The sequence below is a fragment of the Vibrio sp. YYF0003 genome (assembly GCF_036350715.1).
Taxonomy (GTDB): Bacteria; Pseudomonadota; Gammaproteobacteria; order Enterobacterales; family Vibrionaceae; genus Vibrio; species Vibrio natriegens.
On record NZ_JAZDWA010000015.1, the window covers coordinates 1 to 45,417 of the forward strand.

The 45,417-nt window shown below is 46.5% G+C and carries 45 protein-coding genes and 1 tRNA gene; 35 read left to right on the forward strand and 11 right to left on the reverse strand.

Annotated elements, in window-relative coordinates:
• Positions 1–114: 114 nt before the first annotated feature.
• Positions 115–191 (forward strand) — tRNA-Met (locus V1U08_RS22265).
• Between the two features lie 613 nt (positions 192–804).
• On the opposite strand, the gene queG is transcribed toward V1U08_RS22265, so the two are convergent.
• A complete protein-coding gene (gene queG, locus V1U08_RS22270) occupies positions 805–1,932 on the reverse strand; it encodes a tRNA epoxyqueuosine(34) reductase QueG (RefSeq protein WP_330471432.1) in 1,128 nt (375 codons plus the stop codon).
• A gap of 313 nt (positions 1,933–2,245) precedes the next feature.
• Between queG and tsaE the strand changes: the two genes are divergently transcribed.
• The 8 genes from tsaE to hflC all read left to right on the forward strand — a co-directional run bounded on the left by tsaE (position 2,246) and on the right by hflC (position 11,412).
• Positions 2,246–2,710 carry a tRNA (adenosine(37)-N6)-threonylcarbamoyltransferase complex ATPase subunit type 1 TsaE gene (gene tsaE / locus V1U08_RS22275; protein WP_014233210.1) on the forward strand — a complete coding sequence of 155 codons (465 nt, stop codon included), beginning with the start codon at positions 2,246–2,248 and terminating at the stop codon, positions 2,708–2,710.
• Positions 2,704–4,419 carry an N-acetylmuramoyl-L-alanine amidase gene (locus V1U08_RS22280; protein WP_330471433.1) on the forward strand — a complete coding sequence of 572 codons (1,716 nt, stop codon included), beginning with the start codon at positions 2,704–2,706 and terminating at the stop codon, positions 4,417–4,419. Before tsaE ends, V1U08_RS22280 begins: the two co-directional genes overlap by 7 nt.
• A gap of 17 nt (positions 4,420–4,436) precedes the next feature.
• Complete coding sequence (gene mutL, locus V1U08_RS22285) at positions 4,437–6,467, forward strand: DNA mismatch repair endonuclease MutL (RefSeq protein ID WP_330471434.1); 2,031 nt, start codon at positions 4,437–4,439, stop codon at positions 6,465–6,467.
• Positions 6,464–7,396, forward strand: a complete 933-nt coding sequence (miaA, locus tag V1U08_RS22290; protein WP_014233207.1) for a tRNA (adenosine(37)-N6)-dimethylallyltransferase MiaA — start codon at positions 6,464–6,466, stop codon at positions 7,394–7,396. The genes mutL and miaA overlap by 4 nt, the downstream gene beginning before the upstream one ends.
• A gap of 193 nt (positions 7,397–7,589) precedes the next feature.
• The gene (gene hfq / locus V1U08_RS22295) at positions 7,590–7,853 is read left to right on the forward strand and encodes an RNA chaperone Hfq (RefSeq protein ID WP_014233206.1); all 264 of its coding nucleotides are present in this window, start codon (positions 7,590–7,592) and stop codon (positions 7,851–7,853) included.
• 38 nt (positions 7,854–7,891) lie between these two features.
• Positions 7,892–9,181: a ribosome rescue GTPase HflX gene (hflX, locus tag V1U08_RS22300; RefSeq protein ID WP_243975223.1), complete on the forward strand. Its 1,290-nt coding sequence runs from the start codon at positions 7,892–7,894 to the stop codon at positions 9,179–9,181.
• Between the two features lie 45 nt (positions 9,182–9,226).
• Positions 9,227–10,429, forward strand: coding sequence for an FtsH protease activity modulator HflK (gene hflK / locus V1U08_RS22305; protein WP_014233204.1), 1,203 nt, complete (start codon positions 9,227–9,229; stop codon positions 10,427–10,429).
• Positions 10,430–10,431: 2 nt separating this feature from the next.
• A complete protein-coding gene (gene hflC / locus V1U08_RS22310) occupies positions 10,432–11,412 on the forward strand; it encodes a protease modulator HflC (RefSeq protein ID WP_014233203.1) in 981 nt (326 codons plus the stop codon).
• A 74-nt stretch (positions 11,413–11,486) separates the two neighbouring features.
• Here hflC and V1U08_RS22315 read toward each other — a convergent pair whose 3' ends face one another.
• Positions 11,487–11,672, reverse strand: coding sequence for a DUF2065 domain-containing protein (locus V1U08_RS22315; protein WP_330471435.1), 186 nt, complete (start codon positions 11,670–11,672; stop codon positions 11,487–11,489).
• A 162-nt stretch (positions 11,673–11,834) separates the two neighbouring features.
• On the opposite strand from V1U08_RS22315, the gene V1U08_RS22320 reads away from it, so the two are divergent.
• Positions 11,835–13,151, forward strand: a complete 1,317-nt coding sequence (locus tag V1U08_RS22320; protein WP_014233201.1) for an adenylosuccinate synthase — start codon at positions 11,835–11,837, stop codon at positions 13,149–13,151.
• Positions 13,152–13,393: 242 nt separating this feature from the next.
• Entirely contained in the window at positions 13,394–14,029 is a 636-nt protein-coding gene (gene motX / locus V1U08_RS22325) for a flagellar protein MotX (RefSeq protein WP_020336182.1), read from the forward strand.
• 70 nt (positions 14,030–14,099) lie between these two features.
• Here motX and hmpA read toward each other — a convergent pair whose 3' ends face one another.
• Positions 14,100–15,284, reverse strand: a complete 1,185-nt coding sequence (hmpA, locus tag V1U08_RS22330; RefSeq protein ID WP_330471436.1) for an NO-inducible flavohemoprotein — start codon at positions 15,282–15,284, stop codon at positions 14,100–14,102.
• A 110-nt stretch (positions 15,285–15,394) separates the two neighbouring features.
• Between hmpA and nsrR the strand changes: the two genes are divergently transcribed.
• From nsrR to V1U08_RS22380, 10 genes are all read left to right on the forward strand, one after another.
• Positions 15,395–15,820 carry a nitric oxide-sensing transcriptional repressor NsrR gene (gene nsrR / locus V1U08_RS22335; protein ID WP_014233198.1) on the forward strand — a complete coding sequence of 142 codons (426 nt, stop codon included), beginning with the start codon at positions 15,395–15,397 and terminating at the stop codon, positions 15,818–15,820.
• Between the two features lie 116 nt (positions 15,821–15,936).
• Entirely contained in the window at positions 15,937–18,456 is a 2,520-nt protein-coding gene (gene rnr, locus V1U08_RS22340; protein WP_330471437.1) for a ribonuclease R, read from the forward strand.
• Between the two features lie 99 nt (positions 18,457–18,555).
• A complete protein-coding gene (gene rlmB, locus V1U08_RS22345; protein WP_014233196.1) occupies positions 18,556–19,299 on the forward strand; it encodes a 23S rRNA (guanosine(2251)-2'-O)-methyltransferase RlmB in 744 nt (247 codons plus the stop codon).
• Between the two features lie 92 nt (positions 19,300–19,391).
• A complete protein-coding gene (locus V1U08_RS22350; RefSeq protein ID WP_330471438.1) occupies positions 19,392–20,078 on the forward strand; it encodes a phosphoglycolate phosphatase in 687 nt (228 codons plus the stop codon).
• Between the two features lie 114 nt (positions 20,079–20,192).
• Positions 20,193–21,209: a tryptophan--tRNA ligase gene (gene trpS, locus V1U08_RS22355; protein WP_014233194.1), complete on the forward strand. Its 1,017-nt coding sequence runs from the start codon at positions 20,193–20,195 to the stop codon at positions 21,207–21,209.
• 218 nt (positions 21,210–21,427) lie between these two features.
• Positions 21,428–22,015, forward strand: coding sequence for an aminodeoxychorismate/anthranilate synthase component II (locus tag V1U08_RS22360; protein WP_014233193.1), 588 nt, complete (start codon positions 21,428–21,430; stop codon positions 22,013–22,015).
• A gap of 361 nt (positions 22,016–22,376) precedes the next feature.
• The gene (locus tag V1U08_RS22365; RefSeq protein ID WP_014233192.1) at positions 22,377–23,588 is read left to right on the forward strand and encodes an aspartate aminotransferase family protein; all 1,212 of its coding nucleotides are present in this window, start codon (positions 22,377–22,379) and stop codon (positions 23,586–23,588) included.
• A gap of 216 nt (positions 23,589–23,804) precedes the next feature.
• The gene (gene astA / locus V1U08_RS22370) at positions 23,805–24,824 is read left to right on the forward strand and encodes an arginine N-succinyltransferase (RefSeq protein WP_014233191.1); all 1,020 of its coding nucleotides are present in this window, start codon (positions 23,805–23,807) and stop codon (positions 24,822–24,824) included.
• Between the two features lie 28 nt (positions 24,825–24,852).
• A complete protein-coding gene (gene astD / locus V1U08_RS22375; protein WP_330471439.1) occupies positions 24,853–26,310 on the forward strand; it encodes a succinylglutamate-semialdehyde dehydrogenase in 1,458 nt (485 codons plus the stop codon).
• A 223-nt stretch (positions 26,311–26,533) separates the two neighbouring features.
• Positions 26,534–27,325 (forward strand): DUF1338 domain-containing protein, encoded by a 792-nt coding sequence (locus V1U08_RS22380; protein WP_330471440.1) that lies wholly within the window; start codon positions 26,534–26,536, stop codon positions 27,323–27,325.
• Positions 27,326–27,425: 100 nt separating this feature from the next.
• Here the strand turns inward: V1U08_RS22380 and crp are convergent, their stop codons facing one another.
• The 6 genes from crp to V1U08_RS22410 form a co-directional block, all read right to left on the reverse strand.
• Positions 27,426–28,058: a cAMP-activated global transcriptional regulator CRP gene (gene crp, locus V1U08_RS22385; protein ID WP_005381432.1), complete on the reverse strand. Its 633-nt coding sequence runs from the start codon at positions 28,056–28,058 to the stop codon at positions 27,426–27,428.
• A 240-nt stretch (positions 28,059–28,298) separates the two neighbouring features.
• A complete protein-coding gene (locus V1U08_RS22390) occupies positions 28,299–29,168 on the reverse strand; it encodes a phosphoribulokinase (protein WP_014233188.1) in 870 nt (289 codons plus the stop codon).
• A 136-nt stretch (positions 29,169–29,304) separates the two neighbouring features.
• The gene (locus V1U08_RS22395) at positions 29,305–29,517 is read right to left on the reverse strand and encodes a YheU family protein (RefSeq protein WP_014233187.1); all 213 of its coding nucleotides are present in this window, start codon (positions 29,515–29,517) and stop codon (positions 29,305–29,307) included.
• Positions 29,518–29,604: 87 nt separating this feature from the next.
• Positions 29,605–30,612: a hydrolase gene (locus V1U08_RS22400; RefSeq protein WP_065297459.1), complete on the reverse strand. Its 1,008-nt coding sequence runs from the start codon at positions 30,610–30,612 to the stop codon at positions 29,605–29,607.
• A 168-nt stretch (positions 30,613–30,780) separates the two neighbouring features.
• Entirely contained in the window at positions 30,781–31,269 is a 489-nt protein-coding gene (locus V1U08_RS22405; RefSeq protein ID WP_014233185.1) for a TIGR02444 family protein, read from the reverse strand.
• Positions 31,266–33,185, reverse strand: coding sequence for an ABC transporter ATP-binding protein (locus V1U08_RS22410; protein ID WP_014233184.1), 1,920 nt, complete (start codon positions 33,183–33,185; stop codon positions 31,266–31,268). The genes V1U08_RS22405 and V1U08_RS22410 overlap by 4 nt, the downstream gene beginning before the upstream one ends.
• Before the next feature lie 175 nt (positions 33,186–33,360).
• Between V1U08_RS22410 and kefG the strand changes: the two genes are divergently transcribed.
• The 5 genes from kefG (at position 33,361) to V1U08_RS22435 (ending at position 37,679) form a co-directional block, all read left to right on the forward strand.
• A complete protein-coding gene (gene kefG / locus V1U08_RS22415; RefSeq protein ID WP_330471441.1) occupies positions 33,361–33,957 on the forward strand; it encodes a glutathione-regulated potassium-efflux system ancillary protein KefG in 597 nt (198 codons plus the stop codon).
• On the forward strand, positions 33,941–35,737 hold the full coding sequence (gene kefB / locus V1U08_RS22420) for a glutathione-regulated potassium-efflux system protein KefB (RefSeq protein ID WP_330471442.1): 1,797 nt from the start codon (positions 33,941–33,943) through the stop codon (positions 35,735–35,737). Before kefG ends, kefB begins: the two co-directional genes overlap by 17 nt.
• Positions 35,738–35,770: 33 nt before the next feature.
• Entirely contained in the window at positions 35,771–35,971 is a 201-nt protein-coding gene (locus V1U08_RS22425) for a YheV family putative zinc ribbon protein (RefSeq protein WP_014233181.1), read from the forward strand.
• 92 nt (positions 35,972–36,063) lie between these two features.
• Entirely contained in the window at positions 36,064–36,621 is a 558-nt protein-coding gene (gene slyD, locus V1U08_RS22430) for a peptidylprolyl isomerase (protein WP_014233180.1), read from the forward strand.
• 116 nt (positions 36,622–36,737) lie between these two features.
• On the forward strand, positions 36,738–37,679 hold the full coding sequence (locus V1U08_RS22435) for an isoaspartyl peptidase/L-asparaginase family protein (RefSeq protein ID WP_330471443.1): 942 nt from the start codon (positions 36,738–36,740) through the stop codon (positions 37,677–37,679).
• A gap of 71 nt (positions 37,680–37,750) precedes the next feature.
• Here the strand turns inward: V1U08_RS22435 and V1U08_RS22440 are convergent, their stop codons facing one another.
• Positions 37,751–37,978 (reverse strand): SlyX family protein, encoded by a 228-nt coding sequence (locus V1U08_RS22440; protein WP_014233178.1) that lies wholly within the window; start codon positions 37,976–37,978, stop codon positions 37,751–37,753.
• The gene (locus V1U08_RS22445; RefSeq protein ID WP_330471447.1) at positions 37,975–38,961 is read right to left on the reverse strand and encodes a WD40 repeat domain-containing protein; all 987 of its coding nucleotides are present in this window, start codon (positions 38,959–38,961) and stop codon (positions 37,975–37,977) included. The genes V1U08_RS22440 and V1U08_RS22445 overlap by 4 nt, the downstream gene beginning before the upstream one ends.
• 128 nt (positions 38,962–39,089) lie before the next feature.
• Here V1U08_RS22445 and fkpA point away from each other — a divergent pair, with 128 nt between their 5' ends.
• From fkpA to V1U08_RS22490, 9 genes are all read left to right on the forward strand, one after another.
• Complete coding sequence (gene fkpA / locus V1U08_RS22450) at positions 39,090–39,872, forward strand: FKBP-type peptidyl-prolyl cis-trans isomerase (protein WP_014233176.1); 783 nt, start codon at positions 39,090–39,092, stop codon at positions 39,870–39,872.
• A gap of 146 nt (positions 39,873–40,018) precedes the next feature.
• Positions 40,019–40,741: a helix-turn-helix transcriptional regulator gene (locus tag V1U08_RS22455; RefSeq protein ID WP_014233175.1), complete on the forward strand. Its 723-nt coding sequence runs from the start codon at positions 40,019–40,021 to the stop codon at positions 40,739–40,741.
• Positions 40,738–41,133, forward strand: coding sequence for a sulfurtransferase complex subunit TusD (tusD, locus tag V1U08_RS22460; protein WP_330471444.1), 396 nt, complete (start codon positions 40,738–40,740; stop codon positions 41,131–41,133). Before V1U08_RS22455 ends, tusD begins: the two co-directional genes overlap by 4 nt.
• A complete protein-coding gene (gene tusC, locus V1U08_RS22465; RefSeq protein WP_014233173.1) occupies positions 41,130–41,486 on the forward strand; it encodes a sulfurtransferase complex subunit TusC in 357 nt (118 codons plus the stop codon). The genes tusD and tusC overlap by 4 nt, the downstream gene beginning before the upstream one ends.
• Positions 41,487–41,493: 7 nt before the next feature.
• Entirely contained in the window at positions 41,494–41,769 is a 276-nt protein-coding gene (gene tusB, locus V1U08_RS22470; protein ID WP_330471445.1) for a sulfurtransferase complex subunit TusB, read from the forward strand.
• Positions 41,770–41,948: 179 nt separating this feature from the next.
• Entirely contained in the window at positions 41,949–42,323 is a 375-nt protein-coding gene (gene rpsL / locus V1U08_RS22475) for a 30S ribosomal protein S12 (RefSeq protein WP_004399892.1), read from the forward strand.
• Positions 42,324–42,424: 101 nt separating this feature from the next.
• On the forward strand, positions 42,425–42,895 hold the full coding sequence (gene rpsG / locus V1U08_RS22480; protein ID WP_005382796.1) for a 30S ribosomal protein S7: 471 nt from the start codon (positions 42,425–42,427) through the stop codon (positions 42,893–42,895).
• Positions 42,896–42,970: 75 nt separating this feature from the next.
• Complete coding sequence (gene fusA, locus V1U08_RS22485) at positions 42,971–45,070, forward strand: elongation factor G (protein ID WP_014233171.1); 2,100 nt, start codon at positions 42,971–42,973, stop codon at positions 45,068–45,070.
• A gap of 153 nt (positions 45,071–45,223) precedes the next feature.
• Positions 45,224–45,417, forward strand: a 194-nt coding sequence (locus V1U08_RS22490; RefSeq protein WP_330471446.1) for a GTP-binding protein, incomplete at its 3' end; no start/stop codon positions are given.

Below are 45,417 nucleotides of genomic sequence, written 5' to 3' on the forward strand. Positions count from 1 at the left end.
CGACACTAGCTCAGTTGGTAGAGCGCAACCTTGCCAAGGTTGAGGTCACGAGTTCGAACCTCGTGTGTCGCTCCAAACATATAGCTCTCATTGTGCTTAACAGTGAAATACGGACGCGGGGTGGAGCAGCTTGGTAGCTCGTCGGGCTCATAACCCGAAGGTCGTCGGTTCAAATCCGGCCCCCGCAACCAAATTCAAGACAGTTTGATTGTTATTTATCATAACCCTCAGGTCGTCGACGGATGCGCCGCTCGGATCAAATCCAGCCCCCGCAACCAATCCACATCGCTCTTTTCATCATGCTGTGAAGCATAACTCCCCTAAAATAAATTTTAATCCGCATTGTATGATGTCGGGTGTTTTCGTTTGTGTTGAAAACATTATATGAATCGGCAGACACAATAGTGCTCTGGTATGCGAGTGTTTTTGCTATCTTTCATTAACAGACTTATCCACATACAGCGTTCTGTGGATAACTTGGTTGATAAAGTGTTTTTAGCTTGACATTATTTGTTAGTAAACGAAGATCTTTTATTTTTTAAGTGTTTGAATTGTGATTGGATTTTGTTTTAACTAGCTGTTAAATAAAGAAAAAAAGCACAACTACATAGATCTTGGTTGTTAAAATACGATCATTACATTGTATTTTTTTGATCCTAGTCATTTACTGGGATTGTGTTTAACTTTTTTTTCCTACCTCTTTTTTATCTAATCTCAAATTTTTTTCCACATTACAAAATTGAGAACGAGGTCATGAATTGCGCATGAAAAAAGCATTTCAATCTTTTGCATATAGACTACGCCTTATGCATCTCTCGGTAAGCCTTTCTCTACAATCCTGATTAAACGGTTTTTCTTCGTTTCAATTGACTCAGTCTCATTGACCGGAGTTTGGTTCAGCTGCTGATCCAATGCCCAGATAATATGTTCATCGAGTAAGTCACTTTCTCCCTGACGAGAGGCAAGCGCATCAATGACACGTTGACTGTATTCTGCGTTGCCAAGTGCGACAGCAATATTACGCAGCCATTGTAAGTGACCAATTCGGCGAATCGCGGAGCCTTCCATGTTCTTTAAGAAAGCGGCTTCATCCCAACCAAACATATCGACTAAGTCTGGGTGTTGAAAACTATCACGGCGGTGAAAGTCTTCTTGTTCGGTGATATCGGCATATCGGTTCCATGGGCACACCAGTTGGCAATCATCACAGCCGTAAATTCGGTTCCCCATTGGTTTTCGAAATTCTTCTGGAATGATGCCATCGAACTCGATGGTCAGGTAGGAGATACAACGTCGTGCATCCACCACTTTGTCGTCTACAATCGCTTGCGTCGGACATGAAGTGATACACGCTTTGCATTTTCCACACTGATCGACACTTGGTTGATCAACCGGCAATGGCAAATCAACCAGTAACTCGCCCAGAAAGAACCAAGAACCACAGTCTTTATCCAAGACCAGAGAATGTTTCCCGGTCCAACCTAGCCCGGCTTTTTGAGCCAGTGGTCGCTCTAATATCGGGGCGGAATCAACAAAAGGGCGGTAGCCAAACTTACCGACTTCTTCTTCAATTAATTTACCGAGCTTATTGAGCTGCTTTCTTACGAGTTTGTGATAGTCACGTCCTAGGGCATAACGACTGATGTAGGCGTGGTTTTTATTGGCAAGGTTTGAAGCGAATTGCGCTTCTGGCGGTAGGTAATCCATACGCGCACTGATAACACGTATGGTTCCCGGCAGTAATTCATGTGGTCTCGCGCGCATCATGCCGTGTCGAGCCATCCAGTCCATAGAACCGTGATACCCGGCATCCAGCCACTGTTGCAGTGCGGCCTCATGCTCACTTAGGTCAACATCGCAGATCCCCACTTTTTGAAAGCCGAGTTCTTTTCCCCAAATTTTGATTTGCTGTGCGAGTTGTTCGTAGTTCATGGTTACCACCGAGATAAATGGGGGGCGGATCTTAACGGATCTCTTGTATTGGTTCTAGCGTAAAGTCGCACTTATAAAAGTATGCTATTTAATGATATTTATAATGGAACCTTTTTCGATCTGCTGCTTTCTTATATTGGAGAGCTAAACTCATATGGCTTGAAGTAGAGAGCTGACAAATAAGATACCGTTTTGTGGCTACTTTTTTCGCATATATGACATTTGAAAGCTTGTCTCTCAAAACCAACACGGTTTACTATTCCTGTTCTTTTGATTTTTATATAGTCAACGATCATTAGTTAGAGAAGCATCAATGAGCACGAAACAATTTAATTTAAAAGATGAGCATGAAACGGTAGCACTGGGCACCGCTCTGGCTCAGCTTTGTTCTCAACAAACGACAATTTATCTGCATGGTGATTTGGGCGCAGGTAAAACAACCTTCAGTCGTGGGTTTGTCCGTGCTCTTGGGCATCAAGGAAATGTAAAAAGTCCAACTTATACCTTGGTTGAACCATACCAATTGGATAAGTGGCAAGTTTACCATTTTGACCTATATCGTCTTGCGGATCCTGAAGAGTTAGAATTCATGGGAATTCGAGATTATTTCACTGATGATGCGATTTGTTTGGTTGAGTGGCCTGAAAAGGGGCAAGGCTTACTGCCTGAGCCAGATCTTGATGTGAACATCCGTTATCAAGGTGAAGGCCGTATCGCCGAACTCATCGCGAATAATGATTATGGTGTGCAGTTACTCAGTCGATTGGAGCTATGTTGAGTTTTTCAAATTTTAGAGTAGTGGCGACGTTTGTCGCCACTTTTCTCCTTATCATCCCCAGTTTAGCATTTGCTAACGTCGTTAAAAGCTTTCGAGTTTGGCCTTCTCCAGATGAGACTCGCGTTGTCATCGATTTAGGCTCGGAAGCGGACTACTCCTATTTCTCATTATCCGAACCGGATAGGCTGGTTGTGGATTTGAAAGACGCCACCATGCAAGCCAAATTGCCGGTGACGGTCTCTGATAGCCCTGTTTTGACGCGAGTGCGAAAAAGCTCACCTCCGGAAACGGGCACTTATCGTCTCGTTTTTGAACTGAAAAAAAGCGTTCAAGCTGAGCTATTCAAACTGAGCCCGACACCAGGTGGGCAATATGGTCACCGTTTGGTCATTGATCTTCCGCATGGTACAAAAACAGCGACAACCGCAACGAAGTCAGAAGAAAAAACCACAACCAGTAAAGACATGAGCTCAGTTCAGCGTGCTCAAGAGGTGTTGATTGTTATCGACCCTGGTCATGGTGGTGAAGATCCGGGATCAATTGGACCTTCTCGTCGTAAGTATGAAAAAGACGCGGTATTGAGTATTTCTCGTAAGATTGCTGCTCAGTTGAATGCGACACCGGGCATCAAAACTCGACTGACCCGCAGTGGGGACTATTTTGTTAACCTGAATCGACGTGTCGCGATTGCTCGCGAGAATGATGCTCATCTGCTGATATCAATTCACGCGGATGCGTTTACCTCTCCACGACCTCGTGGTGGTTCGGTGTTCGTACTGAACACGCGTCGAGCGAATACGGAAATTTCCCGTTGGGTAGAAAATCATGAGAGGCAGTCTGAGCTTTTAGGTGGATCGGGTAACGCATTTGTCAGCAATACCAAAGATCGTAACGTCAACCAAACGTTGCTGGATCTGCAGTTTAGTCATTCGCAGAAGGAAGGCTATAAGCTAGCGACCGAAATCCTTGGTGAAATGGGACGTGTTGCTCACTTGCACAACACGAAACCTATCAACACTAGCTTGGCGGTATTACGCTCTCCGCAGATTCCATCGGTATTGGTCGAAACGGGCTTTATCTCAAACCCGACCGAAGAGAAATTATTGTTCCAGCGTGCACACCAAGACAAACTGGCACAGTCGATATCGAAGGCGGTCGTCAAGTATCTGAAGGATAACCCGCCAGAAGGTACGGTATTCTCACCTTCATCGAAACCGATGGTGCACATTGTGAAGCGCGGCGAATCTTTATCGGTGATTGCGAATAAATACGGGACAAGCTCGAAAGCGATAATGGCTGAAAACAACTTGAAATCTAGTGAGTTAGGAATTGGTCAGAAACTGAGAATTCCGTCGGCTGGTAATATCAAAGTGCCAAGCAAACCGATCACGGTGGAGACAGAAACCATCACTCACACCGTTAAGTCTGGTGAGTTTTTAGGTAAGATTGCCAGCCATTACAAAGTGAAGGTTTCTGATATTCGCCGTGAAAACAATCTCAAATCAGATACGCTGTGGGTAGGTCAGAAACTGAAGGTGACGGTTGCGGTGAAGGACAAGCCGATCCGTAAACATAAAGTCTCACGAGGTGAGTACCTTGGTAAGATCGCATCGAAGTACGACGTGAGCGTGCAAAGTATTCGTGAAGCGAATAACTTACGTTCAGATGAACTTGCGGTAGGACAAGTGCTGATCATCCCAAATAAATAAGTGAGCTTTAACGCGTTATGACGATTAAAATACTGCCAGCCAGGCTCGCCAACCAGATAGCCGCAGGGGAGGTGGTCGAAAGACCTGCCTCTGTCATCAAAGAGTTGGTAGAGAACAGCCTCGACTCCGGCGCTACCCGCATCGATATCGATATTGAGAAAGGGGGAGCTAAGCTCATCCGTGTTCGTGATAACGGTAAAGGGATCGCGAAAGATGAGTTAGGTTTGGCATTAAGTCGTCATGCCACATCCAAAATTCATAGCTTGGATGACTTAGAAGCGATCATGAGTTTGGGCTTTCGTGGTGAGGCACTCGCGAGTATTAGTTCAGTCTCACGCTTGACCTTAACCTCGCGTCCCGCAGCGCAAGAAGAGGCATGGAGTGCGTATTCCGAAGGGCGCGAAATGCAGGTCAAACTTCAACCTGCCGCACACCCTATTGGTACCACGGTAGAAGTGTTGGACCTTTTCTTCAATACCCCTGCACGTCGTAAATTTCTTCGTACCGAGAAAACGGAATTTTCCCATATTGATGAGCTGCTAAAGCGTATCGCACTGAGCCGGTTTGACGTGTCGATTACTGTGCGGCATAACGGAAAAATCATCCGCCAATATCGCGCAGCAAAAAATCAACTACAAACGGAAAAGCGCATTGCAGCCGTATGCGGTAATGCTTTTGTCCGTAACATGCTCCGTATTGAATTAGAACATCAGGGTCTAAAGCTGCATGGTTGGATCACAACGCCAGATGGTGCTCGGCAGCAAAGTGATTTGCAGTATTGCTATGTGAATGGCCGCATGATGCGTGACAAGCTGATTAATCATGCTATCCGCCAGAGCTACGAAATGAGCTTAAAGCCGGATCAGTTTGCGGCATACGTGCTGTTCATTGAACTCGATCCGCATCAGGTGGATGTGAATGTCCACCCTGCAAAACATGAAGTGCGTTTCCATCAGGCTCGACTGGTTCATGACTTTATCTATCAGGCATTAACCGATGCACTGGTACAAAGTGCGGTCATTGAACAGCCACATGTCAATGAATCTGCCTTTCATCACGCTGAGCCGTCTTCCCCGATTCAGGAAAGCGATGTTGACTCAGCCCCCTCGATTTCAGAAGCCTCGATTAAAGAAGACAAGGTCTCTTCTCCCGTTCCTGAACGAGTTTATCAGGCGATAGACAAAACACCGGCTTATCCGGGACGAAGTGACTATGAGGCAAAACCACGCGAGCGTTCTTCTTCAGAGTCGTCTGTGCGAGAGGCTCGTCAGTCAGATTCTTATCATCGTTCGGACTGGATTGAATCTAAGCCCGCTCCAAAGCCGATTCAGAGCAAAGAGCGTCATGCGGAACCCGCTCCGAGTAAACAAGAAGTTCGTGCTTATCATGAGCTTTTGAAAACGCCAGACTTCGAACCTAAGCCGATCGAAAATGCGGTTGTCGCTACATCGAGAGAGCAAGCACCTTTGCCTCAAGTGACGGCATTAGGTAAAGCACTAGCTGTGGTGGATGAGCAGTTTGTCCTGATGAGCAGTGACAGTGGCGTGGCATTGGTTTCATTACCACGCGCGGAATTTTATCGAGTCAAAGGGCAGCTAACGCCAAGTGAAGGCGCACTAAAAGCACAACCTTTACTCGTACCTTTGTCGCTAAAGTTGGACGCAGAGTTAGTCAAGTTAGCAGAGGATTACCAACAAGATTTCTCCCAGCTCGGTATACAGCTTAAAGCCAGAAATGACAAAGCATTGATGGTCATGGGCGTACCAGCACCATTGCGTCAACAAAACTTACAAAATTTGGTACCAGATCTGTTATCTTACGCGCAAACGTGGGTGAAGGGTGAGAAGACTACCACTCAAATGCTTTCTGCACTGATCGATTGGCTTGCTTTGCGGGTAACGACAGTAAAAAGCAATTATACTCTCTCCGAAGCCATTCAAATTATTGCGGAACTTGAACAGCTAAGGCATGGCCAATTGCCATTAGAAGATACTCAGTTTGTATCTGCTGTTGATTTCTCTGCCACGATAGCCAAATTAACACCATGACAGAAAAACTACCGTTGGCTCTATTTTTAATGGGACCAACTGCATCAGGTAAAACAGAACTCGCGATTAGACTTCGTCAGAAGTTTCCGGTTGAGATCATCAGCGTCGATTCGGCTTTGATCTATAAAGGAATGGATGTCGGGACTGCCAAGCCTGATGAACGTGAGCTTAGCTTAGCGCCTCACCGCCTGATTGATATTTTGGATCCTAGCGAGTCATACTCCGCAGCGGATTTCCGTCGCGATGCGTTACAGGCTATGGATGATATTGTTGCAGAAGGAAAAATTCCGTTACTTGTTGGCGGTACAATGCTCTATTACAAAGCATTACTTGAAGGCTTATCACCTCTTCCTGCTGCAAATCCTGAAATTCGTCAGCAAATTGAACAAGAAGCATTGACTAAAGGTTGGTCGGTGTTGCACGATGAACTGAAAGAGATTGATCCTGTCTCTGCGGAGCGAATTCATCCTAATGATCCCCAGCGTTTATCTAGGGCATTGGAAGTTTTTCGAATTTCAGGTAAAACTCTAACTGAGTTGACTCAAACGAAAGGTGAACGCCTTCCGTACCGGGTCAAGCAGTTTGCAATAGCTCCCAAGGATAGGGCAGAACTTCACCGTCGCATTGAACTGCGCTTCGAAAAAATGATGGAAGCGGGCTTCGAAGATGAAATGAAAGCATTATATGCTCGCAAAGATCTTCACCCGGATCTTCCGTCTATACGTTGCGTCGGTTATAGACAGATGTGGGAGTATTTAGATGGGGAGTGCACTCGCGAAGAAGCCATTTTTCGCGGAGTATGCGCGACTCGTCAATTGGCCAAGCGTCAAATCACCTGGTTACGCAGCTGGGATGACTTAACTTGGTTGGATAGTGATAACATTGAACAGTCTCTCGAAACCATTTCGGAAGCAATAGCATCTGATTGAGATAGCTGTGTATAATGTGATCGTTTTTGCGTGAACGCGCTCTGAAAGGAACAGTGGTTGGCGGTTTTTAGACTATGCTGCTAATTACTTAGAGTGCATTTTGATTCGTTTAGCTCAGATGCAAAAGCAGTACTTTTTGCATTGCACCACTAGCTAAATAATTACAACTACAAATTAAATAAGGAAAATAAAAATGGCTAAGGGGCAATCTCTACAAGACCCATTCTTAAACGCGCTACGTCGTGAGCGTATCCCAGTGTCTATCTACCTTGTGAATGGTATTAAACTACAAGGTCAGATCGAATCATTCGATCAATTCGTGATTCTTTTGAAAAACACTGTTAACCAAATGGTGTACAAGCACGCGATCTCAACAGTTGTGCCGGCTCGTCCTGTGAGCCACCACAGCGGTGAACGTACCCAAGGTGATCGTCCACAAGAGAAATCTGAAGATTAATTCTTCATCGAATATTTTTAAAGTAAGGAGTTGATTGCTTGTTTGACCGTTATGAATCCGGTGAGCGAGCCGTACTTGTTCATATCAACTTCACGCAAGAAGGTGAATGGGAAGATCTGGCTGAGTTCGAAATGCTGGTTTCTTCTGCTGGGGTAGAGACGCTACAAGTGGTAACTGGTAGTCGTCAATCCCCACACCCGAAATACTATGTCGGAGAGGGTAAGGCTCAGGAAATTGCTACAGCAGTACAATTAACTGGCGCTGAAATTGTGATTTTTAATCACTCCCTCTCTCCTGCCCAAGAACGTAACCTCGAAACACTGTGCAAATGTCGAGTTCTCGATCGCACTGGTCTCATCCTCGATATCTTTGCTCAACGAGCGCGAACACATGAAGGTAAGCTACAGGTAGAGCTGGCTCAACTTCGTCATATCTCTACTCGTTTGATTCGTGGTTGGACGCACCTAGAAAGGCAGAAAGGTGGTATTGGTCTACGTGGTCCTGGTGAAACCCAGTTGGAAACCGACCGTCGTTTATTGCGTGACAGAATCAAAGCCATCCTGCGCCGCTTAGATAAAGTGGCCAAGCAGCGTGAACAAGGGCGTCGCGCCCGAAATCGAGCTGAAATCCCAACGATTTCTCTCGTGGGTTACACCAACGCGGGTAAGTCGACACTGTTTAACCGTATTACCGAAGCGGGTGTGTATGCCGCAGACCAGCTGTTTGCTACTTTGGACCCTACATTACGTAAGATCGAGTTAGCGGACGTGGGACCTGCCATACTTGCAGATACCGTTGGTTTTATTCGACATTTGCCTCACGATTTAGTTGCAGCCTTCAAAGCAACCTTGCAAGAAACGCAAGAAGCTGACATTTTGTTACATGTTGTTGATGCCAGTGATGAGCGTTTTCGTGAGAATATTCAAGCTGTTCATGAAGTACTAGAAGAGATCGACGCACACGAAGTGCCGAGTCTGGTTGTCATGAACAAAATTGACAATCTAGAATCGCAGAATCCGCGTATAGAGCGTGATGAGGAAGGCGTACCTCGTTCGGTCTGGGTATCTGCAATGGAAGGAATGGGCATCGAGCTCCTGTTTGAAGCGCTGACAGAACGTCTGGCGTCGCAAATGGTTGAGCATCAGTTGTGTATTCCTCCACAGTATCAAGGACGGTTCCGTAGTACATTCTTCCAAATGAATTGTATTCAGCGTGAAGAATACGACCAGGAAGGTAACTTGTTGATCGATATTCGAATGCAGCAAGTAGATTGGTCTAGACTTGAAAAAAGAGAAGGGGCAGTTTTGACTGGCTTTATAGTCACTTAAAGGACTGCTACAGTATAACGTCATATCAAATGATGGAGCTTTCTAATGGCGTGGAATGAGCCTGGAAATAACAACGGCAATGATGGCCGCGATAACGACCCTTGGGGTAATAATAATCGTGGTGGCCAGCGTCCTGGTGGCCGAGATCAAGGTCCGCCAGATTTAGATGAAGTGTTCAATAAACTGAGTCAGAAGCTGGGCGGCAAATTTGGTAAAAAAGGCGGCGGTGGTTCTCCACTCGGCGGTGGTGGCAGCGCAATTGGCTTTGGTGTGATTGCACTGATTGCTGTTGCTGTTTGGTTCTTCGCTGGTTTTTACACCATCGGTGAAGCAGAGCGTGGTGTAGTACTGCGTTTAGGTAAATACGATCGTATCGTAGAGCCAGGTCTGAACTGGCGTCCTCGCTTTATTGATGAGTATGAAGCGGTTAACGTACAGGCGATTCGTTCACTTCGTGCATCTGGTCTAATGCTGACTAAAGATGAAAACGTTGTGACGGTAGGCATGGACGTTCAGTATCGCGTTACTGACCCATACAAATACCTATACCGAGTAACCAATGCTGACGACAGTTTACGTCAGGCAACGGACTCTGCTCTACGTGCGGTAATTGGTGACTCGCTGATGGATAGCATTCTAACCAGTGGTCGTCAGCAAATTCGTCAAACAACTCAAGAGACACTGAACCAAATCATGGATAGCTATGATATGGGTCTTGTGCTTGTTGATGTGAACTTCCAGTCTGCACGTCCGCCAGAGCAGGTTAAAGATGCGTTTGATGACGCGATTGCAGCGCGAGAAGATGAAGAGCGTTTCATCCGTGAAGCAGAAGCTTACAAAAACGAGATTCTGCCAAAAGCAACGGGTCGTGCTGAGCGTTTGAAGAAAGAAGCGCAAGGTTACAGCGAACGTGTTACCAATGAAGCTCTTGGTCAGGTTGCACAGTTTGAACAGCTACTTCCAGAATACCAAGCAGCTCCAGGTGTAACTCGTGACCGTCTGTACATCGACGCGATGGAAGAAGTTTACACAAGTACTTCTAAAGTGCTGATTGACTCTGAATCAAGCGGTAATCTGCTTTACCTACCGATTGATAAATTGTCGGGTCAAGAAGGTCAAACTGACACCAAACGTAAGTCGAAGTCTTCTTCAACCTACGATCAAATTCAACTAGAGTCTGAGCGTACACAAGAAGACACCTCGAACACGCAGTCTCGTTCAACTGGTTCACGTCAAGGGAGATACTAAGAATGCGTAAGTTAATGATCCCTGTATTGGTAATCGCACTGGCATTGATGCTGATGTCTCTGTTTGTGATTCCTGAAGGTGAGCGCGGTATCGTAGTTCGATTTGGTCGTGTTCTGAAAGACAACAACGACATCACTCGAATTTACGAGCCGGGTCTGCATTTCAAAATGCCATTGTTTGACCGTGTGAAGACTCTGGATGCACGTATCCAAACAATGGACGGCCGTGCTGACCGTTTTGTAACGTCTGAGAAAAAAGACGTTATCATTGATACCTACGTAAAGTGGCGTATTGAAGATTTTGGACGTTACTACCTGGCAACAGGTGGCGGTAACTCGCTAACGGCAGAAGCACTTCTTGAACGTAAAGTTACTGACGTGCTTCGTTCTGAAATCGGTGCACGTGAAATCAAGCAAATCGTTTCTGGCCCACGTAACAATGACGTACTACCAGAAGATGCAAGCAGTGATGAAGTTACGACGGAAGCTGCTCGTGAAGCACTAGAAATCGATGGTGAGCGTGACTTAATCATGTCTAACGTGTTGAAAGACACACGTGAAAGCGCGATGAAAGACTTAGGTGTGCGCGTAGTTGATTTCCGAATGAAGAAAATCAACCTGCCAGATGAGATCAGTGAATCTATCTACCGTCGTATGCGCGCAGAGCGTGAGTCGGTAGCTCGTAAACACCGTTCTCAAGGCCGTGAGAAAGCGGAAGTTATCCGTGCTCAAGCTGAGCTTGAAGTTGCGACAATTCTTGCTGAAGCCGACAAAACAGCTCGTGTTACACGAGGTGGAGCGGATGCAGAAGCAGCGAAGATTTACTCTAATGCTTACAACAAGGATCCTGAGTTCTTCAGCTTCCTACGTTCACTAAGAGCCTACGAGAAGTCGTTCAGCTCTAAGAACGATATCCTTGTTCTGGATCCGAAGAGTGACTTCTTCCAGTACATGAATAATTCTAAAGGTGTAAAAGCTGAATAAAGCTTCCCTCTAGTATGTAAAAGGCTCCATCAGGAGCCTTTTTTGTATCTAGTAGTTATGTAAGGTGAGAGTCGTTAACTCATCATGATAGCAATGACAGCACCAGCAACGACCAGACAGCCGCCAATACGACGCAGTTGATGGTTGGGTTGCTCACTGAGTTGGGCGACCATATTTCGCCAGCCATTCGGCGCTACCAGCGGACCAATCCCTTCAACAATTAATACTAGCCCTACAGCCAGCCATATCGACTCAGACATAAAGCTTCCTAAACCAATTTATAAAGCTAAATATTATCAGTGATATGTTGCTTCTGAAATGCTCGATTACGTTGCAGCTCTAAGTCTGTGAACAAAAAATGACTGCAAGAAGTCCGATTCGGTGCTAGAATCCATTTTTAACTAGCAATCAGACTTGGAAAGATGGGAAATAACGTAGTCGTTCTAGGCACCCAATGGGGTGACGAAGGTAAAGGTAAAATCGTAGACCTTTTAACTGAAGATGCAAAGTACGTGGTACGCTACCAAGGCGGTCACAATGCAGGCCACACTCTCGTAATTGACGGTGAAAAAACCGTTCTTCACTTAATTCCATCAGGTATCCTTCGCGATAACGTAAAATGTGTTATCGGTAACGGTGTAGTACTATCACCTGAAGCTCTACTTAAAGAAATGAAACCTCTTGAAGAGCGTGGTATTCCAGTACGCGAACGTCTTTTCATTTCTGAAGCATGTCCTCTAATTCTTCCATACCATATTGCAATGGACCAAGCTCGCGAAATCGCTCGCGGTAAAAAAGCTATCGGTACAACAGGTCGTGGTATCGGTCCAGCATACGAAGATAAAGTTGCTCGTCGCGGTCTACGCGTTGGCGACCTATTCGATATGGAAGCATTTGCTGAGAAGCTAAAAGAAGTTATGGAATACCACAACTTCCAGCTAGTAAACTTCTACAAAGCGGAACCAGTAAGCTACGAAGCGGTACTGGAAGAAGCGAAAGGCTACGCTGAGCTACTAACTTCAATGGTTATCGACGTAACTGACGAGCTAGACTCTGCTCGTAAACGCGGCGACAAGATCATGTTTGAAGGTGCTCAAGGTACGCTACTAGATATCGACCATGGCACATACCCATACGTAACTTCTTCTAACACGACTGCTGGTGGTGTTGCTGCAGGTTCTGGTTTTGGTCCTCGTCACATTGGTTACATCCTTGGTATCGCGAAAGCTTACTGTACGCGTGTAGGTTCTGGTCCATTCCCGACTGAGCTATACGACGGTCTAGACAAGCAAGACCCAATCGGTAAGCACCTAGGTACTGTAGGTCATGAGTTTGGTGCAACAACTGGTCGTCTACGTCGTACTGGTTGGTTTGATGCTGTTGCAATGCGTCGTGCTATCCAAATCAACTCTATCTCTGGTTTCTGTCTAACCAAACTAGACGTACTAGATGGCCTAGAAGAGCTAAAAATCTGTACTGGTTACAAGATGGAAGATGGCTCTGTACTAGAAGTTTCGCCAATGGCTGCTGAAGCATTTGAAAAAGCAACGCCAATCTACGAAACAATGCCAGGTTGGTCTGAAAATACATTTGGTGCTAAAGCGCTAGAAGACCTGCCAAAAGCGGCTCTAGACTACATCAAGCGTATCGAAGAGCTAACCGGCGTGCCAGTAGACATCGTCTCAACTGGTCCTGACCGTAACGAAACTATCATCAAGGTTCACCCATTCGAATCTTAATGACGACTCGTTAGAGATTTTGAAAGCCGACCTTAAGGTCGGCTTTTTTGTGTCTGATACTTTTGTGCAATGGAATGCTGCGGTTGTGGAACACGCGTCTCAATGTGGCAACTTGTTGCCGTCTCTCGGTGGTGAGGGGCAAAAATTGTCTAAAGCTCAGGACAGGTTTGCCGATAATCTTATCAAGCAGAGCAGATCCTTTGGCGATTTTTTGTTTCTCAGACACCTTGAAGAGTACGTTTATGAAGTTACGAACAGTGGCTGCTTCACTGTTACTGATGCTGGCGACGGTTGCATCACGGGCGAGTGCCTCTGATGTCGGAGCGCCTGTTCCCATTTACACCGAAGCAGAACTGATAACGCTTATTGAGCAGAATAAGCACTTACAGCGTGTGCGCGCTGACAACTGCCAGTTGGTGGAAGACATTGTTGCTCGCGCGACTCGAATTAGCCTACCTGCGTATGAGTTTTTGTATGGAGATATGCTGGCTTGGGGTGTCTGTGTTGAGCAAGATGTGGAACTTGGGCTCTACTATATGGAGAATGCTGCCCAGCAAGGATTACCAGCCGCGCTAGAACAAATAGGGCGCTATTACTCTCTTGGTACCTTGGTTCAGCAGGACAAAGAACGTGCGATCCCTTATCTTCGCGAAGCGGCATCCATGGGGAATCTCAATGCACGCATTCAACTTGCGGAGTTGCTCCTGCGTGATTACGGCAGCCCTCTGGACTATGAAGATGCTTACCGCTGGTTGTATAACTCGGTAACGGCCGATAAACGCCAGCACAAACGAATTACTCTTTTACGAAATGGCCTTGAGCAGCGTATGCCTGAAAATATTATCGCCCGAGCTAAGCGGCGAGATACCTTCTGGTAAAATTGCTCACGATTGAATACATACAACAAAGCCCACATATGTGGGCTTTGTTGTTTTTAACGATATGACTTTAAATGACTTTATGTGGGCCAAAGCACTCGTAATGAAACTGTTCTTGTGGAACGCCAAGGTCGATAAGCTGCTTGGCGACATACTGCATAAACCCAACAGGGCCGCAGAAGTAAATCTGAACATTGGTTTGCTTAAGCGCAGCTTCAATTTCCTTTAGGTTGACGAAACCAGTGAAGTGGTAGTCTTCACCAAGTTTATCTTCTGTTGTCGGTTGGTTATACCAGACAAGCGCATTGACGTTATCTTGTGAGCTGACAATTTGGTTCACATGCTGCTTAAAGGCATGCTGTTGACCATTTTCCGTCGCGTGTACCCAAGTTACTGGCGCTTGATGCGCAGACAAGCTCTCCAGCATAGAAAGTGTCGGCGTTAAGCCTACGCCAGCAGAGAGCAGTACGACAGGAGTGTCCAATTCTACGTCCATGAAGAAGTCACCCGCCGGAGCGACCAGTTTTACTTTATCGCCAACGTTAAGCTCATCGTGCAGATAGTTGGATACTTTACCGTCTTGTTCACGTTTAACCGAGATGCGGTACGTGTTCTCTTGTGCCGCAGAAGAGAGGCTGTATTGGCGGATCTCTTGGTTATCAAACTTATCGCTGTTGATGTAGATACCCACATATTGCCCTGGCTTATAGGCTGCGACGTTAAGACCATCTGTTGGTTTAAACACAAAACTGCAGATGTGTTCGCTTTCTGCTTGTTTTGTGACAAGTTCGAATTCACGCAATCCGCGCCAGCCACCTTCCAAGGCTTCATTCGCCTGATAAATTTGCTCTTCTCTTTGAATGAACACATTGGCTAGCACGCCATAAGCTTCTGCCCATGCATCCAACACTTCCTGACCCGGATTGAATAGTTCGTCAATGGTTGCTAATAGATGTGAACCGACAATTTGATATTGGTCCGCTGTGATCAAAAAGCTGGTGTGTTTATGCGCAATTTTTTCTACCGCACCAAGCAGAGCCGGTAAATTTTCAATATTCGCGGCGTATGCACAGATAGCATTAAATAACGCTTCACGCTGATCACCATTGCGCTGGTTGCTCATGTTAAAAATGTCTTTTAACTCAGGGTTGTGAGTAAACATACGATCATAAAAATGTGCGGTCAGTTTTGGTCCTGTTTCGGCGATAAGTGGTGCGGTTGCTTTTACGATTTCAATGGTCTGATTGCTGAGCATGGGGCTTCCTAATTTAAGTTGTATTTATAATGCATGTTTAAAGTTGTATCTCAAATGTATCTTTCAATCAAGAAAAGATTTACACTTTTCCTATTAGAGAGGATAGCAATATGCAGTTAACCAGCTTCACCGATTACGCGCTGAGAACCTTGATCTATCTGGCTTCATTGCCAAAAGATGAGTTGACAAATATCACTGAAGTGACTGATTTATTTGGTGTATCACGTAACCATATGGTTAAAGTGATTAACCGGCTTGGTCAATTGGGTTATGTACAGACTGTACGTGGCAAGAATGGCGGTATCCGTCTGATGAAGCCTGCTGCTGAGATCACGGTTGGTGGCGTTGTCCGCGATTTGGAACCGTTAGATTTGGTGAACTGCAGCGCAGATTTTTGCCACATCACGCCAGCCTGTCGACTCAAAGATAAGTTAGCGAAAGCCAAAAGCGCTTTCTTAGCGGAATTGGATTACTGCACGATTGAAGAGTTACTCAGGGACAATTCTGAGCTTTTGATCTTATTAGAGCGTCCATAAACTATCTTGTCTGTTTAGTGCCGATCTCGATCGTTCTTTTTTCAAAGCAATTCTGTAGCTTATCGAGAGACTCGGATATACTAGCTCTATACCTTCCTTGCTAGATAGGCGTGCCTATGTCAGACAATATTCCAAACGATCCATTCGCAGATCGTGAATCCCAGAATTACGAAAATCCAATTCCAAGCCGAGAGTTCATTATCGAGTTCTTAACCCAAGCAGGCGTTCCAATGAACCGCAATGACCTGTTTGAAGCGCTAAAGCTAGAAGGCGAAGAGCAATACGAAGGGTTGCGTCGTCGTTTACGTGCGATGGAACGAGATGGCCAGCTAGTGTTCACTCGTCGTCAGTGCTACGCATTACCTGAAAAGCTGGAAATGGTGAAAGGTTACGTGATCGGCCATAAAGACGGTCACGGCTGGGTGCGTCCAGAAGGCAGTGTCGGCAAGGATAATGATATTGTACTTCCACACCATCAGATGAAGAACATTATTCATGGCGATTATGTGCTGGTTCAGCCAACTGACAACAGCAAACGTGGTCGACGTGAAGGTCGCTTAGTGCGTGTGCTTGAAGAGCGCAATGATCAAATCGTCGGACGCTTTTTCCTTGAATATGGTTACTCGTATGTTGTACCTGATGACTCGCGCATCAGTCAGGATATTCTGATCCCGAATGAACACAAAGCGGGTGCCCGTATGGGTAACGTCGTGGTGATTGAAATCACCGATCGTGGTTCTCGCTCGCGCGGCATGATGGGCAAAGTGGTCGAAGTACTGGGCGAAAACATGGCGCCGGGTATGGAGACACAAATTGCGATTCGTACCCATCAAATTCCTCATGAATGGCCTGAAGAGGTCAATCAGCAAGTCGCTAACCTAACGGAAGAAGTTCCGGAAGAAGCTAAAGAAGGTCGTGTTGATCTGCGCGAGTTGCCACTCGTCACGATTGATGGTGAAGACGCGCGTGACTTCGATGATGCGGTTTTCTGTGAGAAGAAGAAAAGCGGTGGCTGGCGTCTTTGGGTTGCCATTGCTGACGTCAGTTACTACGTGCGTCCGGATTCGGCTTTGGACAAAGAAGCGATCAATCGTGGTAACTCAGTCTACTTCCCATCTCAGGTTGTCCCAATGTTGCCGGAAGTGCTTTCTAATGGTCTATGCTCGCTGAACCCACAAGTGGATCGCTTGTGTATGGTGTGTGAGATGACTATTTCAGAAACGGGTAAGCTGTCGGGTTACAAGCATTATGAAGCGGTGATGAATTCACATGCTCGTCTGACTTACACCAAAGTGCATCACATTTTGGAAGGCGACGAAGAGCTTCGTGAGCGCTACAAAGCGCTGGTTCCGCATCTGGAAGAACTGCACAGCATGTACAAAGTGCTGAAAGGAGCTCGTGAGCAGCGTGGTGCGATTGAATTCGAAACCGTCGAAACCAAGTTCATCTTCAATGCTGAGCGCAAGATTGAAAGCATTGAACCTGTGGAACGTAACGATGCCCACAAACTGATCGAAGAGTGCATGATCATGGCGAACATTGCGTCGGCATCGCTGGTGGAAAAAGCCAAAGAGCCTGCGTTATACCGTATCCATGAAACGCCTGGGGAAGAACGCCTGATGGGCTTCCGTGATTTCCTTGCCGAGCTGGGTCTAGAGCTTGGCGGTGGCCTGGAGCCGTCACCAACCGATTACGCGCATCTGATGAGCCAAGTTGGCGATCGTCCGGATCAAGAGTTGATTCAAACCATGTTGCTGCGCTCGATGAAACAAGCGGTGTATAACGCTGACAATGCCGGTCACTTTGGTCTGGCGTTACAGCGATATGCTCACTTTACCTCGCCAATTCGTCGTTACCCTGATTTGTTGTTGCACCGAGCTATCAAGTATCTGATTGCCAAACACGAAGGCCGAAATCAAGATCGCTGGACACCAACCGGTGGCTACCATTACTCGTTTGATGACATGGACTTCTATGGTGAACAATGCTCCATGACTGAGCGTCGAGCCGATGATGCAACTCGCGACGTCGCCGACTGGCTGAAATGTGAGTACATGCAAGACCATGTTGGGGATGAGTTAGACGGTGTGATCGCTAACGTGACCAGTTTTGGTTTCTTTGTTCGTTTAACCGATCTGCATATTGATGGTTTAGTGCACATTTCGACCTTGGCAAATGACTACTACCAGTTTGATCCGATTGGTCAAAGACTTATCGGTGAAAGCTTCGGTAATATCTATCGCTTAGGTGACGCGGTAAAAGTCAAAGTGTTAGCCGTAAACTTAAATGATAAACAAATTGACTTTGAATTGGTCGAAACAAGTCGTAAGCTACGCGGCGAAGGTAAGACCGCGAAGAAACGAGCGGCAGAAGCAAAACGTAAAGCGAAAGAGAAAAAACGCGCAGCAACACGTTCTTCATCGAAAGAAGGCGGTGCAGTGCGTGCCGTTCCTGCAATTGAACCGACCAAACGCCCGGAAGAAAGTGCAGCAGGAGGCCAGCGCAATGGTCCTAAGCGCGGTACTAGGAATGGTGAAACGGAAGGCAAAAAGAAGCCTAAAGTAAGAAAAGCGAGTAAGAAAAAGCCACACAGTAAGCCAAAGAAAACCAAACGCTCGAAACAAGACGAGTCGTAGGCTGAATAGCCAGTCTGGTGGTTGCTGGACTGGCTAAGGCTCTGATACCAACTTATGAGATTGATTCCGATTGGTGTCATCAGAACAACAGGTTAAATAATGAGTAACGATTTTATTTACGGTATTCATGCCGTGAAAGCGGTATTGGAACGTGAACCAGAACGATTTATCGAAGCGTACGTGCTGAAAGGGCGCCAAGACGATCGTTTAATGCCAATCCTGAACGATTTACAGGTATGTGGCGTTTCCATTCAGCAAATGACACGTAAGACCTTGGATGATAAAGCACAAGGTGCGAACCACCAAGGCATCATCGCACGCGTAAAAGCGGCGAAGCAGCTGAATGAAAATGATATTGATGCGATTCTGGCGCAACATGAATCACCGCTTTTACTTGTGCTGGATGGTGTGACTGATCCACACAATCTTGGTGCGTGTCTGCGTAATGCGGATGCTGCTGGCGTAGCAGCTATTATAGTGCCAAAAGATCGTTCAGCACCGATGAACGCGACAGTAAGTAAAGTCGCGTGTGGCGCAGCTGAAGTTGTGCCACTGATTCGTGTAACTAACCTAGCTCGCACGATGCGCACGCTGCAAGAGCAAGGCATCTGGTTTGTTGGTACTGCTGGTGAAGCGACACACGATATTTACCAAGCGAAACTGACAGGGCCTCTGGCAATTGTAATGGGCGCGGAAGGCGATGGTATGCGCCGCTTGACACGTGAAACCTGCGATGATTTGATTAAAATCCCAATGGCAGGTAGTGTATCAAGCCTGAATGTGTCGGTTGCGTCTGGCATCTGTTTGTTTGAAGCGGTGCGTCAGCGACTAGCCTCAAAATAGGCGTAGAACCAATTTTAAAGGTCAGTGACAATGACCAAAACTCAGGATGGGCAACCATCCTTTGTTATTTTTAGCTCATGCGTAGGGAAGTTATGACTCAACAATCTATAAAATTCATCGCCTTTGACCTAGACGGTACATTGCTTGATAGCGTACCCGATTTGGCCATCGCGGCAGACCAGGCTGTTCAGGCACTTGGTTACCCATCGGTCTCAATAGAGCAAGTTCGTGACTATGTCGGGAATGGCGCAGATGTACTCATTGGTCGCTCATTGAGTCAAAGTCTGACCATCAACCCTGAACTGAATGAAGAGCTACGTGCAGAAGCGCGAGAACTGTTTGATGAGTTTTACGAGCAGAGCGGTCATAAACTGAGTCACCTTTACCCAACAGTAAAAGAGACACTGGCAGAGTTGCACCAGGCGGGTTTTACCCTTGCAGTCGTTACGAACAAACCTTCAAAGTTTGTACCGCATATCCTAGAGCAACATGGCATTGCCCATTACTTTGTCGATGTGTTGGGCGGTGATGCTTTCCCTGAGAAAAAACCAAACCCAGTGGCACTGAACTGGTTGATGGAAAAACATAAGATTCAACCGGGCGAAATGTTAATGGTAGGGGATTCGAAAAACGACATCCTTGCCGCGAAAAACGCAGGCTGTACCTCATTTGGTTTAACTTACGGTTACAACCATGGTGAGCCAATTTCTGCATCAAATCCGGACTTTGTCGCAGACAAGATGTCGGAATTATTGGAAGTTGTCGCCGTTTCTGCATAAGCGCGACAAAAAATCTTCCAAAATACTTGTTAATGAGTACACTGAGCTAACCGTGCATCAAAAAGTGCGCGGTTTTTCATTTAATTAGATTAAGAAGTCAAAGGAATCATTCTAATGAGCAAACCCATTGTATTGAGTGGTGTTCAACCTTCAGGTGAACTAAGTATCGGTAACTACTTGGGTGCTCTACGTCAATGGCACCAGATGCAAGACGATTATGATTGCCAATATTGTGTAGTAGACCTTCATGCGATTACGGTTCGTCAGGACCCTAAAGCGCTACATGAAGCAACTCTGGATGCACTGGCGATTTGTCTGGCAGTGGGTGTTGACCCTAAGAAGAGCACGCTATTCGTTCAGTCACACGTACCAGAGCATGCTCAACTAGGTTGGCTTCTTAACTGTTACACTCAGATGGGTGAGCTGAGCCGTATGACTCAGTTTAAAGACAAATCAGCTCGCTACGCGAACGACGTGAATGTTGGTTTGTTTGATTACCCAGTGCTTATGGCTGCGGATATTCTGCTTTATGGCGCACATCAGGTACCAGTAGGTAGCGACCAGAAGCAGCACCTTGAGCTAGCACGTGATATCGCAACGCGTTTCAACAACATCTATTCGCCAGAGAGCCCAATCTTTACGGTTCCTGAGCCATATATCCCGACGGTAAATGCGCGCGTAATGAGCCTTCAGGACGCGACGAAGAAGATGTCTAAATCAGATGATAACCGTAAGAACGTTATCACGCTGCTTGAAGAGCCTAAGTCGATCATTAAGAAGATCAACAAAGCGCAAACAGACACAGAAACACCACCAAGCATTCGTCACGATATTGAGAGCAAAGCGGGTATCGCAAACCTAATGGGCTTGTACTCAGCGGCGACAGGTATGAGCTTTGAAGAAATCGAAGCGAAGTACAAAGGTGTAGAAATGTACGGTCCGTTCAAGAAAGACGTTGGTGAAGCGGTTGTGGCTATGCTTGAGCCAATTCAGGCTGAATACCACCGTATTCGTGCCGATCGTGCTTATATGGATGAAGTGATGAAGCAAGGTGCAGAAAAAGCATCGGCTCGTGCAGCAGAGACGTTGAAGAAAGCTTACGCAGCGGTAGGTTTTGTGACTCGTCCATAGTCATAGCGTTAAGTACACAGTCTTCTAAAAAGCTCCGTAATGCGGAGCTTTTTTTGATCTGTTGACCGTGAATAGACTTCGCGTGTGAGTATATACGGGCTTTTTATTCAGTAAAAACTTGCCTTTCTGGTTTGGTGTTGCAAAATACCGCCCTCCATATATCACAAAAGTGTGGTTGAGACGGTAATGCCAAACGGATTGGGAGCAAGCGACACCTTATGTTGTTGATCATCGATAACTACGACTCTTTCACTTATAACCTTTATCAGTATTTTTGCGAACTTGGCGCAGAGGTAAAGGTAGTGCGCAATGACGAAATCGATATTCAGGGAATTGAAGCACTTAATCCGACTCACTTAGTCATCTCTCCTGGTCCTTGTACGCCAAACGAAGCGGGGATCTCGTTACAAGCGATTAAGCACTTTGCTGGTAAGCTGCCAATTCTGGGTGTCTGTTTGGGGCATCAAGCCATTGCTCAAGCCTTTGGTGGAAACGTGGTACGTGCGCGACAGGTGATGCATGGCAAAACCTCTCCGGTACGTCACAATGGCCGCAGTGTGTTTAAAAACCTCAATAATCCTCTTACTGTGACGCGCTACCACTCTCTTGTGGTTGAGAATGGAACATTGCCTGATGTGTTTGAATTGACCGCCTGGACGGAACTGCCAGACGGCAGTATGGATGAAATCATGGGCTACCAACACAAGACGCTGCCCATTGATGCGGTGCAATTTCATCCTGAATCTATCAAAACAGAACAGGGCCATGAACTGCTGGCAAACTTTCTAGCGCGTGAACTGATCTGATCTTGATCACTTTTCTTAACAAATAATTCATCTTTTAGGCGGTATGAGTGGATTGCAAAACTATGCGTTTCACTATTCTGCCTCGCCTTATTCATTTCTTTTTTCTCCTTCTAGCTCCTGTATTACCAGCCTTTTATAAAAAAAATCTTCGCTATTTTTGTTTCTTCATGCATAAATAATCACGAGTGGTGATTATTGGCAGTTTTGAGTCAATGTAAAAAGAATAAATCACTATTGAAATGGTTAATTGAATGTAAATACAATGCCGCGATAGCTTAAATGCAAAACATTATTTGCTGGTAAAGGGAACCGATTAAGTTCGCTTATCTGCTAAGCATGCGGTATTAAGAAGGAATGTGCGATGACAACGGAAATTAAAGTAGAGCGCGGTTTATTCGATGAGGTGATGGTACCTTGTTATAACCCAATGGAAATGATCCCAGTGAAAGGTGAAGGTTCACGTATCTGGGATCAGGAAGGTAATGAATACATCGACTTTGCTGGTGGTATTGCGGTGAGCTGTCTGGGTCATTGTCACCCTGCGATGGTAGAAGCGTTAACTGAGCAAGGCAAGAAGCTTTGGCACCTAAGTAACGTAATGACTAACGAGCCTGCTCTTCGTCTGGCTAAAACGCTGACAGAATTGAGCTTTGCTGAGCGTGTTTTCTTTGCTAACTCTGGCGCAGAAGCGAACGAAGCGGCACTAAAACTGGCTCGTCGTTACGCTGCCGATGTACATGGTCCTGAAAAATCAGAAATCATCGCATTCAAACAAGGCTTCCACGGCCGTACGTTCTTTACGGTAACGGTGGGCGGTCAGGAAGCTTACTCTGATGGTTTTGGTCCTAAGCCAGGTGACGTAACACACCTACCATACAACGACATTGAAGCGCTTCAGGCGCACATTTCAGACCGTACCTGTGCAGTGATGATGGAACCACTACAAGGTGAAGGCGGTATCGTGCCACCAACACCAGAATTTGCTCAAGCAGTACGTGAGCTGTGTGACAAGCACAACGCACTATTGATTTTTGATGAAGTTCAAACAGGTAACGGCCGTACAGGTCACTTCTACGCGTACCAAGGTCTTGGCATCACACCAGATATTCTAAGCACAGCGAAATCACTAGGTGGCGGTTTCCCTATCGGCGCAATGCTAACAACGGCAAAACTGGCTGAGCACCTTAAAGTTGGTACTCACGGTTCAACCTACGGTGGTAACCCACTGGCATGTGCAGTAGCCGAAGCGGTGGTAAACGAAGTCACTAAGCCTGAAACATTGGCTGGCGTTCTTGAGCGTGAAGCAATGTTCCGTGAAGGTTTGGAAGCGATCAACGCAAAATACAACATCTTCTCAGAAGTTCGTGGTAAAGGCCTATTACTAGGTGCAGCACTGAACGAAGAATGGAAAGGTCGCGCACGTGATGTATTGGTCGCTGCGGGTAAAGAAGGCCTGTTGGTACTGATTGCGGGCGCGAACGTCGTGCGTTTCACACCATCACTGGTTATTACACAAGAAGAAATTGAAGAAGGTTTGGCGAAACTGGATAAAGCGATCGCGACTTTAGTGTAAGCGATACAACAGAATAAACGTCAACGTATTTACCCCCGTTAAGGATTTCTGACGGGGGAGTTTTTCCTAAAATATAAATAACCTCAACTCGGGATAATTTAAGCCAGTCAGCACCGACTCAAGGCTTTAGTAACGAAATGAAAGTTGAAGTTGTTACGACTTTCTTATCCCTGGTTAAGGTTTATTAGGATTTTCTTGCATCTGGAGGGAGTATTGATGCTAGTAGTTCGCCCTATCGCGATGTCGGATTATGATTCGCTGCACACTTGTGCGGTTGAGTCTGGTCACGGATTTACATCTCTACCGGTTAACGAAGAACTGTTAACCAATCGAATCAAACATTCAGAGTACAGCTTTAGCAAACCGGACGTAAATGAGCCGGGTGATGAAGGCTACCTAATGGTCGGCTTTGACTCTGAAACGGGTGAAGTTGCAGGTACGACCGGAATCGAAGCATCTATTGGTTGGGATGTACCTTTCTACTCTTACCACATCAGTAAAGTCGTTCACTCATCGCCTAAGTTAGGCGTGAATAATGTAGTGAAGTTGCTGACGTTTGGTAATAACTACACGGGTAACAGCGAAATCTGTACTCTTTTCTTGCGTGAGAAATTCCGCCAGGGTCTGAATGGTCGCCTGATGTCTAAATGCCGTTTCTTAATGATGGCAGAGCACCCAGAGCGTTTCTCTGAAACCATTTTTGCTGAGATGCGTGGTGTCTCTGATGCAAATGGTAATTCTCCATTCTGGCAGTGGTTACAAGAACACTTCTTCTCGATTGACTTCACTCTTGCGGACTACCTGACAGGTATTGGTAAGAAAGGCTTTATCGCGGACTTAATGCCTAAGCTGCCAATCTACATCAACTTACTCAGCCCAGAAGCACAAGCGGTGATTGGCCAGGTGCATGACAAAACGCGTCCGGCACTCAAACTTCTGGAGCGTGAAGGATTTACTAACCGTGGCTACGTCGACATTTTCGATGCAGGTCCAACGGTAGAGTGCGATCTGCGCAATGTTGAATCTGTGCGCCATTCGTTCCGTGCTCGCGTAAAAATCGCAGCGCATAACAGCACGCAAGACTTCCTGATGTGTAACGCATCATTCGAGAACTTCCGTGCCGCAGCAGCAAAAGCAGCGTATGACCCTGAAACACAGAGTGTTGTACTAGCACCAGAACTTGCCGACGCACTTTTAGTCGAGGAAGGGGACTTCGTTCGCCTTCTACCGCAGTAACAGACGACAGAATTTAAGGATAGTAACAATGACACATTGGATTGCAGGTGAATGGGTACAGGGTCAGGGTGAAGAGTTTACGTCACTGTCTCCATACAATCAGGAAGTGATTTGGCACGGCAAAGGTGCGACGGCTGAGCAAGTAAACCAAGCTGTAGCGGCGGCTCGTGCTGCTTTTGTTGACTGGAAAAATCGTCCATTTGCAGAGCGCGAAGCCATCGTGCTGGCGTTTGCAGAAAAAGTGAAAGAAAACAGCGAAAAAATTGCTGAAGTGATCGCGAAAGAAACGGGTAAACCAATTTGGGAAACCCGCACAGAAGCGGCTGCAATGGCAGGTAAGATCGCAATTTCAATCCGCGCTTACCATGAGCGTACTGGTGAAGCAACGCGTGAAGCTGCGGGTAACCAAATCGTTCTGCGTCACCGTCCTTTGGGCGTGATGGCGGTATTTGGCCCTTACAACTTCCCAGGTCACCTGCCAAACGGCCACATTGTTCCTGCTCTTTTAGCTGGTAATACAGTGGTATTCAAACCATCAGAGCAAACGCCTTGGACTGGCGAGCTGGCGATGAAATTGTGGGAAGAAGCAGGTCTGCCTAAAGGTGTGATTAACCTGGTTCAAGGCGCGAAAGAGACTGGTATTGCTCTTGCGGATGCGAAAGGCATCGACGGTGTCCTATTTACCGGTAGTGCAAACACTGGCCACATTCTGCACCGCCAATTTGCAGGTCAACCTGGCAAAATGTTAGCGCTAGAAATGGGCGGTAACAACCCAATGGTTATCTCTGATAACTACGGTGATCTAGACGCAACGGTTTACACCATCATTCAATCTGCATTCATCAGTGCTGGCCAGCGTTGTACCTGTGCACGTCGCCTGTACGTACCGTTTGGTGAAAAAGGTGATGCATTGATTACTAAATTGGTTGAAGCGACGAATAAGATTCGCGTAGACCAACCATTTGCAGAACCAGCACCGTTTATGGGACCACAAATTTCTGTGGCGGCGGCGAAGTTCATTCTTGATGCGCAAGCTAACCTACAGTCACTGGGTGGAGAGAGCCTAATCGAAGCGAAAGCGGGTGAAGCGGCGTTTGTTTCTCCGGGCATCATTGATGTGACGAATATCGCTGAGTTGCCAGATGAAGAATACTTCGGCCCACTGCTGCAAGTTGTACGTTACGAAGGCTTGGAAAAAGCAGTGGAACTGGCGAATGATACTCGCTTTGGTCTTTCAGCAGGTTTGGTTTCAACTAACGACCAAGAGTGGGAATACTTTGTTGACCACATCCGCGCAGGTATCGTAAACCGCAACCGTCAGTTGACTGGTGCAAGTGGTGACGCGCCGTTTGGTGGTCCTGGTGCATCTGGTAACCTTCGTCCAAGCGCATACTACGCGGCTGACTACTGTGCTTACCCAATGGCATCAATGGAAGGTGGCGAAACACTACTTCCTGCGACATTGAGCCCAGGTGTAGAACTTTAAGTTTCAGAAATAGAGCCACGGCGGTACTTCGTGGCTCGGATTGCCGATGCATCATTAAAGTATGGAGTCTTAATGAGGTCGGCATGAAAATAATTAAAAATGAGTGTACGACTGACTGATACTTCATCACAGGTTAGGCTGCTCGTTCATTATTCTGGACAGCGTTAGCGCTGTGAACGAGCCGCCAACATTCTTACCCTACATCTCGTAACAAGGAGCCGTTATGACCCCTGATGTGTTATTTGAATCTTTATGGCAAGACTACATTCAGCGTCTTTGCCCCTCTGCTGCTAAAGTTCATCAACTTCTTCAAGAAGATGAGTCTTTGATTAACGACCATATTGCACTGCGCACATTCAATGTTGAGCCTCTTGGCATTGAGACGCTGGCGAAGCCATTTTTAGCGATTGGTTACAAGGCGTGTGGTGACTATGTATTTGAAAGCAAAAAGCTTGTCGCTAAGCACTACGAGCACCCAGACCCAAAACAGCCTAAAGTGTTCATCAGTGAGCTCAAAGTAGAAGAGTGTTCGCCAGAGCTACAAGCGATTGTTGCTAAACTGGCAGCACAAGTGGATGCAGATAAACTCGCAGATAGCGCATTTTTACATGGCGGCCGCTTATGGGATCTCAGTTTTGCAGATTACCAGGTTTTGGCAAAAGAGAGTGAATACGCGTCCTGGCTGGCGGCTCATGGATACGGCGCTAACCACTTCACGGTAAGTGTAAATCAACTGAATCAGCATGATGAAGTGAAGCAAGTGAACGATCACTTACGCCAAGCTGGATTTGTGATTAACGAGTCGGGTGGCGAAGTGAAAGGCTCGCCTGAAGTCCTGTTAGAACAGTCTTCAACCATGGCAGATAAAGTGCCGGTTAACTTTACCGAGGGTTCGGAGATCATCCCGGGTGGTTTCTACGAGTTCGCGAAACGCTACCCAATGGACAATGGTGAGCTTTATCCGGGTTTTGTTGCAGCTTCGGCTGATAAAATCTTTGAGAGCACTAACGGTTAAGGCTCTTTTGGCTAGCAATACGTTTTTCTGATCTAAATAAAAAGCCACCAATGTTGCCATTGGTGGCTTTATTCTTTATTTGCGCTACTCGAATCTTAGATTAACGAGTACCGTAAACTACGATAGTTTTACCGTGCGCAGAGATTAGATTCTGCTCTTCTAGCATCTTCAAGATACGACCAACTGTCTCACGAGAACAGCCAACGATTTGACCGATTTCTTGACGAGTGATCTTGATTTGCATGCCATCTGGGTGAGTCATCGCGTCTGGTTGTTTTGCAAGGTTCAGAAGCGTCTGAGCGATACGACCAGTTACGTCTAGGAACGCTAGGTCACCCACTTTTTGGCTGGTTACTTGAAGGCGACGAGCCATCTGCGCAGAAAGACGCATTAGGATGTCTGGGTTTACTTGGATAAGCTGACGGAATTTCTTGAAAGAAATCTCAGCAACTTCGCAAGGAGATTTAGCTCGAACCCAAGCTGTGCGCTCTTGGTCTTCCTCGAATAGACCAAGTTCACCAATAAAGTCTCCTTGGTTTAGGTAAGAAAGGATCATTTCCTTACCTTCTTCGTCTTTGATAAGAACCGCAACAGAACCTTTAACGATGTAGTACAAGGTTTCAGCTTTTTCACCTGCGTGAATCAGCGTGCTCTTTGAAGGGTACTTATGAATGTGACAGTGTGAAAGAAACCACTCTAATGTCGGGTCGGTTTGAGGTTTACCTAGAACCATAATATCTCACTTCCTCTGCAGGGTACGCTTGCGCTATCCATATTTTAGCTAAGCCTGAATCAGGCTTACTAGAATAAGAGCACTTTTTATATGCTGCAAGCTATCTTGTGTTTCGGTAAGAAATAGTATCCTTTTTCTAGGATGATTTCTTGATTTTAATCGTGCCATGGTTGCTATTTTGTACGCAAAACTGTGCACATGATCACGGTATGAAAAGTAAACACTCCGAAAGCGAGATTTTTAGCCAATTTTTCCTGTTTCTATCAGTTGTTGTAGGATAGGCCTCACGATCAGCTCCATTGCAAAACTCATCTTACCGCCCGGCACGACTATCGTGTTGTGACGTGACATAAACGAGCCGTCAATCATGGCCAACAGGTAAGGGAAGTCGACATTCTTGATCCCACGTAGTCGGATGACGACAAAACTTTCATCCAGACTCGGGATGCCTTTCGCGTTGAGTGGGTTCGATGTATCCACGGTTGGCACGCGCTGAAAGTTGATATGAGTACGTGAAAACTGCGGAGTAATGTAATTCAGATAGTCATCCATCGAGCGTACGATGGAGTCCATGACGGCCTCTCTTGAGTGGCCGCGGTCACGCGTATCCCGGACGAATTTTTGGATCCATTCCAAGTTCACAATCGGTACCATGCCAATCAGAAAATCGACATGTTGCGATACATTCACTTCACCATCGACCACGCCACCGTGCAGCCCTTCATAGAAGAGTACGTCGCTGTTGTCTGGTAGGTCTTGCCACGGGGTGAAAGTGCCTGGCATCTGGTTATACGGTACTGCTTCATCAAAAGTGTGCAGATAGCGACGTATGCTGCCAGTACCTTCTTCGCCATATTGGCGGAAAAACTTTTCCAAGCCAGGAAAGTCATTGGCCTGAGGACCAAAGTAGCTGATGTGTCTGCCTTGCTCGCGCGCTTTACGAATTTCGATATCCATTTCCGGGCGAGTAAAGCGATGGAAGCTGTCACCTTCAACCCAGGCTGGTTTGACGTTCATCATATTGAACATCTTACGGAAGGCTTCAGATGTAGTGGTCGTGCCGGCTCCGGATGAGCCGGTAACTGCAATAATTGGGTGTTTAGCTGACATGACAAACCTTGTCGAAAATTACTTTCCTTTAAGTGCAGCAGGCATCCACTGCACAAGTGATAGTCCACTATAGCACGTAACAACGGCTTGTCATCGGGTGGGGTACGGTAAAGTGTGAAGGGCTTGGGGAAAAGACTTAATACTTTGCTTTTAATTGAATATCTACCGTTTCATGCAGTTCGGAATACACGATAACCGCTTCGCCTTTCTCTAGCTGTAATTTAACTTGGTCGATCTTATCTTGTAGAGATACTTCCAGCGTGCCGTAATCTGTCCCTTCACGCAGAACAAATTCACGAATCAGGTTTTCCAGTGTTTCTGGCGCAATGTCTTGCCAAGGAATGATCATAAATACCTCAAAATTTTATGACGAGTGGGTAGGATTTGTTGACCTTTTCAGCAAAAAAATCAGTTCTAAAGGCCAACTTCTCCAAGTCTACTGTGTCTTACGTTTCGATACAGCAGAAAGGTGATCCGCAGCGATACTCTCGTAATAGGAAGGCAACGCTTCTTCCAGCCAAAACTTCGGCTTTAATGCAGACCCTGAGATAAAACCAACATGCCCGCCGTGTTCATACAGGCGATAGTCAATATTGGCAGGCAGGACAAACTTAGGGATAACCTCATCAGTCATAAATGGGTCATCCTTAGCGTGAATGATCAGCGTCGGCAGTTTGATTTGTTGTAACTTGCTCAACCCAGAGCATTGGGTGTAATAGTCTTGAGCATCTTTAAACCCATGCAGAGGGGCGGTGATCAAATCGTCGAACTCTTGTAAGCGCGTGACACGCTTGATTGAATTGTAAGAGAGCGCCAGCTCACCATGGAGTAACGTGTGCTTTTGTAAGGCGTTCCGTTTTAAAGATGAAAGCAAATAGCGGCGGTAAACCTTGGAAAAACCCTGTTCAATGCGGTTAGCGCAAGCCGCTAAGTCGAGAGGAGCAGACACAATCGTTGCCGCTTTCAGTATCGGGTTATCTTGATATTGCGCTAGGTAGTTTGCCAGCATATTTCCCCCTAAGGAAATACCAATGGCGACTTTAGGGTTGTCCGGAAATTGCTTTTCAAGATGTTCAAGGAAAAAGCGAGCGTCTGTCACTTCTCCTGAGTGATAAGCGCGGGCTTTTTTGTTTGGCTTCCCACTACAGCCACGAAAGTGCATCATCACCGAAAGCCAGCCAGACTGAGCAAACGCGTTCATGAGTCCGTTGGCATACGGGCTGTAGAAGCAGCCTTCCAAGCCGTGAAACAGGATAAAAATAGGTTTGTGCTGAGCGGTTTCTTTGTTTGGATCTTCACTCCAGGCGATATCGAGAAAATCGCCATCCGTGGTATCCAGCGTTTGCCAGACAGGGGCAAACAACGCTTTTTTACGAATAAAGCGTGGTAGAAGGGTCTGGAGGTGTGGGTTTTTCATCCCAGCGGCTGCTAAAAATTGTGTCATACCTAACTGCTCTTATGCGTCCTCCAACATCCATGGGAGAACTTATTAATATAATCCTTTATAAATATTATAGGTACTTTATACCTAAATGACTTCAAGATGCAGGATTCAGAGTGTTGTCACCGGAGCCAGTTCAAGGAACCAGCATTCCACGTTGTTTAATACAATTTATGGATGCTTTGGCGGGTGAATATTTGGCACTGGGATAGCAAAAGCTTGTTGTAAATGTTCACCGCCTAACTGACGGCAATATCTGAGTGTGAGAGGATCACCGTCGTTTTTTATCAGGCTGAGCGAGTTGATGCAGTCGACTAAATCGGATTGCTGCTGTTTTTCTAGCTGAAGCTCAAACTGCAGTGTTTCGCGATACAATGCATCATTGACTTGAGATTTGAGGTGGCGTCTCAGGTCGCGAAAAGAGTGTAGCAAGGTCTCACTTCGGCCTAGACAGCTTTGAACCAAATGCCAGTCTTTTTCTTGGAAGATAAGCTGCTGCTCATCGAGCCATCGGAGCAGCAGTAACAGATTCACGTTGCCGTGATAGTTGTTTTGTAATGATAAGCACGCTTCTTTTACTTCCCGGACACCATAAAACTGCAAACTGAATTGCCATAGATGCTCTAAGGTAAGGGTGTATTCTGCGTGCTTATTTGTCATTGATTAAACTCTAGCTCCATCTGCTCTAACTCTTCCTGAACAGACATCCATTCCATCTCAACTTCTTCGAGCTCTGATTTGCTCGATGATTGAAGCGCTAACACTTCATTTAGTTTAGCTTTATTTTCGGCTTCATACAGTGAGTTATCCGCCAATTGCTCTTCTGCTTTTGCTAGTGCTGCACCCAACTTATCCATTTTATTTTCTAATTGTGTCAGCGTTTTGCGAATTGGTGCCGTTTGTTTACGAAATTCGGCTTCGCGGCGCTTCTGCTCTTTTTTGGCAGAGGCACTGTTGGCGGTGTCCTTTGCGGGTTGCGATGCCTGCGCCTCTTTACGCTCAACTCTTTGTTGCTCTGTTAGCCATTTGTAGTAGTCATTTAAGTCACCATCAAATGGCGCAACTTGGCGGTCATGAACGAGATACAAGTCATCTGTCGTTGCACGTAACAGGTAGCGGTCGTGCGACACGATCACCATTGCGCCTTCGAACGTTTGCAACGCCATCGTTAATGCCTGACGCATGTCTAAGTCTAGGTGGTTGGTTGGTTCATCGAGTAGTAACAGGTTTGGTTTCTGCCAAACGATCAATGCCAAGACCAAACGTGCTTTTTCACCACCGGAAAATGGTGCAACTTTTTCCAGCGCTTTGTCGCCCTGGAAGCCAAAGCTACCCAAGTAGTCACGCAATTGTTGCTCGGTTTGATCCGGCGCGATTTGCATCATGTGTTGCAGCGGCGTTTCTTCCGGATGGAGAGTTTCAAGCTGGTGCTGAGCGAAGTAGCCAATCTTCACGCCTTGTGAGTAGGTCAGGTCGCCGCCTTGTGCTTTGAGCTCGCCAGATAGCAGTTTGATCAGCGTTGATTTACCCGCGCCGTTACGACCAAGTAGACCGATGCGGCTGCCCGGGACTAGGTTAAGGCGGATTTTCTCCAGAATTAAGTTGTCATCGTAGCCTGCCGAGACATCATCCATCATCATGATTGGATTTGGCAAAGCGGCAGGTTCACGGAATTCAAAACTGAACGGGTTATCGAACTGCGCTGGTAGCACTTTCTCCATGCGTTCCAGTGCTTTAATACGGCTTTGCGCCTGACGTGCTTTGGACGCTTTGTAGCGGAATCGGTCGATGTAGCTTTGCATGTGCGACATCTGCTTCTGCTGCTTTTGGTACATAGCTTGCTGCAGAATCATTTTTTGTGCGCGCTGGTTTTCGAATGACGAGTAGTTGCCCGTGTATTCATTGAGCTGCTGGTTCTCGATGTGGATGATGCGTCCCACGATAGGATCGAGAAAATCACGGTCGTGCGAGATCAGAATCAGCGTACCCGGGTAGTTTTGTAGCCAGCGTTCCAGCCACATTACCGCATCCAAATCCAAGTGGTTGGTTGGCTCATCGAGCAATAGTAAATCTGACCGACAAAGCAGCGCTTGAGCCAGGTTAAGGCGCATACGCCAACCACCAGAAAATTGAGTCAGACTCCAGCTCATCTGTTCCTGACTGAACCCTAAGCCATCAAGCAACTCTGCTGCACGGGCGCGAATGCTGTAACCACCAATGGTTTCGATTTTGCCGTGAATTTCCGCAACCAGAGTACCGTTGTCTTGCTCTTCAGCCGCTTCGAGTTGCTGTTCAAGGCCGCGAAATTCACGATCGCCATCAATGACATACTCTAATGCACTGCGTTCCAGCGCCGGGGTTTCCTGTGCTACCCATGCCAGTTCCCAGTGCTGTGGTTGGCTGAATGAGCCAGCATCAATGGACAGTTCGTCTTTTAGCAAAGCAAACAGGGTGGACTTACCACAGCCATTTTTGCCCACTAAGCCGACTTTATCTCCGGGATGGATAGTCGCAGAAGCTTGATCTAAAAGAGGTTTACCGCCACGCAGTAACTGAATATCAGAAAAGGTAATCATAGAGTCGTCATTCACTTTGCGCAGTGCGCGTTGCTTTGTCACTAAGGTCGTTATCTAGCGGTGAATAGTAGGGGTATTGGCGCTAAAAGTCGATCTCTGCGCACGAATTGCATTATGCTGCACAAAAACGTATAACATTTTGATAACGGATAAAAATGACCACAAGGACGACCATTTGGCTATAACAGCGTCTAGCCCCCCAAGAGTTCTGGTTATCTATGCACACCCAGAACCCTATAACTCGATTGCCAATCAAGTGATGATAAAGAGAATTCAATCACTTGATCACGTAACGGTGCACGATCTGTATGGTGCGTATCCAGACTTCTTTATTGATATTAGCCACGAACATGAGCTCTTGATGGCGCATGATGTGATCGTATTTCATCATCCTCTTTATATGTATTCCTGTCCTGCTTTGTTAAAAGAGTGGCTGGATCGCGTGCTTGGTAAAGGCTTTGCGTTCGGAGATGGTTGCGCTCTGAAAGGGAAATACTGGCGCAGCGTGATCACTACGGGCGGCAAAGAGGAAGCATTCAGTACTAAAGGCTACAACAAATATCCGTTAGAGCAGATTCTTCAGCCATTTGAGTTGACTGCGGCACTGTGTCAAATGCATTGGCTGGAACCACTGGTTCTGTATTGGTCACGAAATGTCTCCGATATTGAGCGTTATGACCATGCGGAGCAGTATCGTCGATGGTTGGGCGATCCTTTGAAAGACTGGAACGCAGCAAACGAACAGGGAGTTCAGCATGGCAGTCACCAGTGAGTTTCTTCAAAGCAGTGTGGTGTTCCTTTCCGCTGCGGTTATCGCCGTACCACTCGCCCAGCGACTTGGTCTGGGCTCGGTGCTGGGCTATCTATTAGCGGGCGTCTTGATTGGCCCATGGGGATTAGGGTTGATCAGTGATGTAGATGAAATTTTGCACTTTGCTGAGCTCGGGGTCGTATTGCTGCTGTTCTTAATTGGCCTCGAATTGAATCCCAAAAAACTGTGGCAGATGCGAGGGCCGATTTTAGGACTTGGTGGTGCGCAGGTTGTGGTGACCACATTTGTTATCGGCAGTATTGTCAGTTTGTTCGGGTTGAGCATGCAAGTGAGCCTGGTGATTGGGATGGGACTGGCGCTGTCTTCAACCGCTATTGCGTTGAGAGTGATTGAAGAGCAAGGGCTGAATGGCACGGAGACCGGGCAGTCAGGCTTTGCAGTTCTTCTGTTTCAGGATATTGCCGTCATCCCGATGTTGGCCATACTGCCTCTGTTAGCCGGGGGACAAACTGGCGGAGATTGGTTAGATGTATTGACGGTGCTCGGCAGCGTTATTGCATTGCTGATTGGCGGCCACTTCTTGCTGCGTCCTCTGTTTCGATTTGTTGTCATGAGCGGGGTGCGTGAGCTATTTACCGTTGCAGCTTTATTGGTTGTTCTGGGCATTTCGGTTGTGATGCAAAAGCTGGGCTTATCGATGGCGCTTGGCACCTTCCTGGCTGGTGTACTACTGGCGGAAAGTGAATATCGTCATGAGTTAGAGATAGCTATCGAGCCTTTTAAAGGTTTGCTACTCGGGTTGTTTTTCATTGCTGTTGGTATGGCGGTGAACCTTGGTTTACTGGCTCTGCAACCTTTGGAGATCCTTACTGCAGTTGTGGTATTGGTATCGGTGAAAGGGTTGGTTCTGTACGCACTGGCGCGTGCTGCCCGTGTTCGCACAAAAGCACGTAGCCGTATGGCGGCCATTTTGAGCCAGGGCGGGGAGTTTGCGTTCGTGATTTTCACAGCGGCGAGCCAGGAAGGCATCTTAACTCAACAGCAAGTGGCGTTTTTGTTGGTCGTGGTCAGTTTATCGATGGTGACCACGCCGCTCATTTTGATGGGACAAAAGAAGTGGTTTGCACATACGCTTAACCAAGAAGAAGAAAGCGTCACCAGCAATGTGGTCGACCGTCGTCCACGGGTAATCATCGCGGGTTTTGGTCGTTTCGGTCAGGTGGTTGGGCGTTTGATGTATGCCAACAAAATTAAAGTGACGGTATTAGAAAGTGATGCCAGCCAAATTCACCTGCTACGTAAATATGGCTACAAAGTGTTTTATGGTGATGCAACCCAGATTGATTTGTTGCGCGCAGCTGGCGCGGATAAAGCGGAAGCCTTGGTGATTTGTACTGATTCGCCAGATGAAGTCATGGCGATCGTCGACATCTGCCGGGCACATTTTCCTAAGCTTAAATTACTTGCTCGAGCCCGAAGCCGGGTTGAAGCCTACCAGCTGATGAGCCATGGTGTGCAAAACTACTCGCGTGAAACCTTCTTAGGGGCTCTTGATCTTGGTCGTCAGACGCTTGTAGAACTCGGCATGCACCCATATCAAGCAAAGCGGGCAGAAGCACATTTTCGTAAGTTAGATAATGCTATGCTTAAAGACTTACTGCCTCAACACAGTGAAGATAAGAAACTCGCTCAAAGAGCGAAAGAAGCTCGTAAAGAGCTAGAAGAAATTTTTGGTCGTGAAATGGAAAGCGATCATCAGTCGCCCAATCATTGGAAGTAGTACTTGAACTTAGGTTCAAGATAAGGAAATAGCGTGAAAATTAAAAAACGTTTTATTGCTGGTGCAAGTTGTCCACAGTGCAGCCAGCAAGATACCCTACGCTGGTGGATAGAGAACAACATTGAGTTGGTAGAGTGCGTTGAGTGTGATTATACAGAGCAGCGTAAACCGCAATCTGTAGAGAAAAATAAACACTCAGGGCAGGAAATGATCGGGATTTTTAAGCCGGAGTAATTGAACTTCGATAATAGATCCCCATAATACACCGTATCAACTCAGTACTTAACCCCGTTCAGGTTAAGTCAATTAATCTCTCTGGAGTTAGTATGAAAATCGAAAAGAACGTTGTTGCAAGCCTTGCATACAAAGTAATGTTGGAAGACGGTGTTGTTGTTGATCAATCAACAACTGAAGCACCTCTTGATTACCTTCACGGTCACAACAACCTAATCACAGGTCTTGAAAAAGAACTTGAAGGTAAAGTGGCAGGCGACAAGTTCTCTGCAACTGTAGCTCCTGAAGATGCTTACGGCGAGCACAACGACGCGCTTGTTCAACGTGTTCCTGCAGAAGTGTTCCAGGGTGTTGACCAAATCGAAGTAGGTATGCGTTTCCTAGCGGATACTGATCAAGGTCCAATCCCTGTAGAAGTAACAGAAGTAGACGGCGAAGAAGTAGTGGTTGATGGTAACCACATGCTTGCTGGTCAAACACTGACGTTTGAAGTTGAAGTCGTAGCAACTCGCGAAGCAACTGCAGAAGAGATCGAACACGGTCACATCCACCAAGGTGGTGGTTGTTGTGGTGGTCACGATCATGACCACGATCACGACCATGATCATGAAGGCGGCTGTTGTGGCGGCGGTAGCTGCGGTTCTCACTAATTCGCAGTTAACACCTTCTAAATTCTGAATGAAAAAGCGCAAGTTGATCGTCAACTTGCGCTTTTTGTTTATCTGATGTTTAGTGCTGAATAGTTAATTCAGTTGTTGGTAACGTTATGAACAAACCATTCTCCATCGCCATTCACGGCGGCGCTGGCACAATAGTACGTGAACAAATGAGTGATTCACTGCAACAAGCTATTTTGACGGATCTGGAAGCTGCCGCAAAAGCGGGTCATCAGATATTGGCGAACGGCGGCGCGTCACTCGATGCGGTCGTTGCTGCAGTCAAAGTGCTGGAAGATTCCCCTCACTTCAATGCTGGTAAAGGCTCAGTATTAACACACAATGAAATGGTTGAGATGGACGCTTCAATCATGGATGGCAGTAATTTGGCTGCTGGTGCGGTGGCGGGTGTCAGGCATATTAAAAACCCGATTGAGCTGGCGCGAGATGTGATGCTAAAGAGCAATCATGTCCTGCTGGTTGGGGAGGGGGCCGAAAAATTCGCCTTTGAAAATGGTCACCAATATACAGAACAAGATTATTTCTTTACTGATCGACGTTACGAACAGCTGATCTCGATGCGAGAGAAAGGGGAGTTCGCGCTTTCTGAGTCTCGTTATCCTGATGATCGTAAACACGGAACGGTCGGTGCGGTTGCTTTGGATCAGCATGGTAACTTAGCGGCGGCGACCAGCACGGGTGGCGTGACGAACAAAAAATACGGTCGGATTGGTGATTCAGCGTTGATCGGCTGTGGAACCGTGGCTGAAAACGGTGTAGTTGCGGTTTCTACCACGGGCATGGGCGAGTTCTTTATTCGTAAACGCGTCGCAGAAGATGTGGCGGCACGAATACGCTATCTCAAAGAAGATGTACATACCGCCTGTGAGACAGTGATTCAGGGCGATCTAAAAGCCATGGGTGGGGAAGGTGGTTTGATTGCTATCGATGCCGAGGGAGAACTGCATTTTGCGATGAACAGTTCCGGCATGTACCGGGCGGGTATCAACACTCAAGGCGAGTTGAGTGTAAAAATCTATGCGGATGAATAACCTTTGAAATAGAGCCCCAAAAACAAAGCCCAGCTTATTGCCGGGCTTTGTTTCGTCTTTCTCGCCACACATTAGTAGTGTGGTGGTGGCGGCTCATTGGCTGGATCTTCCATATTGGATGAATCCATATTTTTTACTTTGCCCACCACGTATTTCATCTGATCTTGCATCTTAGTAATCAGCAATTGTTGCTGAGATAACGCTTGGTTCAGATCGTCAATCGTCTGTTCTTGGAACGCAGCCTGACACTCAAGGTCATTAATACGCGCTTCCAGTTGCTGAATAAGTTTTTCTGTCATGATCCGTTCTCTAACTGCCAAGCCTGGGCGATACCTGCGGAAGTGGCAGTAATTACACGTTGTTTGGCATCAAAGGCTGCATCATACACGACCGCACGAGGAGGGCGAGTATCTTTTTTCGGCTCGACTTCGAATCCATCGACTCGTTTACCGCTCTGAGTATCCCACACGGACACGCGACCGGATGGGCTGCCAGTGACCAGTTGAGAGCCGTCATCAGAGAACCTTGCGGTGGAGAATATCAGCTGACGAGACCAGCTGCTCAACTCCGACACTTTTTCACCTGTCTCCAAATTCCAGATAATGGATTGGTTGCCGCCATCCGAGCTCATCGCCAGTTTCCCATCGCGTTGCAAAGCAACCCTTACCACTCGTTGTTCATGCTCAAAGGCTCGCAGAATCTGTCCGGACTCGGTATCCCAGAGAAAGGCCTTATAGTCATTGCCACCCGTTAGCGCAAAACGGCCATTGGGAGATATAGCCACGCTGTTGACTTTTTCTTGATGAGCAAGGAACTCCAGACGACGCCCGGTGACTAAGTTGACATAAATCGCTTTACCGTTTGAAAGGCCAAGCAGCACTTGTTCGCCGTTACTGGTGATGTCTATATCGCGAATCAGAGCATCTGAAATTGACCAAAGCCCCTTGGCTTGTGTCCAGCCGAGATCCCAGACCGCGAAGTTCATCTGGCCTGCAGTCACCGCATAACGGCCGTTGTCTGAGATGCGAATATGTGACACCACATTCGCATCAGCATCCAGTTCGCCCAGTTTGGCTAATTGTTCATTTTGCTCAAGGTCCCATAATATTAAGTGATCTATTTGAGAGTAGAGCAGTGCGAATCTGCCATCGCGGCTCAGTGCAAAACTGGTCGACCCTTGCGGTTCAAGGGGCCAGCGTTGCACTTCAGACTCGGTAAAAAAGCAACCATTTAACGTGGTGATGACAATTAAATATAGGAATAAATGAGAAATTCTTTGCATCACATCTAATAATCCAGTTTGTGTCTTAAGACATATAGCTAGTATATTGGTATAACGATTGTCTTCACTAGTCTCATAGAAGAATTGTGCACAACAACCAATGGCTAAGCCATTATTGGGAGAATTTAATGAAATCAGTTTTAAAAGTGTCGCTACTTGCTGCAACAGTAATGCTAGCGGTAGGCTGTCAGAAAGAAGAAACAAAAGCAGAAGAAGCTGCACCTCAAGCTGAGCAAGTTCAAGCAGAAACTGGCAAAGCAGTTCACTTTAAAACCGACGATGACAAAGCGGCGTACGCAATTGGCGTTTCATTTGCTAACTACCTAAGCACTAGCATCGAGAAACCAAGCGAAATCGGCATCGACCTAAACAAAGACCTTGTTCTTAAAGGTATTGAAGATGTATTTAAAGGCAACGCTGAGCTAAATGAAGAAGAAACTCGCGCAGCGCTAGAATCTCTGGATAAGCGCGTAGCGGACAAGATGCAAGCGCAAGCGGCTGAGAAAGCGGCAGCAGCGAAGAAAGCTGGCGATGACTTCCGCGCTGAGTTTGAGAAGCAAGAAGGCGTAGTGAAAACGGAATCTGGTCTTCTTTACCAAGTGATCACTCCAGCAGAAGGCGAGAAGCCAAAAGATACTGACACAGTACAGGTTCACTACAAAGGCACACTGACTGATGGTACTCAGTTCGATAGCTCATACGATCGTGGCGAGCCGGCAACATTCCCTCTAAACCGTGTAATTCCAGGTTGGACGGAAGGCGTGCAGCTAATGCCTGTAGGTTCTAAATTCAAGTTCGTTATCCCACCAGAGCTTGCTTACGGCGACCAAGACACGCCAAGCATTCCTGCTAATTCAACGCTCGTATTCGAAGTTGAACTGCTAAAAGTAGAGAATGATAAAGCTGAGTAATCAGAATAACTCAAGCTAAGTTATTGAAAAAGGTCCGTTTAACGGGCCTTTTTTGTTCTAGGTCACTAGTTGGAGAGTTTGCTAGGTTGACTTTCAAATTTTCTGATAAACTTACACCAATTTGTTGATTTTTCGCTCGAAGGCTTATGACAACTACAGAAACAATTAATGCGGAGATGTTGCTCGAAATGGAATCCGTCAACGTGATGCCATTCACTGAGCACGATAAAATCATCTTGAGGTCTTACGAGGCGGTCGTTGATGGTATTGCCAGTCTGATTGGCCCGTTCTGTGAAATCGTTCTTCACTCTCTGGAAGATCTAAATACCTCTGCGATTAAAATAGCCAATGGTGAAAATACAGGTCGTCAGGTTGGCTCACCTATCACAGATTTAGCACTGAAAATGCTCAAAGACATCGAAGGCTCTGAGCGCAATTTCTCTCGTTCGTACTTTACGCGTGCGAAAGGCGGCGTGTTGATGAAGTCGATCACGGTCGCTATCCGTAATGGCGAGAACCGTGTTATTGGCCTGCTATGTATTAACGTCAATCTGGATGCGCCATTCTCGCAAGTGTTGCAATCTTTTATGCCAACACAAGAGGCCAAAGAGGCGGCATCATCAGTGAACTTCGCAAGTGATGTTGAAGAGCTGGTGGACCAGACGGTTGAGCGCACGATTGAAGAAATTAATGCGGACAAATCGGTATCAAACAACACTAAGAACCGTCAGATCGTTATGGAACTGTACGACAAAGGTATTTTTGACATCAAAGATGCGATTAACCGCGTCGCTGATCGTCTGAATATCTCTAAGCACACGGTCTATTTATACATTCGTCAGCGTAAAACTGAGGACGAATCAGAGTGAGTGGATTAACTTACACTTTGCTTGTAAATGGCCCAGTGTACGGTAGCCAGTCTGCCCGCAGCGCCTATCAATTTGCCAAAGCGGTGGTTGAGCAAGGGCACACGGTAGTGAGTGTGTTTTTCTACCAAGAGGGCGTGAGCAATGGTAGCGCACTGAGTGTACCAGCCAACGATGAGTTCGATTTGAATAAAGCATGGCAAGTCTTCGCTGAGGAGCACAGCGTGCGCCTTGAAACTTGCGTGGCAGCGGCATTGCGTCGCGGGATTGTGAGTGAAGAAGAAGCCAACCAGCACGGCTTAAGTCAAAACAATTTAGCGCAAGGTTTTACTCAGGCAGGATTAGGCAGTTTAGCCGAAGCAATGCTAACCCAGGACCGAGTGGTGCAGTTTTGAGCCAGTTAACTTATTTATTTCGTAGCGCGCCTCACGGGCAGTCCTCTGGACGCGAGGGTGTGGATGCCCTGCTTGCCGCTTCCGCCTATTGCGAAGACATTAGCGTGATATTTATCGGCGATGGTGTTTACCAGCTTTTGCTAGGGCAAGATCCATCAGCCATTCTAAGCAAAGATTACGCACCTATGCTCAAGCTGTTCGATCTGTATGATATTGAACAAGTGTTTGTTTGCTCTGATTCACTTGCGCAGCGAGGATTAGCTCAAGCCGACTTGGTCATCGATGCACAGGCGTTAACGCTTGAACAAGTTAAAGAGAAACTGCAACAAGCAGGCAAACTACTGTCATTCTGAGGACGCCATGTTACATATCATCAAAACCGTCTCTGCCCTAGAAGATGCTGTGACTCTTTGGAGTGAACAAGACGACATTTTACTCATTGAAGATGCTGTGTACGCTGCAAACCCGCAGCATCAAGCGTTCCATCATGTCAAGAACGCGGCTGTCTTCGCTCTCGAGAGCGATATTCAAGCCAGAGGAATGGCAAATCGCATCAGTCCTTCCGTTAGTGTAGTGACCTATACTGGCTTCGTTGAATTGACCGTAAAACAAGATAAATCCCTTACTTGGGATTGAACATGAATTACTGTCGATAAAGCTTTACGGACTAATTACCCCAATTGAACAAAAAAGATCCGTATATTTCTTGACACACCTCTCACTGCTGCATAGAATTTTGCGTCCCTAAATGCCTAAAGGTAATTAGGGCTAGATTTTTCACAAAGCTTACTTTCAAGTAAATCAGGAGCTAGTTAATGGCAACTATTAACCAGTTGGTACGTAAGCCACGTGCAAAGCAAGTTGTTAAAAGCAACGTGCCTGCACTAGAAGCGTGCCCACAAAAACGTGGTGTATGTACACGTGTTTACACTACTACACCTAAAAAACCTAACTCAGCACTTCGTAAAGTTTGTCGTGTTCGTCTGACAAACGGTTTCGAAGTTACTTCGTACATCGGCGGTGAAGGTCACAACCTTCAAGAGCACTCAGTTGTTCTAATCCGTGGTGGTCGTGTTAAAGACCTTCCAGGTGTGCGTTACCACACTGTTCGCGGCGCACTAGACTGTGCTGGCGTAAATGACCGTAAACAAGGTCGTTCTAAGTACGGTGTGAAGCGTCCTAAGTCTTAATGGATTCCGTTAAGTAAGGCCAAACACTAAATTATTTTTAATTTTTTGAAAAAACTGAAAAGTTTTGGATAAAACCTGAAGAAGACAACGGAGATAAATCCATGCCACGTCGTCGCGTCATTGGTCAGCGTAAGATCCTTCCAGATCCAAAATTCAAATCTGAATTGCTGGCAAAATTCGTTAACATCCTAATGGTTGACGGTAAAAAATCTACTGCAGAGAAAATCGTTTACACTGCACTAGATGCTATGGCTGAAAAGTCTGGTAAAGACCACTTAGCTATTTTTGAAGAAGCTCTTGAAAACGTACGCCCTGCGGTAGAAGTTAAATCTCGCCGTGTTGGTGGTTCAACTTACCAAGTACCTGTAGAAGTACGTCCGGTTCGCCGTAACGCACTTGCTATGCGTTGGTTGGTTGAAGCTGCGCGCAAGCGTGGTGAAAAATCTATGGCTCAACGCCTAGCTGCTGAAATGCTAGACGCGTCTGAGAACAAAGGTACTGCGGTTAAGAAACGTGAAGACGTTCACCGCATGGCTGACGCAAACAAAGCGTTCGCTCATTACCGCTGGTAATACCTTCTGTGCTGCGAGGTTCTCTCGCAGCACTTTTCTATACTCTAAGGTACACCTTAGTAAGAGGATACAATCGTGGCTCGTAAAACTCCTATTGAGCGCTACCGTAATATCGGTATCTGTGCTCACGTAGATGCAGGAAAAACAACCACAACTGAGCGTATTCTGTTCTACACTGGCCTTTCTCACAAAATCGGCGAAGTTCACGATGGTGCAGCAACCATGGACTGGATGGAGCAGGAGCAGGAACGTGGTATCACTATCACTTCAGCTGCGACTACGACATTCTGGCGTGGTATGGAAGCACAATTCCCAGAGCATCGCGTAAACATCATTGATACCCCTGGACACGTTGACTTTACTATCGAAGTAGAGCGTTCTCTTCGTGTACTTGATGGTGCTGTGGTTGTGTTCTGTGGCTCATCTGGTGTTGAACCTCAGTCTGAAACTGTATGGCGTCAAGCAGACAAATACCACGTTCCACGTATGGTTTTTGTTAACAAGATGGACCGTGCAGGCGCAGACTTCCTACGCGTTGTGGACCAAATTAAAAATCGTCTTGGTGCGAATCCTGTTCCAATCCAACTTAACGTTGGTGCTGAAGAGGACTTCAAAGGTGTCATCGACCTTATTAAGATGAAAATGATCAACTGGAGTGAAGCCGACCAAGGCATGTCGTTCACATACGAAGACATTCCAGCTGACATGATCGAGCTTGCCGAAGAATGGCGCAACCATATGGTTGAATCTGCTGCGGAAGCTAGCGAAGAGCTGATGGACAAGTACCTTGAAGAAGGTGAGCTGACTGAAGCTGAGATCAAACAAGCGCTACGTACTCGTACACTAAATAACGAAATTGTACTTGCCACTTGTGGTAGTGCGTTTAAGAACAAAGGTGTTCAAGCGGTACTAGATGCAGTGATCGAATTCTTGCCATCACCAGCTGATGTACCTGCAATTAAAGGTGTTGATGAAAGAGAAAATGAAGTTGAGCGTCACGCTGACGACAACGAACCTTTCTCTGCGCTAGCGTTTAAGATCGCGACTGACCCATTTGTGGGTACGCTTACTTTCATGCGTGTTTACTCTGGTGTAGTAAACTCAGGTGACGGTGTCTACAACTCTGTAAAAGAGAAGAAAGAGCGTTTTGGTCGTATCGTTCAGATGCATGCCAACAAGCGTGAAGAAGTTAAAGAAGTTCGCGCTGGTGATATCGCCGCTGCTATTGGTCTGAAAGACGTAACTACAGGTGACACTCTATGTGACCAGAACCACAAAGTGATTCTGGAACGTATGGAATTCCCTGAGCCAGTTATTCAGATTGCTGTAGAACCTCGTTCTAAGGCAGACCAAGAAAAAATGGGTATCGCGCTAGGTAAACTGGCTGCTGAAGATCCATCATTCCGCGTGGAAACGGACGACGAAACAGGTCAGACTCTGATCTCAGGTATGGGTGAACTTCACCTAGATATCATCGTTGACCGTATGAAGCGTGAATTCAGCGTTGATTGTAACGTTGGTAAACCTCAGGTTGCTTACCGTGAAACCATTCGTGGTAAAGCGGAAGTGGAAGGTAAGTTTGTTCGTCAATCAGGTGGTCGTGGTCAATACGGTCATGTGTGGATCAAACTTGAGCCTTCAGAGCCTGGTGAAGGTTTCGTATTCGTCGACGAAATCGTGGGTGGTGTGGTTCCTAAGGAATACATCAGCTCGGTATCGAAAGGTATCGAAGAGCAAATGAATAGTGGTGTTCTAGCGGGTTACCCTGTACTAGATATTAAAGCTACACTATTTGATGGTTCTTACCACGATGTAGACTCAAGTGAGATGGCGTTTAAGATCGCTGGCTCAATGGCATTCAAGAAAGGTGCACTAGAAGCGCAACCTGTGATTCTAGAGCCAATGATGAATGTCGAAGTAACCACTCCGGAAGATTGGATGGGTGACGTTGTTGGTGACCTAAACCGTCGTCGCGGTATCATCGAAGGTATGGATGAAGGTGTGGCTGGTCTGAAGATCATCCGTGCTCAAGTTCCACTATCTGAGATGTTTGGTTACGCAACAGACCTACGTTCTGCAACTCAAGGCCGTGCGTCTTACTCTATGGAGTTTCACGAGTACGCTGAAGTGCCGAAAAACTTCGCAGATAAAATTATTGCAGAGCGTGGTTACTAATTGACGACTGAACGGCAAAAAGTTTACGACTTTTTGCCAGATCAAGCCGTCCAAATATTGCGCTAACGAGCGTTGGCGCATAAAATAACATTTTCTGGCGCGTCGTCGATCAATAATGATCACGGCGAATCATAACTAGGAAGGAACACGATTGTGTCTAAAGCAAAATTTGAACGTGTAAAACCACACGTAAACGTTGGTACTATCGGCCACGTTGACCACGGTAAAACAACTCTAACAGCAGCTATCTGTACTACTCTTGCTAAAGTGTACGGCGGTGAAGCGAAAGACTTCGCATCTATCGATAACGCTCCAGAAGAGCGTGAGCGCGGTATCACAATCTCTAC

What these genes read in the sequence shown, in the direction of transcription:
- queG (WP_330471432.1), bottom strand. Translation starts at nt 1,932, where the DNA reads ATGAACTACGAACAACTCGCACAGCAAATCAAAATTTGGGGAAAAGAA.
- tsaE (WP_014233210.1), top strand. Translation starts at nt 2,246, where the DNA reads ATGAGCACGAAACAATTTAATTTAAAAGATGAGCATGAAACGGTAGCA.
- V1U08_RS22280 (WP_330471433.1), top strand. Translation starts at nt 2,704, where the DNA reads ATGTTGAGTTTTTCAAATTTTAGAGTAGTGGCGACGTTTGTCGCCACT.
- mutL (WP_330471434.1), top strand. Translation starts at nt 4,437, where the DNA reads ATGACGATTAAAATACTGCCAGCCAGGCTCGCCAACCAGATAGCCGCA.
- miaA (WP_014233207.1), top strand. Translation starts at nt 6,464, where the DNA reads ATGACAGAAAAACTACCGTTGGCTCTATTTTTAATGGGACCAACTGCA.
- hfq (WP_014233206.1), top strand. Translation starts at nt 7,590, where the DNA reads ATGGCTAAGGGGCAATCTCTACAAGACCCATTCTTAAACGCGCTACGT.
- hflK (WP_014233204.1), top strand. Translation starts at nt 9,227, where the DNA reads ATGGCGTGGAATGAGCCTGGAAATAACAACGGCAATGATGGCCGCGAT.
- hflC (WP_014233203.1), top strand. Translation starts at nt 10,432, where the DNA reads ATGCGTAAGTTAATGATCCCTGTATTGGTAATCGCACTGGCATTGATG.
- V1U08_RS22315 (WP_330471435.1), bottom strand. Translation starts at nt 11,672, where the DNA reads ATGTCTGAGTCGATATGGCTGGCTGTAGGGCTAGTATTAATTGTTGAA.
- V1U08_RS22320 (WP_014233201.1), top strand. Translation starts at nt 11,835, where the DNA reads ATGGGAAATAACGTAGTCGTTCTAGGCACCCAATGGGGTGACGAAGGT.
- motX (WP_020336182.1), top strand. Translation starts at nt 13,394, where the DNA reads ATGAAGTTACGAACAGTGGCTGCTTCACTGTTACTGATGCTGGCGACG.
- hmpA (WP_330471436.1), bottom strand. Translation starts at nt 15,284, where the DNA reads ATGCTCAGCAATCAGACCATTGAAATCGTAAAAGCAACCGCACCACTT.
- nsrR (WP_014233198.1), top strand. Translation starts at nt 15,395, where the DNA reads ATGCAGTTAACCAGCTTCACCGATTACGCGCTGAGAACCTTGATCTAT.
- rnr (WP_330471437.1), top strand. Translation starts at nt 15,937, where the DNA reads ATGTCAGACAATATTCCAAACGATCCATTCGCAGATCGTGAATCCCAG.
- rlmB (WP_014233196.1), top strand. Translation starts at nt 18,556, where the DNA reads ATGAGTAACGATTTTATTTACGGTATTCATGCCGTGAAAGCGGTATTG.
- V1U08_RS22350 (WP_330471438.1), top strand. Translation starts at nt 19,392, where the DNA reads ATGACTCAACAATCTATAAAATTCATCGCCTTTGACCTAGACGGTACA.
- trpS (WP_014233194.1), top strand. Translation starts at nt 20,193, where the DNA reads ATGAGCAAACCCATTGTATTGAGTGGTGTTCAACCTTCAGGTGAACTA.
- V1U08_RS22360 (WP_014233193.1), top strand. Translation starts at nt 21,428, where the DNA reads ATGTTGTTGATCATCGATAACTACGACTCTTTCACTTATAACCTTTAT.
- V1U08_RS22365 (WP_014233192.1), top strand. Translation starts at nt 22,377, where the DNA reads ATGACAACGGAAATTAAAGTAGAGCGCGGTTTATTCGATGAGGTGATG.
- astA (WP_014233191.1), top strand. Translation starts at nt 23,805, where the DNA reads ATGCTAGTAGTTCGCCCTATCGCGATGTCGGATTATGATTCGCTGCAC.
- astD (WP_330471439.1), top strand. Translation starts at nt 24,853, where the DNA reads ATGACACATTGGATTGCAGGTGAATGGGTACAGGGTCAGGGTGAAGAG.
- V1U08_RS22380 (WP_330471440.1), top strand. Translation starts at nt 26,534, where the DNA reads ATGACCCCTGATGTGTTATTTGAATCTTTATGGCAAGACTACATTCAG.
- crp (WP_005381432.1), bottom strand. Translation starts at nt 28,058, where the DNA reads ATGGTTCTAGGTAAACCTCAAACCGACCCGACATTAGAGTGGTTTCTT.
- V1U08_RS22390 (WP_014233188.1), bottom strand. Translation starts at nt 29,168, where the DNA reads ATGTCAGCTAAACACCCAATTATTGCAGTTACCGGCTCATCCGGAGCC.
- V1U08_RS22395 (WP_014233187.1), bottom strand. Translation starts at nt 29,517, where the DNA reads ATGATCATTCCTTGGCAAGACATTGCGCCAGAAACACTGGAAAACCTG.
- V1U08_RS22400 (WP_065297459.1), bottom strand. Translation starts at nt 30,612, where the DNA reads ATGACACAATTTTTAGCAGCCGCTGGGATGAAAAACCCACACCTCCAG.
- V1U08_RS22405 (WP_014233185.1), bottom strand. Translation starts at nt 31,269, where the DNA reads ATGACAAATAAGCACGCAGAATACACCCTTACCTTAGAGCATCTATGG.
- V1U08_RS22410 (WP_014233184.1), bottom strand. Translation starts at nt 33,185, where the DNA reads ATGATTACCTTTTCTGATATTCAGTTACTGCGTGGCGGTAAACCTCTT.
- kefB (WP_330471442.1), top strand. Translation starts at nt 33,941, where the DNA reads ATGGCAGTCACCAGTGAGTTTCTTCAAAGCAGTGTGGTGTTCCTTTCC.
- slyD (WP_014233180.1), top strand. Translation starts at nt 36,064, where the DNA reads ATGAAAATCGAAAAGAACGTTGTTGCAAGCCTTGCATACAAAGTAATG.
- V1U08_RS22435 (WP_330471443.1), top strand. Translation starts at nt 36,738, where the DNA reads ATGAACAAACCATTCTCCATCGCCATTCACGGCGGCGCTGGCACAATA.
- V1U08_RS22440 (WP_014233178.1), bottom strand. Translation starts at nt 37,978, where the DNA reads ATGACAGAAAAACTTATTCAGCAACTGGAAGCGCGTATTAATGACCTT.
- V1U08_RS22445 (WP_330471447.1), bottom strand. Translation starts at nt 38,961, where the DNA reads ATGCAAAGAATTTCTCATTTATTCCTATATTTAATTGTCATCACCACG.
- fkpA (WP_014233176.1), top strand. Translation starts at nt 39,090, where the DNA reads ATGAAATCAGTTTTAAAAGTGTCGCTACTTGCTGCAACAGTAATGCTA.
- V1U08_RS22455 (WP_014233175.1), top strand. Translation starts at nt 40,019, where the DNA reads ATGACAACTACAGAAACAATTAATGCGGAGATGTTGCTCGAAATGGAA.
- tusB (WP_330471445.1), top strand. Translation starts at nt 41,494, where the DNA reads ATGTTACATATCATCAAAACCGTCTCTGCCCTAGAAGATGCTGTGACT.
- rpsL (WP_004399892.1), top strand. Translation starts at nt 41,949, where the DNA reads ATGGCAACTATTAACCAGTTGGTACGTAAGCCACGTGCAAAGCAAGTT.
- rpsG (WP_005382796.1), top strand. Translation starts at nt 42,425, where the DNA reads ATGCCACGTCGTCGCGTCATTGGTCAGCGTAAGATCCTTCCAGATCCA.